At 72.7% G+C, this 57,436-nt stretch carries 51 protein-coding genes (2 of these 51 running past the window's edge); 24 read left to right on the plus strand and 27 right to left on the minus strand.

Annotated elements, in window-relative coordinates; all coding sequences use genetic code 11:
• Positions 1–563, minus strand: the 5' portion of a protein-coding gene (locus AB0K25_RS08635; RefSeq protein WP_308290713.1) for a site-2 protease family protein. The gene continues 592 nt to the left of window position 1, outside the view; only the first 563 of its 1,155 coding nucleotides appear in the window; its start codon is at positions 561–563; the stop codon falls past the left edge of the window.
• A gap of 82 nt (positions 564–645) precedes the next feature.
• On the opposite strand from AB0K25_RS08635, the gene AB0K25_RS08640 reads away from it, so the two are divergent.
• The 5 genes from AB0K25_RS08640 to AB0K25_RS08660 all read left to right on the plus strand — a co-directional run bounded on the left by AB0K25_RS08640 (position 646) and on the right by AB0K25_RS08660 (position 7,282).
• Positions 646–1,557, plus strand: a complete 912-nt coding sequence (locus AB0K25_RS08640; protein WP_219461474.1) for a PD-(D/E)XK nuclease family protein — start codon at positions 646–648, stop codon at positions 1,555–1,557.
• A 97-nt stretch (positions 1,558–1,654) separates the two neighbouring features.
• The gene (locus AB0K25_RS08645; protein WP_357017437.1) at positions 1,655–2,848 is read left to right on the plus strand and encodes a sensor histidine kinase; all 1,194 of its coding nucleotides are present in this window, start codon (positions 1,655–1,657) and stop codon (positions 2,846–2,848) included.
• A gap of 23 nt (positions 2,849–2,871) precedes the next feature.
• A complete protein-coding gene (locus tag AB0K25_RS08650) occupies positions 2,872–3,606 on the plus strand; it encodes a response regulator transcription factor (protein WP_363819301.1) in 735 nt (244 codons plus the stop codon).
• A gap of 356 nt (positions 3,607–3,962) precedes the next feature.
• A complete protein-coding gene (locus AB0K25_RS08655; protein ID WP_219461466.1) occupies positions 3,963–4,730 on the plus strand; it encodes an ABC transporter ATP-binding protein in 768 nt (255 codons plus the stop codon).
• Positions 4,730–7,282, plus strand: a complete 2,553-nt coding sequence (locus tag AB0K25_RS08660) for an FtsX-like permease family protein (protein ID WP_357533681.1) — start codon at positions 4,730–4,732, stop codon at positions 7,280–7,282. Before AB0K25_RS08655 ends, AB0K25_RS08660 begins: the two co-directional genes overlap by 1 nt.
• 115 nt (positions 7,283–7,397) lie before the next feature.
• Here AB0K25_RS08660 and AB0K25_RS08665 read toward each other — a convergent pair whose 3' ends face one another.
• From AB0K25_RS08665 to AB0K25_RS08675, 3 genes are all read right to left on the minus strand, one after another.
• Positions 7,398–8,045: an HAD family phosphatase gene (locus tag AB0K25_RS08665; RefSeq protein ID WP_219461460.1), complete on the minus strand. Its 648-nt coding sequence runs from the start codon at positions 8,043–8,045 to the stop codon at positions 7,398–7,400.
• A gap of 119 nt (positions 8,046–8,164) precedes the next feature.
• Complete coding sequence (locus AB0K25_RS08670) at positions 8,165–8,932, minus strand: neutral zinc metallopeptidase (RefSeq protein WP_219461458.1); 768 nt, start codon at positions 8,930–8,932, stop codon at positions 8,165–8,167.
• Between the two features lie 116 nt (positions 8,933–9,048).
• The gene (locus tag AB0K25_RS08675) at positions 9,049–9,255 is read right to left on the minus strand and encodes a hypothetical protein (RefSeq protein WP_363819306.1); all 207 of its coding nucleotides are present in this window, start codon (positions 9,253–9,255) and stop codon (positions 9,049–9,051) included.
• 142 nt (positions 9,256–9,397) lie between these two features.
• Between AB0K25_RS08675 and AB0K25_RS08680 the strand changes: the two genes are divergently transcribed.
• The 5 genes from AB0K25_RS08680 to AB0K25_RS08700 all read left to right on the plus strand — a co-directional run bounded on the left by AB0K25_RS08680 (position 9,398) and on the right by AB0K25_RS08700 (position 14,276).
• Positions 9,398–9,799, plus strand: coding sequence for a YciI family protein (locus AB0K25_RS08680; protein ID WP_208566168.1), 402 nt, complete (start codon positions 9,398–9,400; stop codon positions 9,797–9,799).
• 9 nt (positions 9,800–9,808) lie between these two features.
• The gene (locus AB0K25_RS08685) at positions 9,809–11,062 is read left to right on the plus strand and encodes a sigma-70 family RNA polymerase sigma factor (protein ID WP_363819309.1); all 1,254 of its coding nucleotides are present in this window, start codon (positions 9,809–9,811) and stop codon (positions 11,060–11,062) included.
• A 77-nt stretch (positions 11,063–11,139) separates the two neighbouring features.
• Complete coding sequence (locus AB0K25_RS08690) at positions 11,140–12,276, plus strand: M20 family metallopeptidase (protein ID WP_357533691.1); 1,137 nt, start codon at positions 11,140–11,142, stop codon at positions 12,274–12,276.
• A gap of 74 nt (positions 12,277–12,350) precedes the next feature.
• On the plus strand, positions 12,351–13,499 hold the full coding sequence (locus AB0K25_RS08695; protein WP_363819312.1) for a glutamate--cysteine ligase: 1,149 nt from the start codon (positions 12,351–12,353) through the stop codon (positions 13,497–13,499).
• A gap of 177 nt (positions 13,500–13,676) precedes the next feature.
• Entirely contained in the window at positions 13,677–14,276 is a 600-nt protein-coding gene (locus AB0K25_RS08700; RefSeq protein ID WP_255598079.1) for a nitroreductase family protein, read from the plus strand.
• On the opposite strand, the gene AB0K25_RS08705 is transcribed toward AB0K25_RS08700, so the two are convergent.
• Complete coding sequence (locus AB0K25_RS08705; RefSeq protein WP_357533693.1) at positions 14,260–15,804, minus strand: NAD(P)-binding domain-containing protein; 1,545 nt, start codon at positions 15,802–15,804, stop codon at positions 14,260–14,262. The two genes, AB0K25_RS08700 and AB0K25_RS08705, sit on opposite strands and share 17 nt — an antisense overlap.
• A gap of 130 nt (positions 15,805–15,934) precedes the next feature.
• Positions 15,935–16,807, minus strand: a complete 873-nt coding sequence (locus tag AB0K25_RS08710; protein ID WP_363819315.1) for an endonuclease/exonuclease/phosphatase family protein — start codon at positions 16,805–16,807, stop codon at positions 15,935–15,937.
• 220 nt (positions 16,808–17,027) lie between these two features.
• Between AB0K25_RS08710 and AB0K25_RS08715 the strand changes: the two genes are divergently transcribed.
• Entirely contained in the window at positions 17,028–18,050 is a 1,023-nt protein-coding gene (locus AB0K25_RS08715) for a glycoside hydrolase family 43 protein (RefSeq protein WP_357017466.1), read from the plus strand.
• 60 nt (positions 18,051–18,110) lie between these two features.
• Here AB0K25_RS08715 and AB0K25_RS08720 read toward each other — a convergent pair whose 3' ends face one another.
• Together AB0K25_RS08720 and AB0K25_RS08725 are read right to left on the minus strand one after the other, a co-directional pair.
• A complete protein-coding gene (locus AB0K25_RS08720; protein WP_219461432.1) occupies positions 18,111–18,248 on the minus strand; it encodes a hypothetical protein in 138 nt (45 codons plus the stop codon).
• 163 nt (positions 18,249–18,411) lie between these two features.
• Complete coding sequence (locus AB0K25_RS08725; protein WP_363819320.1) at positions 18,412–20,121, minus strand: LLM class flavin-dependent oxidoreductase; 1,710 nt, start codon at positions 20,119–20,121, stop codon at positions 18,412–18,414.
• 324 nt (positions 20,122–20,445) lie between these two features.
• On the opposite strand from AB0K25_RS08725, the gene sthA reads away from it, so the two are divergent.
• The 3 genes from sthA (at position 20,446) to AB0K25_RS08740 (ending at position 24,574) form a co-directional block, all read left to right on the plus strand.
• Entirely contained in the window at positions 20,446–21,849 is a 1,404-nt protein-coding gene (sthA, locus tag AB0K25_RS08730) for a Si-specific NAD(P)(+) transhydrogenase (RefSeq protein WP_208566178.1), read from the plus strand.
• 153 nt (positions 21,850–22,002) lie between these two features.
• On the plus strand, positions 22,003–23,214 hold the full coding sequence (locus AB0K25_RS08735) for an ROK family protein (protein ID WP_363819323.1): 1,212 nt from the start codon (positions 22,003–22,005) through the stop codon (positions 23,212–23,214).
• Between the two features lie 184 nt (positions 23,215–23,398).
• Positions 23,399–24,574 (plus strand): RNA ligase RtcB family protein, encoded by a 1,176-nt coding sequence (locus tag AB0K25_RS08740; protein WP_363819326.1) that lies wholly within the window; start codon positions 23,399–23,401, stop codon positions 24,572–24,574.
• Positions 24,575–24,709: 135 nt separating this feature from the next.
• Here the strand turns inward: AB0K25_RS08740 and AB0K25_RS08745 are convergent, their stop codons facing one another.
• A complete protein-coding gene (locus AB0K25_RS08745; RefSeq protein WP_357533705.1) occupies positions 24,710–25,336 on the minus strand; it encodes a DUF1349 domain-containing protein in 627 nt (208 codons plus the stop codon).
• 88 nt (positions 25,337–25,424) lie between these two features.
• On the opposite strand from AB0K25_RS08745, the gene AB0K25_RS08750 reads away from it, so the two are divergent.
• The 4 genes from AB0K25_RS08750 to AB0K25_RS08765 all read left to right on the plus strand — a co-directional run bounded on the left by AB0K25_RS08750 (position 25,425) and on the right by AB0K25_RS08765 (position 30,530).
• Entirely contained in the window at positions 25,425–26,255 is an 831-nt protein-coding gene (locus AB0K25_RS08750; protein ID WP_357533707.1) for a PIG-L family deacetylase, read from the plus strand.
• 199 nt (positions 26,256–26,454) lie between these two features.
• Positions 26,455–28,698: a M4 family metallopeptidase gene (locus tag AB0K25_RS08755; RefSeq protein ID WP_357533709.1), complete on the plus strand. Its 2,244-nt coding sequence runs from the start codon at positions 26,455–26,457 to the stop codon at positions 28,696–28,698.
• Positions 28,699–28,863: 165 nt separating this feature from the next.
• Positions 28,864–29,991 carry a glycosyl hydrolase 53 family protein gene (locus AB0K25_RS08760; protein WP_208566185.1) on the plus strand — a complete coding sequence of 376 codons (1,128 nt, stop codon included), beginning with the start codon at positions 28,864–28,866 and terminating at the stop codon, positions 29,989–29,991.
• A 74-nt stretch (positions 29,992–30,065) separates the two neighbouring features.
• Positions 30,066–30,530: a hypothetical protein gene (locus AB0K25_RS08765; RefSeq protein ID WP_219461405.1), complete on the plus strand. Its 465-nt coding sequence runs from the start codon at positions 30,066–30,068 to the stop codon at positions 30,528–30,530.
• A gap of 136 nt (positions 30,531–30,666) precedes the next feature.
• On the opposite strand, the gene AB0K25_RS08770 is transcribed toward AB0K25_RS08765, so the two are convergent.
• From AB0K25_RS08770 to AB0K25_RS08790, 5 genes are all read right to left on the minus strand, one after another.
• On the minus strand, positions 30,667–31,407 hold the full coding sequence (locus tag AB0K25_RS08770; RefSeq protein WP_219461403.1) for a cellulose binding domain-containing protein: 741 nt from the start codon (positions 31,405–31,407) through the stop codon (positions 30,667–30,669).
• 398 nt (positions 31,408–31,805) lie between these two features.
• Positions 31,806–32,828: a LacI family DNA-binding transcriptional regulator gene (locus tag AB0K25_RS08775; RefSeq protein WP_208566188.1), complete on the minus strand. Its 1,023-nt coding sequence runs from the start codon at positions 32,826–32,828 to the stop codon at positions 31,806–31,808.
• 58 nt (positions 32,829–32,886) lie between these two features.
• Entirely contained in the window at positions 32,887–33,726 is an 840-nt protein-coding gene (locus tag AB0K25_RS08780) for a carbohydrate ABC transporter permease (RefSeq protein WP_208566189.1), read from the minus strand.
• On the minus strand, positions 33,723–34,721 hold the full coding sequence (locus AB0K25_RS08785) for a sugar ABC transporter permease (RefSeq protein WP_219461401.1): 999 nt from the start codon (positions 34,719–34,721) through the stop codon (positions 33,723–33,725). The genes AB0K25_RS08780 and AB0K25_RS08785 overlap by 4 nt, the downstream gene beginning before the upstream one ends.
• A gap of 54 nt (positions 34,722–34,775) precedes the next feature.
• A complete protein-coding gene (locus AB0K25_RS08790; RefSeq protein WP_208566191.1) occupies positions 34,776–36,068 on the minus strand; it encodes an extracellular solute-binding protein in 1,293 nt (430 codons plus the stop codon).
• A gap of 244 nt (positions 36,069–36,312) precedes the next feature.
• Here AB0K25_RS08790 and AB0K25_RS08795 point away from each other — a divergent pair, with 244 nt between their 5' ends.
• The 3 genes from AB0K25_RS08795 to AB0K25_RS08805 all read left to right on the plus strand — a co-directional run bounded on the left by AB0K25_RS08795 (position 36,313) and on the right by AB0K25_RS08805 (position 40,043).
• Entirely contained in the window at positions 36,313–37,938 is a 1,626-nt protein-coding gene (locus AB0K25_RS08795; RefSeq protein WP_219461395.1) for a glycoside hydrolase family 43 protein, read from the plus strand.
• 306 nt (positions 37,939–38,244) lie between these two features.
• Positions 38,245–39,438, plus strand: a complete 1,194-nt coding sequence (locus AB0K25_RS08800; protein ID WP_219461390.1) for an endo-1,4-beta-xylanase — start codon at positions 38,245–38,247, stop codon at positions 39,436–39,438.
• A gap of 8 nt (positions 39,439–39,446) precedes the next feature.
• A complete protein-coding gene (locus tag AB0K25_RS08805; protein ID WP_219461387.1) occupies positions 39,447–40,043 on the plus strand; it encodes a polysaccharide deacetylase family protein in 597 nt (198 codons plus the stop codon).
• Between the two features lie 193 nt (positions 40,044–40,236).
• Here the strand turns inward: AB0K25_RS08805 and AB0K25_RS08810 are convergent, their stop codons facing one another.
• From AB0K25_RS08810 to AB0K25_RS08850, 9 genes are all read right to left on the minus strand, one after another.
• Positions 40,237–41,274, minus strand: coding sequence for a hypothetical protein (locus AB0K25_RS08810; protein ID WP_357533718.1), 1,038 nt, complete (start codon positions 41,272–41,274; stop codon positions 40,237–40,239).
• Between the two features lie 63 nt (positions 41,275–41,337).
• Positions 41,338–43,122, minus strand: coding sequence for a TraM recognition domain-containing protein (locus tag AB0K25_RS08815; protein WP_357534028.1), 1,785 nt, complete (start codon positions 43,120–43,122; stop codon positions 41,338–41,340).
• A 5-nt stretch (positions 43,123–43,127) separates the two neighbouring features.
• Positions 43,128–44,864 carry an ATP/GTP-binding protein gene (locus AB0K25_RS08820; protein WP_357533720.1) on the minus strand — a complete coding sequence of 579 codons (1,737 nt, stop codon included), beginning with the start codon at positions 44,862–44,864 and terminating at the stop codon, positions 43,128–43,130.
• Complete coding sequence (locus AB0K25_RS08825; protein WP_219461381.1) at positions 44,861–46,354, minus strand: SCO6880 family protein; 1,494 nt, start codon at positions 46,352–46,354, stop codon at positions 44,861–44,863. The genes AB0K25_RS08820 and AB0K25_RS08825 overlap by 4 nt, the downstream gene beginning before the upstream one ends.
• A gap of 66 nt (positions 46,355–46,420) precedes the next feature.
• Positions 46,421–47,617, minus strand: a complete 1,197-nt coding sequence (locus AB0K25_RS08830) for a hypothetical protein (RefSeq protein WP_219461378.1) — start codon at positions 47,615–47,617, stop codon at positions 46,421–46,423.
• Positions 47,618–48,328: a hypothetical protein gene (locus AB0K25_RS08835; protein ID WP_357533722.1), complete on the minus strand. Its 711-nt coding sequence runs from the start codon at positions 48,326–48,328 to the stop codon at positions 47,618–47,620.
• The gene (locus tag AB0K25_RS08840; RefSeq protein WP_255597559.1) at positions 48,325–48,687 is read right to left on the minus strand and encodes a hypothetical protein; all 363 of its coding nucleotides are present in this window, start codon (positions 48,685–48,687) and stop codon (positions 48,325–48,327) included. Before AB0K25_RS08840 ends, AB0K25_RS08835 begins: the two co-directional genes overlap by 4 nt.
• A 116-nt stretch (positions 48,688–48,803) precedes the next feature.
• Entirely contained in the window at positions 48,804–49,142 is a 339-nt protein-coding gene (locus AB0K25_RS08845; protein WP_208566200.1) for a hypothetical protein, read from the minus strand.
• Complete coding sequence (locus AB0K25_RS08850) at positions 49,139–49,672, minus strand: hypothetical protein (RefSeq protein WP_255597558.1); 534 nt, start codon at positions 49,670–49,672, stop codon at positions 49,139–49,141. The genes AB0K25_RS08845 and AB0K25_RS08850 overlap by 4 nt, the downstream gene beginning before the upstream one ends.
• Positions 49,673–49,856: 184 nt before the next feature.
• Between AB0K25_RS08850 and AB0K25_RS08855 the strand changes: the two genes are divergently transcribed.
• Positions 49,857–50,660 carry a transglycosylase SLT domain-containing protein gene (locus AB0K25_RS08855; RefSeq protein WP_219461368.1) on the plus strand — a complete coding sequence of 268 codons (804 nt, stop codon included), beginning with the start codon at positions 49,857–49,859 and terminating at the stop codon, positions 50,658–50,660.
• A 38-nt stretch (positions 50,661–50,698) separates the two neighbouring features.
• The gene (locus AB0K25_RS08860; protein ID WP_219461365.1) at positions 50,699–51,136 is read left to right on the plus strand and encodes a DUF4913 domain-containing protein; all 438 of its coding nucleotides are present in this window, start codon (positions 50,699–50,701) and stop codon (positions 51,134–51,136) included.
• 118 nt (positions 51,137–51,254) lie between these two features.
• Here the strand turns inward: AB0K25_RS08860 and AB0K25_RS08865 are convergent, their stop codons facing one another.
• The 3 genes from AB0K25_RS08865 to AB0K25_RS08875 all read right to left on the minus strand — a co-directional run bounded on the left by AB0K25_RS08865 (position 51,255) and on the right by AB0K25_RS08875 (position 54,836).
• The gene (locus AB0K25_RS08865) at positions 51,255–52,319 is read right to left on the minus strand and encodes a zf-HC2 domain-containing protein (protein WP_219461363.1); all 1,065 of its coding nucleotides are present in this window, start codon (positions 52,317–52,319) and stop codon (positions 51,255–51,257) included.
• 100 nt (positions 52,320–52,419) lie between these two features.
• Positions 52,420–52,974, minus strand: a complete 555-nt coding sequence (locus tag AB0K25_RS08870; protein WP_208566204.1) for a sigma-70 family RNA polymerase sigma factor — start codon at positions 52,972–52,974, stop codon at positions 52,420–52,422.
• A 221-nt stretch (positions 52,975–53,195) separates the two neighbouring features.
• Complete coding sequence (locus AB0K25_RS08875) at positions 53,196–54,836, minus strand: beta-1,3-glucanase family protein (RefSeq protein ID WP_255597557.1); 1,641 nt, start codon at positions 54,834–54,836, stop codon at positions 53,196–53,198.
• 334 nt (positions 54,837–55,170) lie between these two features.
• Here AB0K25_RS08875 and AB0K25_RS08880 point away from each other — a divergent pair, with 334 nt between their 5' ends.
• Positions 55,171–56,649 (plus strand): ricin-type beta-trefoil lectin domain protein, encoded by a 1,479-nt coding sequence (locus AB0K25_RS08880; RefSeq protein WP_363819342.1) that lies wholly within the window; start codon positions 55,171–55,173, stop codon positions 56,647–56,649.
• A gap of 129 nt (positions 56,650–56,778) precedes the next feature.
• Here the strand turns inward: AB0K25_RS08880 and AB0K25_RS08885 are convergent, their stop codons facing one another.
• Positions 56,779–57,436, minus strand: the final stretch of a protein-coding gene (locus AB0K25_RS08885; protein WP_363819345.1) for a S8 family serine peptidase. 833 nt of this gene lie beyond the right edge of the window; the window shows 658 of its 1,491 coding nt (coding positions 834–1,491); its start codon lies beyond the right edge, outside the window — the gene reads right to left on this strand; its stop codon occupies positions 56,779–56,781.

Here is a 57,436-nt window from a genome sequence, read left to right on the forward strand (position 1 = left end):
TCCCGGGTGAGCCGCCACAGCACGGCGCGCAGCGCCCGGCCGCCGTCCAGGGGCAGGCCGGGCAGCACGTTGAACACGGCCACGATGACGTTGCTCAGTGCCAGTTGCAGCGCGAGCTGGTGGGCCAGGGTGTGGTCGGGGGCGGCCAGCGTGGCGGCCACGGCGATCCCGCCGAGCAGCGCCGAGACGGCCGGGCCGGCCAGGGCGACCAGCAGCTCCACCCGGGGGTTGGGGGCGTCCCGGTCCATCTCGGTGTAGCCGCCGAGCAGTTCCAGGGTGATCCCGCGCACACCGATGCCGTAGCGGCGGGCGGTCAGCGCGTGCCCCAGTTCGTGCAGCAGGACGGAACCGAGCAGCGACACCACGAAGCCGAGACCGATCAGGTAGCCGCCGAGCGGGGACAGCCCGAGGCGGTCCCGGGCGAACTCGGCATAGGTGACGGTCACCAGCAGGGTGAGCAGCAGCATCGACAGGTTGAGGTGCAGCGGCACCCCGAACACCCGGCCGACGGTCAGGCCGGCACCCCGGCGGGGCCGGCGCGGTGCGCGGGGACGGGACTCCACCGCCCCGATGCTACGCGCCGACTCGATCATGCCCGGTGCGGCGAGCGCGGTGGTGTCACACCGGTGCCCTAACCTTCGGGGCATGACGGCGGAACCGGTGACCGACCAGCAGCATCCTCCGGCGGCGTTGCCCGCCACGGTCCGGGCTTCACTGTCGCCGTCACGGGCCGCCGACTTCAAGACCTGCCCGCTGCTCTACCGGTTCCGCAGCATCGACCGGTTGCCCGAGCGACCCAGCGTCGAGCAGGCCCGGGGCACCCTGGTGCACGCGGTGCTGGAGCGGTTGTTCGACCTGCCGGCGGGCGGGCGCACCCCCGACGCCGCCGGTGACCTGGTCGTCCCGCAGTGGGACCGGCTGGTCACCGAGCAGCCCGAGCTGGCCGGCCTGTTCGACCCGGGCGACGAGGCGGGCACGGCCGAGTTCCTCCGCTCGGCGACGGCGCTGTTGGCGGGTTACTTCGCGGTGGAGGATCCGCGCCGGCTGGAGCCCGCCGAGCGGGAGAGCCTGATCTCCGCGGTGGTCGACGACGAGCTGCTCATCCGTGGTTACGTCGACCGGCTCGACGTGGCCCCCGACGGGGCGCTGCGGGTCGTCGACTACAAGACCGGCGGTGCGCCGAGGGAGGCGTTCGAGGCCCGGGCGCTGTTCCAGCTGAAGTTCTACGCGTTGGTGCTGTGGCGCACCCGGGGCGTGGTGCCCCGCGTGCTGCGCCTGCTCTACCTCAAGGACGCCGAGGTCTGCGACTACTCCCCCGACGCCGAGGAGCTGCTGCGGTTCGAGCGCACCGTGGTGGCGCTCTGGCAGGCCATCGAGCAGGCCACCGTGCGGCAGGATTTCCGGCCCCGACCGAGTCGGCTCTGCGACTGGTGCAACCACCAGGCGCACTGCCCGACCTTCGGCGGCACCCCGCCGCCGTTCCCGCAGCGGGCCGGGGCGGCCGACCCGTTGCGCGACGCCCGGTCCCGACCGGCCACCCCGGGTGCCGACGAGTAACGGGTCGGCGGGTCGGAGACCGGCTCATCCGCGAGGAGGAGACGAGGTTCACCGTCGGCGACGACCGGACGGCCCGCCGGGCGGCTAGCGTCACGGTATGACCGAGGGGGGCGAGCGCTGGTGGGTGCGCCGGCCGTTGGCCGGTGACGCTCTCTTCGCCGTCGCGCTGGTGGTGCTGGAGGTCGCCTTCATCCTGATCACCCCCCGCGAGTTCTGGCCTCGGCAACTGCCGTCCGCGCTGGCCTGGAGCCTGCTGTGCGCCGCGCCGGTGGCGCTGCGGCGGGTCGCCCCGTGGCCTGCGGTGGGGGCCGCGTTGGCCACCCTGGCCGTGCCGGCGGTGCTCGGGCACGCCCCGACCACGCAGAGCCTGACGTTCCTGGTGCTGACCTACACGATGACGGTCAACCGGCCGGCGCTCCCGGCGGTCGCCGCCACGGTGCTGCTGTGGGTGCCGGTGGCGGCGCTCAACGTGCTCACCCCACTGGACACCGGGCTCGACGTCGGCCCGGCGTACCTGGTGCTCAACAACCTGCTGACCGCGCTGCTCGCCTACGCGGTGGGGCGGGCGGTGCGGGCCCGGCGCACCTCGCTGCGGGCGCTGCGGGAACGGGCCCGGGTGGCCGAGGAGAACCAACGGTCGCTGGCCGAGCAGGCGGTGGCCGACGAGCGGCGACGGATCGCCCGGGAGCTGCACGACGTGGTCGCCCACCACGTCAGTGTGATGGGGGTGCTGGCCACCGGGGCCCGGCGGGTGCTGCGGCGGGACCTGGCCGCCGCCGACGAGGCGATCGCCACGATCGAGGACACCAGTCGGGTCACGCTGCGGGAGATGCGGCGACTGCTGGACGTGCTGCGTACCGACGCCGAGCCGGCCGCCGACCTCACCCCGCAGCCCGGCCTGGCCGGCATCGCCGCGCTGGCCGAGCAGGTACGCGAGGCGGGGCTCCCGGTCACCCTGGAGGTCGCGGACCCGGTGCCGACGGTCGAGGAGGGCATCTCGCTGACCGTCTACCGGATCGTGCAGGAGGCGTTGACCAATGCGCTCAAGCACGCCGGACGGGCCACCGCGACGGTCCGGCTGGGGGTGACGGACGGCTGCCTGACGGTGGTGGTCACCGACACCGGGCGGGGTCCCGGGCCGGAACCCGACCGGATCGGGCACGGGTTGGTCGGTATGCGGGAACGGGTCGGCCTCTACGGTGGGATCCTGCACACCGGGCCACGTCCCGGTGGCGGCTTCCGGGTGTACGCCCGGATCCCGGTGGAACCGGTCGGGGCGGTCCCGACGTGACGGCGGCAGAACGGGGAGAGCAGATGGGCAAGACGTACGGCAGCTCCCCTTCCGTCGTGCCGGACGAGGTGCGGGGGCCCGCCCGCGCGCCGGGGCGGCCGGTGCGCATCCTGCTCGCCGACGACCAGCCGTTGCTGCGTACCGGGTTCCGGATGGTGTTGGGCACCGAGGACGACCTGGACATCGTGGCCGAGGCCGGGGACGGTCAGGAGGCGGTGGAGTTGTCCCGCCGGCTGCTGCCCGACGTGGTGCTGATGGACATCCGGATGCCCCGGATGGACGGGGTGGCCGCGACCCGGGCGATCGTGGACGCCCGGTTGCCGGTGCGGGTGCTCATCCTCACCACCTTCGACCTCGACGAGTACGTGGTGGGGGCGTTGCGGGCCGGGGCGAGCGGGTTCCTGGCCAAGGACGTGCCGGCCGACGACCTGGTCACCGCCATCCGGACGGTGGCCGCCGGGGAGGCGGTGGTGGCGCCGCGCATCCTCAAGCGGCTGCTGGACCGGTTCGCCACCGTGCTGCCGGACCCGGCGGCGAGCCCACCGAAGGCGTTGGGCACGTTGACCGAGCGGGAACGCGAGGTGCTCGTCCAGGTGGCCCGGGGGTTGTCCAATGCGGAGATCGCCGCCGCGCTGTCGGTCAGCGAGACGACCATCAAGACCCACGTCGGGCACGTGCTGACCAAGCTACGGCTGCGCGACCGGGTGCAGGCGGTGGTGCTGGCGTACGAGTCGGGGCTGGTCCGCCCCAAGGCGTAGCCGGGTGGTGGCGGGTCCCCCTCGGGGTGTACCCGCAGTGAGGCCGGTGGGCGGACGGCAGCGTTGCCCCGCTCACCTACCGTGACGAAAGACGGCGCGGCGCGGTTGACCATGACACGGCGTCAGGTTCTAGCGTCGGCGTCGGCACCGCCGCAGGCGGCGCGACGAACAGTGACCGGTCGTCGACTCAGGGGCAACCCTGAGTCGGGCTCCGGGCCGACCCGCAGCGGGAAATCCGCCTCGGGTCACCCCGTGGTCGGACGGATCTCCACCGACCGGCACCGAGGATGGGATCGACCCCACCGACCAGCGGGGGCGGTGGGGGCACACACAGCCAGACGGAAGAGGTAGATGACGTGACCGCGACGGTAGGCCGGCATGCGCAGGCCGCGGCCCGGGCGAACGACGTGTGGAAGGTGTACGGCACCGGCGAGGCGCAGGTCGCCGCGCTCCGCGGGGTCAGCGCCGAGTTCGAGCGGGGCAGGTTCACCGCGATCATGGGCCCGTCGGGCTCCGGCAAGTCGACGTTGATGCACTGCCTGGCCGGGTTGGACTCGGTGAGCAAGGGCACCGTGCAGATCGGCGACACGACGGTGACCGGGCTGGGTGACTCGGGCCTGACGAAGCTGCGCCGGGACAAGGTGGGCTTCATCTTCCAGCAGTTCAACCTGCTGCCCACGCTCACCGCCCAGGAGAACATCCTGCTGCCGATGTCGATCGCCGGCCGCAAGCCCGACCCGGCCTGGTACGACACGGTCATCGACACCGTCGGCCTGCGGGACCGGCTGGGGCACCGGCCGTCGCAGCTCTCCGGGGGTCAGCAGCAGCGGGTCGCCTGCGCGCGGGCGCTGGTCGCCCGCCCCGAGGTGATCTTCGCCGACGAGCCCACCGGCAACCTGGACTCCCGCTCCGGCGCGGAGGTGCTCAACTTCCTGCGCAACTCGGTACGTGAGCACGGGCAGACCATCGTGATGGTCACCCACGACCCGACCGCCGCCGCGTACGCCGACCGGGTGGTCTTCCTGGCCGACGGGCAGATCGTCTCGGAGCTGATCGAGCCGACCGCCGACACGGTCCTGGACACCATGAAGAAGCTGGACACCCCGGTCGAGGTGGCCGGCTGATGTTGCGGGCCACCCTCAAGAGTCTGCTGGCGCGCAAGGTGCGCCTGCTGTTGTCCGGCCTGGCCGTGGTGCTGGGCGTCATGTTCGTCTCGGGGGCGTTCGTGCTCACCGACACCCTGGGCCGCTCGTTCGACGCGGTCTTCGCCGACGCGTACGAGGGCATCGACGTCAACGTCGCCGGCAAGCCCAAGGTGGCGCTCAGCGAGATGCAGGGTGAGCAGGTGCCGACCACGGTGCCGGCGGCGACGGTGCAGCGCATCGGCGCGGTCGCCGGGGTCGCCGAGGCCACCGGCGTGGTCGCCACCGACGGGGCCCAGCTGATCGGCAGCAACGGCAAGGTGGTCACCTCGTTCGGGCCGCCGCAGCTCGGGTCGAACTGGCAGGGCGAGAGCGACCTGGTGAAGCTGCGCGAGGGGCACGAGCCCCGGGCGGACGACGAGATCGTCGTCAACGCGGCGCTGGCGCAGGCGGGCAAGGTGAAGGTCGGCGACCGGGTCGGGGTGCTGACCCCGCTGTCGCCGAAGCAGACCTTCACCCTGGTGGGGATCTTCGGGTACAGCGGTGACCGGGATTCGATCGGCGGGGTCAACGAGGTCGCCTTCACCACGCCGGTGGCGCAGCGGTTGCTGTTGGGTGAGCGGGACGTCTTCACCAACGTCACGGTCCGGGCGGCCGACGGGGTCAGCGACTCGGCGTTGCGCGACGACGTGGCCCGGACGCTCGGCGACGGCTTCGAGGTCAAGACCGGCGCGCAGTTGTCGGCGGACGCCTCGGCGAGCCTGAAGGAGGGGCTGTCCTTCTTCAACAAGATCCTGCTCGGCTTCGCCGCCGTCGCGCTGCTGGTGGGCACGTTCCTCATCCTGAACACCTTCTCGATCATCGTGGCGCAGCGGACCCGGGAGCTGGCGTTGATGCGGGCGATCGGGGCCAGCGGTCGGCAGATCATCGGTTCGGTGGTGCTGGAGGCGGTGGCGATCGGCCTGATCGCCTCGGTGCTGGGGTTGGGCGCCGGCATCGGCATCGGCGCGCTGCTGGCGTACGTCTTCGGCAACCTGGCCGGAGGGCTGACGCTGGCGGGCATCGGGGTGCCGGCCTCGGCGGTGATCGGCTCCTTCGCGGTGGGTCTGGTGATCACGGTGGTGGCGGCGCTGCTGCCGGCGCTGCGGGCGTCGCGCATCCCGCCGATCGCGGCGATGCAGGACGTGGCCAACCCGGACCGGCCGCTGACCCGGATCACCGTGACCGGTGGGGTGATCACCGGGATCGGCGCGGTGCTGCTGTTCCTCGGGCTCAGCGGCAACGCCGGGGACAACACGCTGGCGGTCATCCTGGGTGGGGTGCTGTTCGCCTTCATCGGGGTGGCGCTGCTGACTCCGTTGATCAGCCGCCCGGTGGTCTCCCTGCTGGGGGCGATCTTCGCCTGGTCGGTGCCGGGCAAGCTGGGTCGACTCAACTCCGGTCGCAACCCGCGCCGGACGGCGATCACGGCGGCGGCGCTGATGGTCGGCATCGCCCTGGTGACCGGGGTGACGGTGATCCTGGACTCGGCGAAGGGCAGCATCGGCGCGTTGGCCCAGGACACCATCAAGGCCGAGCTGGTGATCTCGGGGGCGTCGACCGGCCCACGGCCGGCGAGCTTCGACCCGGCGGTGCTGACGAAGGTGGCGGCGCTGCCCGGTGTGCAGCTGGCCGACGGCGAGTACGGCGACATGGGCATGGTCGACGGGAAGGTCACCTGGCTGGCCGCGTCCAGCGACGTGACGGCGTTGCAGCGGATCTTCGGGGCGAAGGCGACCGCCGGTGACATCAGCCGGCTCGGCCCGGACCAGATGCTGTTCAGCTCGGACGCCGCGGAGTCCCGCAACATCTCGGTCGGTTCGACGGTGACGGTGCAGGCCTCCCGGGGTGAGCCGCGCACCTACACGGTCAGCGGCATCTACGAGAGTTCCGAGCTGACCAGCCCGGTGCAGTTGCCGCCGCAGGCGGTGAAGGACTTCGCCATCCCGAAGCCCAACCAGGGGTTCATCCAGCTGGCCCCGGGCACCCGGGTGGCGGACGTGCAGCCGCAGGTGGAGGCGCTACTCGTGGACAGCCCCGAGGTGTCGGTGGCCGACCGGGACGCGTTCATCGAGCAGCAGACCGGCTCGCTGGACAGCCTGCTCACGATGATCCAGATCCTGTTGGCGCTGGCCATCGTGATCGCGGTGCTCGGCATCGTCAACACCCTGGCCCTGTCGGTGCTGGAGCGGACCCGCGAGCTGGGCCTGCTGCGGGCGATCGGGCTGCGCCGGGCGCAGACCATGCGCATGATCACCGTGGAGGCGGTGGTGATCTCGGTCTTCGGGGCGCTGCTCGGGATCGTGGTCGGCGTCGGTCTCGGTGCCGCGGTGGTCCGGGCGCTCAAGGACGACGGCATCACCGACCTGATCCTGCCGTGGGGTCAGATGGGGCTGTTCCTGCTGCTGGCGGCGATTATCGGCGTGGTGGCGGCGGTGCTGCCGGCGGTGCGGGCGGCCCGGATCAACGTGCTGGGCGCGATCGCGCACGACTGATCCCGTCCGCCGCGAAGGGGTTCCGCCGGTCGGCGGGACCCCTTCGCCGTGACCGGCCCGCGCCACCCGCCCCGCCGGTCACGGCGGGCCGGCCGCCCCCGTGGGTGACGGCGGCTCAGCCGGGTGGCTCGCCGAGCAGCGCCGCCAGCAGCTCCAGATCAGCGGCGGTCAGGCTCTCCACCTGGTGTACGCCGTCGGCCGGCGGCACCGGCACCTCCGCCGGTACGGCCAGCACCGCCGCGCCGGCGGCGAGCGCGCTGGCCACCCCGGTCGGCGAGTCCTCGATCGCCACGCACCGGCCGATCGGCACGTCGAGCAGCCGGGCAGCGGTCAGGTACGGCTCGGGGTGCGGCTTGGCCGAGTCGACCTCGTCGCCGCAGACCACGGCGTCGAAGCTGTCCCGGCCGAGGGTGTCCAGGGCGACCTCGACCAGGGGCCGGCCGCTGGAGGTGACCAGGGCGGTGGGGATGCCGGCGGCGCGGACCGCCCGCAGCAGGGTCAACGCGCCCGGCCGCCAACGCAGCCCGGTGCGGAACAGTTCCAGGATCCGCGCGTTGATCCACTCGGCGCTGGCCTGGGGGTCCCGCTCGGGTTGACCGAGGTCGTCGTGGAGGATGCGCATCGACGCGGCCATCGCGGTGCCGATCATCGCCCGACGGGCCGGGCCGGTCAGCGTGCCGCCGTAGACGGCGGCCAACTCGTGCAGGGCGACGTCCCAGAGCTTTTCGCTGTCGACCAGGGTGCCGTCCATGTCGAAGAGCACGGCGGCGGGGTGTGGGCTGCTCAGCGGAATCCTCCTGGCGGTCGCGGGTGGTCTCCGGGCGATCCTGCCAGCCCGGCCCGGGACGCGCGCCGCCGTACCACCCGGACGTGACGTGGTCCTCAGCCGAGGTTGCAGGCGTCCAGGGACCGTTCGTAGCCGCGGAAGAACCAGTCGGTGCGCTGTTCGGCGGTGCCGTGCGACCCCTCGGCGAACCACGGCTGGTCGGGGTCGTCGCCGACGGCGAGCAGCCCCTCACGGAACTCGTCCAGGTCGCCGGCGTCGAGCTTGAGGGTGCCGTCGCGTACCGAGTCGCCGAGGTACGCCCCGGCCATGCAGTCGGCCTGCAACTCCTGTTGGATGGTGAAGTTGGCGCGGATGCCGAGCCGGATCTGGATGCCGTGGGCGTACTCGTGGCCCAGCAGGTAGAACACGAACGCGTCACCGACCTGCCGGAACGCCGCCACCGACCAGTTGACGTCGTAGGCGATGAAGTCGCCCTGGGAGCAGTAGACCGCGTTGTTGCGGGGCAGCGCCTGGCCGCCGCAGGAGATCTCACCCTCCCGCTGGTAGGGCAGGACCTGGCGGATCGGCCGGAACTGCTGCCCGGAGGTCCGGAACTGGGCGGCCCAGTAGCGTTCGGCGATGGTGACGGCGTCGTCGATGTCGCTCTTGAACTCGGCCACGCTGGTGGTGCCGTCGGCGCGGGTGGTCTCCGCCTCGGGCGAGGCCGGTGCCGCCGGGCGCGACGACTGTCGTGGGGCCGGTTCCCGGGGTGCCTGCGGGGCGTTCTCCCGCACCCCGCCGGCAGCACAGCCGACCGCCACCACCAGCGCCGTCAACGCGGCGACCAGTGGTCCGTGCGAGCGGCGTCGTGAGCCTGCCGTCACCGTGTGCCTCCCAGGCGTCCCGGTCCTGCGGCCGGTGGTACCCCGACCGTGGAACGATCATGCCCGGCCGACGTCCCGTTGACCATGGGGCACCCGGATCGACCCGACCGGGACGGTCAGTGGTGCTCCTGGCCCCGGTGGATCGTGTCGGCCTGGGCGAGGTGGCGTCCCGCCTCGTACCGGTGCTGTCTGGCCTGGGCGTCCAGCCCGGCGGCCCGGTCCTCGGCCCCGGCGGTGCGGGCCCGGTCGCGCCAGGCGACCCAGCCGAGGGTGCCGACCGTCACCAGCGCCGCCACCCCGAGCGTGACCCACATCGTCGTCATGGGACCACGATAGGTAACCCGTCGCCATCCGGGCGTCTCCCGCCCGGTCGGCGGTTAACCTCGGGGCCGGTGTCCGGATCGGCCCCGCGGCACCGACGTCTCCGGTGTCCGGCCGGGCCACGGCCGGCCGAGAGGAGAGAACATGAAATACATGATCATGTTGTACGGCTCGCAGCGCGACTACGACGCGATGGCCGGCCGGCCCGGCGCGCAGCCGCCGATGACGCCGGAGCAGGTCGCCGCGATGCACGCCCACATGGCGGCGGTACACCAGGAGCTGGCCGAATCCGGTGAGCTGGTCGACGGGCAGGGGTTGACCGCGCCGGTGCACGCCCGCCGGGTGCGGCTGCGGCAGGGCACGCCCGTGGTCACCGACGGGCCGTACCCGGAGACGCAGGAGGTGCTGGCCGGGTTCACCGTCGTCGACTGTGTCAGCTTCGACCGGGCGACCGAGATCGCCGCCCGGTTCGTCGACCCGGACGCCGAGGGCGGGTACGTCGACGTGCGGCCGGTCGCCGACGGCATCGACGACCTGGACGGCTGACCCGTTCCCGTGGGCCCGTCCACCGTCGAGGACCTGCTGCGCGTGCTCGCGCCGCAGGTCCTCGGCGCGGTCGTCCGCCGGTACGGCCACTTCGACACCGCCGAGGACGCCGTCCAGGAGGCGCTGCTGGCCGCCGCGACCCGCTGGCCGGTCGAAGGGCTGCCGGAGCACCCCCGGGGTTGGCTGATCACGGTGGCCGCCCGGCGGCTGACCGACCTGCTGCGCGCCGGGCAGGCCCGGCGTCGGCGGGAGGACGACGAGGGCCGGGCGCAGCGGTGGATCGCCCCGGCGGCCGACCACCGGGAGCCGGTCGACGACAGCCTGATCCTGTTGTTCCTGTGCTGTCATCCGGCGCTGCCGCCGGCCGCCCAGATCGCCTTGACCCTGCGCGCGGTCGGTGGGTTGAGCACCGCCGAGGTGGCGCGGGCGTTCCTGGTGCCCGAGGCCACCATGACCCGGCGGATCACCCGCGCCAAACAGCGCATCCGCGACAGCGGGCTGCCGTTCGCGCTGCCCGACGCCGACGAGCGCCCGGCCCGGCTCGACGCCGTCCGGCAGGTGCTCTACCTGGTCTTCAACGAGGGGTACGCGAGCACCGCCGGCCCGCACCTGCGCCGGGTGGACCTGTCGACCGAGGCGATCCGGCTGGCCCGGCTGCTGCACCGGCTGCTCCCGGACGACCCGGAGGTGACCGGGCTGCTGGCGTTGATGTTGCTCACCGACGCCCGGGGCCCGGCCCGGGTCGGTCCGGAGGGTGAGCTGGTGCCGATGGCGGAGCAGGACCGCCGCCGCTGGCGGAGCGACCAGATCACCGAGGGGGTGGCCCTGATCAGCGCGGTGCTGCCGCGTGGGGACGTCGGGCCGTACCAGCTCCAGGCGGCGATCGCGGCGGTGCACGACGAGGCACCGAGTGCCGACGAGACCGACTGGGCGCAGATCGTGGCCCTCTACGAGGTGCTGATGCGGATCTCGGACAACCCGGTGGTGGCGCTCAACCACGCGGTGGCGGTGGCGATGGCCCGGGGTCCCGTCGACGGGCTGCGCCTGCTCGACGCGCTGGCCGCCGATCCCCGCATCGGCGACGACCCCCGCCGGCACGCCGCCCGCGCCCACTTGCTGGAACGCTGCGGCAGCCTCGCCGAGGCCCGGGCGGCGTACGCGCACGCGGCCCGGCTGTCGACGAACCTCCCCCGCCAGCGCTACCTGTACGGCCGGCTGGCGCGGCTGACCGACGCCGGGGACGGTGAGCACGGCAACGGATGACCGTGCGCGGGCGACGCTGCGATGGTGGATGGGTCGCCTGGCCAGGCCCGTCACCGTCTTCGAAGCTGGAGGGCTCGATGGACCATCCGCGCGATCTACTCGACGCTGCGACGAAACTCCGCCCCGAGATGGTGGACCGGCTGCGCGTCCTGGTGTCCGCCGAGTCGCCCCCCGATGACCTGCCGTGCCTGGAGTCCTGTGCCGACCTGCTCGCGGGTTGGGGCGAGGAGGTGCTCGGCCGGCCCGCCGAACGGGTCGTCGTGGACGGGCTGCCGCACCTGCTGTGGCCGGCGGCCCGGCAACGGGTGCTGCTGCTCGGTCACTTCGACACGGTCTTCCCCGCCGGCACCGTCCGGACCCGGCCCTTCACCGTACGCGGGGACGTCGCCACCGGTCCCGGGGTGTGCGACATGAAGGCCGGCATCGTGCAGATGTTCACCGCACTGGGCCTGCTGGCCGACAGCTCCCGGGTGGGGGTGCTGCTCACCTGCGACGAGGAGAGCGGCTCGGGCACGTCCCGGCCGTTGATCGAACGCGAGGCGCAGCGCTCGGACGCGGTGCTGGTCTGCGAGGCGGCCACCCCGCAGGGGGAGGTGAAGGTGGCCCGCAAGGGGGGCTCGGTGTACCGGGTGACCGTGCGGGGCCGGGCCGCCCATGCCGGGGTGGAGCCCCAGCGGGGGGTGAACGCCACCGTCGAGGTCGCCCACCAGATTCTCACGCTGCGCGCCCTCGGCGCGGGGCACAGCGCCGGCACGTCGGTCACCCCGACGCTGTTGGCGGCCGGCACCACCACCAACACGGTGCCGGAGCTGGCCAGCCTGGCGGTCGACGTACGGGCGTGGACCAGTGCCGAACTCGAACGCGTCGACCGGGCCATCCACGGGTTGGTGCCGTTCCTGCCCGAGGCGACGGTGGCGGTGGAGGGCCGCATCGGCCGCCATCCGATGCCCCCGGAGCTGGCCCGGCCGCTGCTGGAGATCGCCCAGTCGGTCGCCGGTCGACTGGGCCTGTCGACCCTGGGCGGGGCGCACGCGGCGGGCGCGTCGGACGGCAACTTCACCGCCGCGTTGGGGGTGCCGACGCTGGACGGGCTGGGTGCGGTGGGTGGTGGGGCGCACGCCCGGGACGAGTACGTCCAGCTCGACCGGATGCCGGAGCGAACGGCCCTGTTGGCCGGACTGATCGACCGGTTGTCCACGGTGGAGGGGCATTGATGACGACGTGGCCGAACGGGCCGTAGGCTGCTCCCTGTCGGCGAGCGACCGACGGCGAGGGGTCGGACGCGCGCATGACTACGGCACAGTGGTCGGGGTCGACCATTCCCCTGCTCGGCGTCGAGGAGGAGTTCCTCGTCGTCGACGCCGAGCGGGGCGAGGTCAGGCCGGAGGCCGCCACGGTGGTCGACCTGGCCCGCCCGGTGCTCGGCGGTCGGGTGGGTGGCGAGATCACCGAGCTGCAGATCGAGACCCGCACCGATCCCTGCCACGCGGTGGCGGACATCGAGGCGCAACTCGTCGAGGCCCGGGCGGCGTTGCAGGCGGCGGCGGGCCGGGCCGGGCTGCGGGTGGTCGCCACCGGCTCCCCGGTGCTCGGCCGGGCCGTGCCGCCGCCGATCACCCAGGGGCCACGCCAGGACCGGGGCAACGCCACCTACCGGGGGTTGCACGACGACCTGGCGATCTGCGCGGTGCACGTACACGTGGAGCAGCCGGACCGGGACCGGGCGGTGCTGGTCGGCAACCACCTGCGCCCGCACCTGCCGGTGTTGCTGGCGTTGACCGCCAACTCGCCCTACTGGCGTGAGCGCGACACCGGCTATGCGAGCTGGCGCAGCCTGACCTGGCAGCGCTGGCCGGTGGCCGGCCCGCCGCCGTATGTGACCTCCGCGCAGCAGTACGACGCCCACATCGACCTGCTGCTCGACGCGGGCGCGCTGGTCGACTCCGGGACGATCTTCTGGGACATGCGGCTGTCGGCACGCCACCCCACCCTGGAGGTCCGGGTGGCCGACATGCCGATCACCGCCGCCGAGTCCGCCGGGTTCGCCGCCCTGGTCCGGGCCCTGGCGATGGTCGCCGGAGCGGCAGTCGACCGGGGCGACGAGGGCCCCCGCACCGACCCGGACCTGATGCGGCTGGCGTACTGGCGGGCCGCCCGGGACGGGATGGGTGGCCACGGCGTCGAGGTGGGCACCGGGCGGCTGCTGCCCGCCGGGGTGCTCGCCGCGCAGCTGGTCGAGCTGGCCCGGCCGGCGTTGGCGGAAACCGGTGACGGACCCCGGGTCGGGCGGTGGCTGGCCGGGCTGGCCGCCGACGGTGACGGGGCGACCCGGCAGCGGGCGGCGGCGGCCGGGGGGCGACTCACCGACGTGGTCGCCGCCCTGGTCACCGCGACCGCTCCGGACGTGCCCGATCGGCAAGACAGCACGGTGGCGTAACGACGAACCGGCCCGCCTCGGAAATGCTGGGAGCAGCCGACCCACGGGCGTGGCGTCCACTGTGGAACTAGCTGCGTGGTGCCCGGCGGGTCGGTTATCGCAGGGAGGCGACAGATGGCCGACACGGTCCTGCTACCCACCGTCCCGATCCGACACGAGCGCCGGCCGGCGGCGGACATGCTCCGCGCGGCGGAGGCGTTCGCCGACCGGATGGCCGGCCGCCGTTCGGTACGCGACTTCGCGCCCGACCCGATACCCGAGGGGGTGATCGAGGCGGCGGTCCGGGCCGCGTCGACCGCCCCCAGCGGGGCCAACGTGCAGCCGTGGCGGTTCGTCGTGCTGACCGACCCGGCCCGCAAGCGCCGGCTACGTGAGGCGGCCGAGGCCGAGGAACGCGACTTCTACCAGCGCCGCGCGCCACAGGAGTGGCTGGGGGCGATCGCCCAGCTCGGCACCGACTGGGAGAAGCCGTTCCTGGAGACCGCGCCCGCCGTCATCGTCGTGTTCGAGGTGCACCAGGGGCCGCACAGCCCCAAGCCGTACTACGTCAAGGAGTCCGTCGGCATCGCGGTCGGCCTGCTGATCTCCGCGCTGCACCACGCGGGCCTGGTCACACTGACCCACACGCCCAGCCCGATGCGGTTCCTCAACGAGGTGTGCGAGCGCCCGCCGGAGGAACGCCCCAACCTGGTGCTGCCGGTCGGGTACCCGGCCCCGGGCGCCCGGGTCCCCGACCTGGCCCGCAAGCCGCTCGACGAGATCATGATCCGCCAGTGAGGTCCCCGGTCAGGAACTCGACGAGCGGGTCGACGTGCCGGTCCGGCCGCCGCCACTCGGCCAGCAGATCCTCCAACAGGTGCTGCTCGGCCACCAGCTCGCCGTGGCGGTACCGCCGGATCACCGGGTGGATGAAGGCGCTCTCCCGGGCCCGGTCCGGCGTGGGGTGCCGGTCGATGGCGAAGACGTCGCCGTAGTCGTCGCGACCCCAGCGCAGGGCGAGGGTGTAAAGGTGCGACGCGTCGGCGAACCGCTCCACGGCGTAGTCCTCCGGCAGGTCCTCGTAGTGCCGGAAGTCGCCGGTGGCGTCGTCGCGGACGAACACGTCACAGAGGTACTCGAACTGGGTCCACAGCGCCGAACTCCAGTTGACCCGGTCCAGCATCACCTTGGTCAGCGACGCCGGCTCCCCCGGCGTCGTGGCCACCGGCACCGGCACGTCGTCGTAGCGCTCGCGCAGCAGCCGGGTGAAGGTCCGCAGGTTGTACCGGAACCCGTCGATGAACGGCGACGAGGCGTGCTTCACGTCCCGCGCCTGCGCGATGGTGCCGGCGAAGTACAGGTCGTCGACGTTGCTCGACTGCCAGTCGGGGCGCAGGCCGGGCATCCGGCCGTCCCGCACCATGTCCGGGGCACAGGCGGCGTCGAACAGGGAGGTGTCCATCCGGAACCCGGTGCAGCGCAGCACCTCGTGGTAATCCAGCTCGGCGGTCTCCCCCTGGGCGTGGGTGTAGGTGATGGAGACCTGGAACCTTCCGTCGACCGGCCGGATCTCGTCGATGGTGCAGTCGAGCACCGAGTGCAGCGTCTTGAACTGGTAGCTGTCGAGGATCGCGCCGTACTGGCCCCGGACGTCACCGGGGTGCTTGGTGTTCCAGGCCAGCCGCAGCGGCTGCCGGCTGGCCAGGTGCACCATCGACGCCTTGCCCAGGATCGCCGAGGCGGTCTCGAACGCGGAGTTGCCCTTACCGATGATCAGGACCCGCTTGCCGGCGTAGCGGTCGGGGTCGACGTCCATCTCCTCGTAGCCGGTGGCGTACTCGATGCCCTTGATGTCCGGCACGAACGGCCGCCCCCAGCCGGTCGCCACGATCAGGCAGCGCGCCCGCACGACCCCCCGGTCGGTGCGCACGACGAACCCCTCGTCGTCGCGGCTGATCTGCTCGACCGTGGTGCCGTAGCGGACCCGGAGCTGGTGGACCCGTTGGAACTCGGCGAGATAGCTCACCAGGTCGTCCGCCGCCGGCAGGTACTCCTGGCTGAACTTCGGGAACAGCAGCTCCGGGTCGTCGTTGAGCAACGAGTTCCAGTCCCACCGCAACCGGATCTCGGGGTCGGTGCTGTCGGTGTGCACCTTGTTGAGCGAGATCAGCCGACGGTGGCGCGGGAACCGCCGGAAGAAGCCACCGGGCTCGGCGCCGCGCTCGAGCGTCAGGTAGTCGGCACCCTGCTGCTGGAGGTAGTAGCTCAGCTGCAGGCCGGCGGGCCCGGCTCCGACGATGACGTACGTGTGCGTGGTGTCGACCATCAGGTGAACCCTTCGACGCGGAGACGGTTCCCCCGACGATGGAGTGGACCACGAGATGTGTCAATGGTCGACGGTCGGAATCGACGGCGGTGCGCCGGTGGGCACCCGGCGGGGGTCGCCGGGCCGGAGGCTACGACGAGATGGTGAACGCCGCCACCACGCCATTGTGGTCGGAGTTGGTGCCGCTGACGATGTTGTAGTCGGTCATCCACATCTCGCGGTGTTCCTCGACGCGCTTCCAGAAGTAGATGTAGTCGATGTGCCGGTTGCCGTGCGTCCCGTTCCCCTTCTCGCCGTACAGGTTGTAGCAGGAGCGCAGGTTCGGCAGTTCGTTGGCCTCGAACACCTTCCAGGGGAACTTCTGGTACCCGTACGCCCGGTCGGCGCTGAAGTCGACGTTCAGGTCGCCGCTGACGATCACCTGACCGGAGTCTTTCTTGGTAGCCGCCAAGTTCTTCAGGGCCTGGAACTGTTGCTCGGCGCAGGCGGTCCGGGGCAGGTCCTCGGGCCGGCCGTTGTTGTCGATGCTGGAGTTGGCGTGGGCGTTGAGGTGGTAGACGCTGCGCCCGGTCGCCTTGTGCCGGTAGCGCACCCAGTTGTTGTAGCGGGCCGGTGGCACCTCACCGGGCCCGTTGGTGTCGCACACGAAGTTCGACCCCTTGTCGAGCACGTCGAACACGCTCTTTTTGGCCAGCAGCGCCTCGTTGGCCGCCTGCGTCGGCTCGGGCGCATACAGCCACCAGCCGTTGTCCGCCGCCCAGTTCTGCAGGAACGCCTTGCGGTTGCCGACCTCGTTGAGCCCGACCAGGTCCGCCTTCGCGGTGATCAGTTCCAGGTCGTGGACGAAGTCGGCCTGGTTCAGCTCGTTGAGGATGTTCAGGGTCGCCGCCTGGAAGGTGGAGTTCGCGGCGGCGGGGGTCGCCGGCACCAGGCTCACCAGCAGCACCGCCGCGCCGACGAGGGCACCCGCCCCGCGCGCCGACCAGAGTTTTCCGCGTGACATGGTGGTCCTCTCCTGAGTCCCGGCAACCGCCGCAACGCGATCCGGCGATGAAGAATACTGTCTTGCTTTCTTCCGGCACGGTAGCTTAGTTTCACCACCCGGACAACGGAAACACATTGTCCGGAATGAATTGCCGATCTTGCCGACGGAGTGGCGCAGGGGCCCGCTCGACACCGGCCCGGACGCCGTCCTCCACCCGCCTGTCGCACCGGGAGACCCCATGCATCCACGAACGACCTGGCGACCGTCGCTGATCGCCGTCGTGGTCGCGCTCGTCGCCGGCACCGCCGCCGCGCCCGCCGCAGCGGCCACCCCGCAACCGGTGTACGCCCCCTCGGGCGGGATCGCCGACCCCGGCGTGGTGCGGCACAACGACACCTTCGTCGTGTTCGCCACCGGCACCCGGGCCCCGGCCTACCGGGGTGAGACCGCGTCCGGGCCGTGGAGCGCCCTCGGCACGACCCTCGGATCGGTCCCGGACTGGGCCGAGAACGGCGCGGTGTGGGCCCCCGACGCGGTCCGTACCGCCACCGGATGGGTGCTCTACTACTCGGCGCCCGCCAAGGGCAAGAACGGACAGCGGTGCATCGGGGCCGCGACCTCCGACACCGTCGACGGGACGTACACGCCGGTGGGTGTCGCGCCGCTGATCTGCCCGGGTGGCGCGCACGGAGCGGACGACGCGGTGGCGGGACGGCCGGTCGCCGCCGCTGGCGTGATCGACCCGTCCCCGTTCGAGGACGCCGACGGCAAGCGGTTCGTGCTCTACAAGACGCAGCAGACCCCGTCGTCTATCCGGATGCTGCGGCTCGACGACACGGGTACCCGCTGGGTCGGCAACGCCAGTGGTGAGCTGGTCCGCAACGCCGGCATCATCGAGAACCCGGTGCTGCGGCAGCGGGGCTCCACGTACGTGCTGTTCGCCTCCCGGTACGGCTACGACAACTGCAGCTACGCCACCGTCTATCTCACCTCCACCGACCGGTGGGACTTCCACGGCAGGACCGAGCATTCGTTGCTCACCACGTCCGGCACCGGGATCTGCGGCCCGGGAGGCGCGGATCTCGTCCCGGCCCTGGTCGACGACGAGCAGCGGCTCTTCCTGCACGGTTGGGTCTGCGCCGGCACCACCCCGTGCCGGCAACAGGCCGACGGCTCGCTGCCCGCCAACGCCCGCCGCGCGCTGTACGCGGCGATCTTCCGCTGGGACGGCGCCACCCCGCGCGTCGGGGCGTTCCTCTGAGCCGTCCGGCGGCGGCAGCGGTCGCCCTGTCGATGCGGGCCGACCCCCGCCGAGGCCGGCTCAGTCGTCGCGCTGTCGGCCCGACCGGCGGCCGGTCCGGGCGACCACGACGGCGGCGGCGAGGCTGAGCGCCGCAGCACCCAGTTGCAGCAGTCCGTCGACGAGGTCGACGAGGTCGGTGAGAGAGGGGGATTCCACTGTGGCCTCCGGGGGGGGTCGGTCCCCGCCGTCCGCGCGGTGCGGAGGCGCCCCCCGGGCCCGGGTGACATCCACGGGCACCATCACGATTATGGCACCACGAACCGAACGCCGTCACCCGCCCGGTCCCGCTTCCCAGCCGTAGCCGCCGCACCGGGACGGGTCAGAGTTGACCGGGAAAGAAGCCGTAGCGGGCCAACGGCTCGACGATGTTCTGCTCCTCGTAGGACAGGTGCGACAGCAGGGTGTCGGTGAGCACGTCCACCGCCCGCTGAAGCTCGGCCAGCCGCTCCGGGTCCTCGATCAGCGCGACCAGGGCCCGGTCGACGCCCTCCACGACGTCGTGGATGACCACGTGTTCCTGCTCCAGCCGGTCGATCACCGGCACCAGCGCCGGGTCGGCCCGCCGCAGGTGCGGGAAGATCGCGTCGTCCTCCAACCCGTGGTGCTGGGTGACCAGCGTGCAGTAGGCGGCACAGTACGCCCCCAGCGTCCAGTTGTTCTGCCGCATCGTCATCCGGTTGAGCACGCCCCGGGCGTCCCCGGCGGAGACCACCCCCCGGCGGACCTGATCGAGCAGGTCGCGGATCTCGCCCAACTCCCGGCGCAGGTGGTCGTGGACGTCGACCAGGTGCCCGCCGACGGCCTGGGCCTGCGGGGAGTAGACGTGCCCGGTCGGGGCCGGCGGGGCGACCGGCCGGGTCGACTCGTCCCAGAGCCGGTGGTCGCTGTGCCGTACCTGCGGTGCCGGGGTGGGGGTGACCGCCAGCCCGGCGACGCCCCCGGCCCGGACGGCCTCCCCCGGCCGCGCACCGGCCGGACGGCCGGCGCCCGCCGCCGACCCGCCCTCGCCCGGCCCGCCCTGCGCCACCGGACCCGTCCCGGCCGGACCGCCCTCGCCCGCCCCGGCCTGGGCGGCCGGGCCGGAGCCCGCCTGGGCGGCCGGGGCGGGTCCGGTCGAGCCGGGCCCGCCCGACGCGCTCCGCTCGGCGGCGACCAGCTCACGGACGGCGGGGGCGACCTCCTGGGCGAACAGCTGGATGCTGGTGGGATCATCCGTGCCGAGGATGAAGCCGGAGGTGCCGTACGTCAGCACCAGGTCGGCCAGTTCCCGCACCCACTGCTGCGGCGGCCCCTCGAGGAAACCCGCACCGGAACGGGTGAACCGACCGGAGACGTTCAGCAACCGCCGCACCTCGGCGGGGTCACGCCCGACCGCCGCCGCACCCTCGTCGACGAGCGCGTTGAGGTCGGCCAGCTCCGCCGGCCCCTTCGGCAGGTACGACAGCGACGGCAACCAGCCGTCCGCCGCCCGGCCCACCAGCCGCAACAACCTCGGCTTGTACGCCCCGACCCAGATCCCCACCGGGTGCGCCGGGGCGGGACCACGCTTCGCGCCGACCACCCGGTAGTGCTCGCCGTCGACCCGCACCCCGCCGCGCCGGTCGGCGGCCCAGACCTCGCGGATGATCCGGATCGCCTCGTCCAACGCGTCCACCGCCTGCCCCGGGGCGAGCCGTCGGCCACCGTTGGCCTCGATGGCGTCCCAGAACGCACCCGCACCGAGGCCGAGTTCGACCCGGCCGCCGCTGAGCAGATCGAGGCTGGCGACGCTACGGGCCAGCACCACCGGCTGCCGCAGCGGCAGGTTGAGCACGTTGCCGGCCAACCTGATCCGGCTGGTCGCCGCCGCCAGGTAGGACATCAGCGTCCAGGTGTCGAGAAATCCCGGCTGGTAGGGGTGGTCCTGGAAGGTGACCAGGTCCAGGCCGACCTGTTCGCAGAGCCGGGCCCGGGCGACGACCTGCTCCGGCTGCCGGGCGTCGGGGGTCAGGAAGCCGCCGAACAGCAACTCGTGTCCGTAGTCGGTCATGACGCTGCCGTCACCTGATCCCTTCGTCGCGCCCGGCGTCGCCCAGCGGCACGCCCGGCGTCGGGACGCGGCCACGGCGGGTGGCCGGGGCGACCGGCCCACCGTAGCGCCGTCCCACGGTGCTCTGCCGGGCGGTCGCGGAGTTCGGGCCGGTCAGGGCCGCAGTGCCGGGCCGGCCAGAGGTCGAGGGTGAGGTGTACGGCCACCTGCTCCCCCACCTCGATCCCCTCGGCCGTACGCACCCGGGCCCTGCCCGGGACGAGATAGCGCCCGCCCGACGATCACGAGTGGCGGAAGTTGCGGCAGCTTGCAAGGCTAGGTGCCGTGTATGACTACGACCTGTTGGTGCTGGGCTCCGGGCCCAGCGGTCAGAAGGCCGCGATCGCCGCCGCGAAGCTCGGTAGGCGGGTCGGCATCGTGGACCGCCGCGACATGATCGGTGGGGTGTGCATCAACACCGGCACCGTCCCCTCCAAGACGCTGCGGGAGGCCGTGCTCTATCTGACCGGCCTGAGCCAGCGGGACCTCTACGGCAGCAGCTACCGGGTCAAGGAGGAGATCACCGTCGCCGACCTGGCCGCCCGTACCCAGCACGTGATCGAGCGGCAGACCGATGTGATCCGCAACCAACTGGGCCGCAACCGGGTCGCGTTGATCACCGGCACCGGCCGGTTCGCCGACCCGCACTCGATCTGGGTGGACGGCGGCTCCGGGCACGACACCCGGATCACCTTCGACAAGGCCGTCATCGCCGCCGGCACCCGACCGGCCCGCCCGGACAGCGTCGACTTCGACGACCGGACGATCGTCGACTCCGACGGGGTGATCAACCTCCAGGCCGTGCCGCGCAGCATGGTCGTCGTCGGTGCCGGCGTGATCGGCATGGAGTACGCCTCCATGTTCGCCGGGCTGGGCACGAAGGTGACCGTGGTGGAGCGCCGGGACCGGATGCTCGAATTCTGCGACGAGGAGATCATCGAGTCGCTCAAGTACCACCTGCGTGACCTGTCGGTGACGTTCCGCTTCGGCGAGGAGGTCGCCGCGGTGGAGAAGCACCAGAACGCCGCGCTGTGCATCCTCAAGAGCGGCAAGAAGATCGTCGCCGACACGGTGATGTACTCGGCCGGCCGGCAGGGGCAGACCGACGACCTGGCCCTGGACGCGGCGGGCCTGGAGGCCGACAAGCGCGGCCGGATCTCGGTCGACGAGCACTACCGCACCAGCGTGGAGCACATCTACGCGGTGGGCGACGTGATCGGCTTCCCGGCGTTGGCGTCCACCTCGATGGAGCAGGGCCGGATGGCCGCGCAGCACGCCTGCGGCGAGCCGGCCCGGGAACTCCAGGAGTTGCAGCCGATCGGCATCTACACGATTCCGGAGATCAGTTTCGTCGGCAAGACCGAGGAGGAGCTGACCAACAGCTCCACCCCGTTCGAGGTGGGCATCGCCCGCTACCGCGAGCTGGCCCGGGGGCAGATCGTCGGCGACTCGTACGGCATGTTGAAGCTGCTCGTCTCCCCGCAGGACGGCCGGTTGCTCGGGGTGCACGTGTTCGGCACCGGCGCGACCGAGATCGTCCACATCGGGCAGACCGTGATGGGGTGCGGTGGCACGGTCGACTACCTGATCGACACGGTCTTCAACTACCCGACCCTGTCCGAGGCGTACAAGGTCGCCGCCCTGGACGCGGCCAACAAGATCCGCAACATCACCCGGATCGACGGCTGACCCACCGCCCGGTGCGGGCTCCGCGACGCGACACGCGGGGCCCGCACCGGTGGGTGGGGACGGCACCGGCCGGGCGCGCGAGGTGACGCACGGCGGCGGCGGCAACTACGCTCGACGGGTAGTCAGCCGCCGATCGACAGGGTCCGCCTCGTGATGCCGAAGAGTCCGACCGTGGACGGGCAGTCGCCGGGGGACAGCCGCCGCCGGAGCCTGGGCGCGCTGCTGCGCCGGGTGCACCTCGGCGGACCGGTGTCGCGCGCCGGGCTGGCCGCCGGGTTGGGCGTGAATCGCAGCACGGTCCTGGCGCTCACCACCGAACTGGTGGCGGCCGGCCTGGTGCGGGAGGGCTTCCCCGAGCTGACCGGCCGGGCCGGCCGGCCGTCCCTGGTGGTCCGGCCCGCGTCCGACCGGGTCTTCGTGCTCGCCTTCGACATCGCGGTGGACCTGCTGGTGGCCGCCCGGGTCGGGCTGGGCGGGCAGATCCAGGACCGCCGGGAGGCGCCCCGGGCCCGCGCGGGCGTCGACCTGGAGACCGTGGCGGGGGTGCTGGCCGACCTCGGGCGTGACCTGCACCGGGCAGCGGCACCGGGGGCGGTCTGCGTGGGGATCGGCGCGTCGTACTGCGGGATGATCCGGCCCGGCGACGGGATGGTGCGGTTCGGCCCGGACCTGGGCTGGGTGGACCAGGCGTTCGGCGCGGAGCTGGGGCGTCGACTCGATCTCGGCCTGCCGGTCCTGGTCGGCAACGAGGCCCACCTGGGCGCGCTGGCCGAACACCAGCGTGGGGTGGGCGTCGGGGTGCGCAACCTGGTCTACCTGCACGGCGACGTCGGGGTCGGTGGCGGCATCATCGTCGGCGGCGACCTGCTCGGCGGCGACGGCGGGTACGGCTCCGAGGTTGGTCACATGCTCGTCAACCCGTACGACGGGAGGCCGTGCGGGTGTGGTTCGCGCGGCTGTCTGGAGGCGGAGGTCGGCGAGCGGGCGTTGCTCGACGCGGCCGGTCGACCCGCCGACCTGATCGGCCGCGACGCGGTCCGGGAGGTGGTCGAGGCGGCCGGTCGCGGCGAACCGGCAGCCCGCGACGCCCTGCGGACCGTCGGCGACTGGTTGGGCATCGGGGTGGCCAACGTGATCAACCTGTTCAATCCCGGCATGGTGATCTTCGGTGGCGTGCTGCGGGAGGTGTACCGGGGCACGGCGACGCACGTCCAGGAACGGATCACCGCCAACGTGCTGCCGGTCTCACGGTCCCGGGCGCAGTTGCGGGTCTGCGCCCTCGGTGACGACGCCACCCTGGTCGGCGCGGCGGAACTCGGCTTCACGCGGCTGCTCGCCGATCCGCTGGGGATCCCGGTCGGCTGAGCGGCCGGCCGAAAACCCGTTGGCCGCAGCGGTCCGGTGGGCCAGGCTGGTGGGCATGACGTACTGACGGACACCTCCGCATCCCGCCCGCGCCGCGCCACCGCGTGCGCCGCATGCCGCCGTGATACCGCGCGCCATCGCGCGCCGCCGCGCCGTCCGTTCCCGTCACCCGAAACGAGCGTCCGTGTCCCCACAGCATTTCCCGCCGCCGTCGACCACGGCCACCGTCACCGTCTTCGCCTCCCCCGAGAGCTGGATCGAGTCCGACGCCGTCCGGCAGTGCCACCAGGTGGCGGCCCTCGACGGCATGCGCCACGTCGCCGCCATGCCCGACCTGCACCCGGGCAAGGGCGCCCCGATCGGCGCCGCAATGGCCTCGACCGTGCTCTACCCGCATCTGGTGGGCTCCGACATCGGGTGCGGCATCGCCGTGTTCCCGATCGGCCTCAGGCGCGTCGTACCCGAGCGGCTCGCCGCCCGTTTCCCCGACCTGGACCGGGCGCTGGACCCCGGGCGGGACGCCGACGATCCGGCCTGGGCCGCCGCGGCCGGCGATCCGCCCGGCGGCCACGTCGAGGGCCTCGGCACGGTTGGGCGGGGCAACCACTTCGTCGAACTGGCCCGGATCGAGACCGTCTTCGCGGCGGACCACGCGGGCCGGCTCGGGCTCGCCGCCGGTGATCTCGTGCTCATCGTCCACAGCGGATCCCGCGGCCTGGGTGAGCGGATCCTGCGGGCACACACCGAGGCCCACGGCGCGGGTCCGGCCCCCGATCCGGCCGGCTACCTGGCGCGGCACGACGACGCCGTCCGCTGGGGTGCGCTCAACCGTCGGCTGCTGGCCGCCCGGGTCGCCCATGCCCTGGGGGCCGAGCCCACCGCGCCGATCGTCGACCAGTGCCACAACCTGGTCGAGGTCCGTGACGGCAGCTACCTGCACCGTAAGGGCGCGGCCCCGGGTGACGGCCGCGACGTGCTGGTCGCCGGTACCCGGGGCACCCGCTCGTTCCTCGTCGCCGGCCACGCGGGCCCGGCGGCCAATTATTCGGTGGCGCACGGGGCGGGTCGCAAGATGTCCCGCGCCGACGCCCTGCGTCGGGGCCGGGCCAAGCACACGGTCGCCGAGTTGCGGCGGACGCCGGTCGGTTCGCTGGTGGTGTGCGGCGACCGGCAACTGCTCTTCGAGGAGGCCCCGACGGCCTACAAACGTATCGAGCAGGTGATCGCCGATCTGGTCGGCCACGGCCTGGCCACCCCCGTGGCGAGCACCGTCCCACTGGTCACCTACAAGACACCCGACCTCGGGTCCGAGCTCCGACCGGCACGCCGGGACGAGCGTCGGCAGCGGGGGCGGGGATGAGCGTCCACCTGCTCCTGTCGGCCGGTCGCACCGGCGGGCCCGGCGGCCAGCACCGGAACCTCGTCCGGGGTGACGCCGTGCGGGTCGAACGTCCGCACGCACCCGAAGGGTCGGCGGCGACGACCGGGGTACGGGTCAGGAGCCGTCGCGCAGGTCGGCCAGCCGGTCGCGGGTGAAGTGGATGTCGTCGAAGGTGACCCGGCAGCCGTCCCCGATCGGCGACTGCGCCTCGAAACCGATCGTGGCGCCGGTGGCCGCACCGTCGACGGTGAAGTACCGGACCATCCGCCAGGTCCGCCCGTCGACCGAGGCGTGGTACGCGAACGCGTGGTCGATCCGGGACACCCGCAGCCACACCGAACGGCCGTCGACGACGAAGGCGTTGGCGTCGTCGGCGACCCCCCGGCCGACCACCGAGACGATCATGGGCTCGCCGTCGGGAGAGAACTCGAAGCAGAGTTTGCCCCAGTGCCGCTCGTCGACCCAGAGCAGCAGCACCCCGGCGTCGTAGGTCGCCGCGAAGTCGACGCCGACCCGGGCGCTGAACTGGAAGTCGCCGTCCGGGGGCAGACCGAGCAGGGTGGCCGCGGTGATCGTCGGCTCGGCGTGGAGCGGGTCGCCCGACGCCGGGTCGATGAAGATGTCGGTGCGCGGGGCGGCCGACGCGCTCACCACACCGTCCGCCTCGGCGATCGTCCACGCCGCCTCGGGAGACGGGGACAGGGTGAACGGCAGACCCGGGACGTTCCAGGTGGTGGTCATGGCGTCCATTATCTGCCGGGGCGCCGGCACACGTTGTCCCGGTGGGCCGGTACCCGCCGTCGTCGGTCGGGACGCCTAGGGTGAGGGTATGGCTGAGCGAGGTCTGACCCTGATGGCGGTGCACGCGCACCCCGACGACGAGGCGACGAGCACCGGCGGCGTGCTGGCCCGGTATGCGGCGGAGGGCATCACCACGGTGCTGGTGACCTGCACCGACGGGCGGTGCGGCGACGGTCCCGGCGGGGTGAAGCCGGGCGATGCGGGGCACGACCCGGCCGCCGTGGTGGCGATGCGGCAGGAGGAGTTGGAGGCCAGCTGCGCGGCGTTGAAGGTCAGCCACCTGGAGACGCTCGGCTACGCCGACTCCGGGATGATGGGCTGGCCGACCAACGAGTCGCCGGGCGCGTTCTGGACCACTCCGGTGGTGGAGGCGGCGGACCGGCTGGCGGAGCTGATCCGGCACTACCGCCCGGACGTGGTGGTCACCTACGACGAGAACGGCTTCTACGGCCACCCCGACCACATCCAGGCCCACCGGATCACCATGGCCGCCGTGGCGATGACCGACATCCCGGCGAAGGTGTACTGGACCACCGTGCCGCGCACGGCGTTCGCGGAGTTCGGTCGGGTGATGAAGGAGCTGGGCGTCGAGTGGGCCGAGCCGGACGCGGCGGACGCGCCGGGGCCGCAGCTCGGTCTGCCCGACGACGAGATCACCACCTGGGTGGACACCAGCAGTTTCGGCGTGCAGAAGTTCGACGCGCTGGCCGCCCACGCCAGCCAGACCGAGAACATCTTCTTCCTGCGGATGGGCCGGGACCGGTTCGTCGAGCTGATGGGTCGGGAGACCTTCGTCCGGGTCCGCGACACCACCGGGGCGGCGCTGCCGGAGGACGACCTGTTCGCCGGACTGCGCTGACGGCGCGAGCGGGTGTTGCCGGGGTGTTCCGTCCGTAACAGGGATGGAACACCCCCGGCACAACTCGTCGGTCATACCATCGCCCGGATGGGCAACTCGGTATGAATAGCCATCGACAACTGTCTTCCCAGACTCTCCACAGCCGACGATGATCTCGCTATCGAAAGATGCGAGAGCATCTCGGATTGGGGAGGTCAGTTTGAGATCAGCCCTAGCGCTGGCCGGCGTCACCATGCTGGTCGGCAGCGGTCTCGTGGTCACCACCACGAGCGTGTCCGCAGCCCCACCATCCACCCCGGGGCCGGCGCTGGTCGCCGCCGCCGACACCGCCCTCAAGGATCACGCCGGAGCCGTCAGGTCCTCGGCGAAGGACCGCTACGCCGTGCACAGCAGCCGGCGGGACGCCAAGGGCGGCGGCGCGGTCCGCTACACCCGCACCTACGACGGGCTGCGCGTCTACGGCGGCGACTTCGTGATCCGCACCGAGGCCGACGGCGACTACGCGGGCAGTTCGGTCGGCCTGGCCGCTCCGCTGACCCTCGCCACCACCCCGAAGGTCACCGCCGCCAAGGCGCGCAAGGCGGCGACCGCCGAGTTCTCCGGCAAGGTCACCGGCACCGGCGCGGCGGAGCTGTTCGTCGACGCCAGCAGCGGCACCGGGCGGCTCGCCTGGGAGACCGTGGTCACCGGTTGGGCGCCGGACGGGCAGACCCCCTCCAAGCTGCACGTGATCAGCGACGCGCTCACCGGCGCCCGGATCGGCTCGTACGACGAGATCGAGTCCGTCGTCGGCACCGGCAACAGCGTCTACGCCGGCCCGGTCGCGGTCGATACCACGCTGTCCGGTGCGACGTACAGCCTGATCGACCCGACCCGGGGCAACGGTCGGACCTGCGACATGAACAACGGCACGTCGACCTGCACCACGTTCACCGACGCCGACAACGTGTGGGGCACCGGGGCACCCTCGAACCGGCAGTCCGCCGCGGTCGACGCGCACTTCGGCGCGGCGGCGACCTTCGACTACTTCACCAACGTGCACGGCCGCAACGGCATCTTCGGCAACGGCACCGGCGTGCCGAGCCGGGTGCACTACGGCAACGCCTACGTCAACGCCTTCTGGGACGGCGCGCAGATGACCTACGGCGACGGCGCGGGCAACGCCAAGCCGCTGGTCTCGCTCGACGTGGCCGGCCACGAGATGTCCCACGGTGTCACCGAGAACGTGGTGCCCGGCGGCCTGACCTACTCCGGCGAGTCCGGCGGCCTCAACGAGGCCACCAGCGACATCTTCGGCAACATGGTGGAGTTCTACGCCAACACCACCGCCGACCCGGGCGACTACCAGGTCGGCGAAAAGATCAACATCAACGGCAACGGCACCCCGCTGCGCTACATGTACAACCCGACGCTGGACGGCTCCTCGCACGGCTGCTGGTCGAGCAGCACCAACAGCATCGACGTGCACTACTCCTCCGGCGTGGCCAACCACTTCTTCTTCAACCTGGCCGAGGGCTCCGGGGCGACCTCGTACGGCACCTCGCCGCTCTGCGGGTCGGCCCCGCCGGTCACCGGCATCGGCCGGCAGAAGGCGGAGAAGATCTGGTTCCGCGCCCTGGACGCGTACTTCGTGTCGAACACCCGCTACGTGAACACCGCCCAGCCGACCAACACCGCGCGGCTGCACACCCTGTCGGCCGCCACCGACCTGTACGGCCTGTGCTCCACCGAGTACAAGGCGGTGATGGCCGCCTGGACCTCGGTGAACGTGACCGGCACCGAGTCCTGCGCCGCCAACGACTTCTCCGTCTCGGTCGCCCCGACGACGCTCACCCTCAACCCGGGTACCTCGGGCACCGCCACGGTCTCCACCACGGTCGTCCGGGGCACCGCCGAGACGGTCACCTTCTCGACCGGCCCGCTGCCGGCCGGGGTGACCGTCTCGTTCAGCCCGACGTCGGTCACCGCCGGTGGGTCGACCACCGTCACGGTCACCGCCGCCGCCACTGCCGGCAGCGGCACGGTGGCGATCACGGTGGTGGGCACCTCGCCCTCGATCGCCCGCACGGCCACCCTGAACCTGACGGTGAACGGGCTGCCGGGCTGCTCCGGCACCAACGGCACCGACGTGCCGATCGCCGACAACTCGACGGTGGAGAGCACCATCGTGATCAGCGGTTGCGCGGCGACCCCGTCGACCGCGAGCAAGGTCGAGGTGCACATCGTGCACACCTACATCGGTGACCTGGTGGTCAGCCTGGTCGCCCCGGACGGCAGCGTCTACACGTTGCAGAGCCGCTCCGGGGGCAGCACCGACAACATCGACCAGACGTACACCGTGAACCTCTCCTCCGAGGTGGCGAACGGGAGCTGGAAGCTGCGGGTCCAGGACGCGGCGAGCCTCGACACCGGTTACGTCAACAGTTGGAGCCTGAACCTCTGACAGTGGCACGGCGGGCGGGCCATCCGGGCTTCCGGGTGGCCCGCTTCGCGTCGCCGGCACGGAGTCGACCGCCCCACACCCCGCTATAGTCAAGTCTGTCTATTGGTGTCGCCGCCCCGACGCCGGCAGGTCCCCCACCACCACCCCACCACCGAGGAGGTCCGGATGACTCCGTACCGCTCCCGCCTGCGGGCCTGGGCCGTCGCGTTCCTCGCGGCGGTCGCCCTGCCGGCCGCCCTGCTCGGCCCGCCGACGTCGGCGTCGGCCGCGAACACCCTGACCATGCTCGGCGCGGACGTCTCCTCCGTGCAGCGCAGCCTGGACCTCGGCGCGCGATACTACGACGCCGGCGGCACCGCCCGCGACCCGCTCGACATCCTCAAGGGCCTCGGCGTCAACTACGTCCGGCTGCGGGTGTGGAACAACCCGGCCAGCGGCTGGAACAACAAGGCGAAGGTGCTGGCGTACGCGAAGACGGTCAAGGCCAAGGGCCTCAAGTTGATGATCGACTTCCACTACTCCGACACCTGGGCCGACCCGGGCAAGCAGTACAAGCCGGCAGCCTGGGCCAACCACGGCATCGGCCAGCTCCAGACCGACGTCTACAACTACACCTCCGACGTCTGCACCAGCCTGCGCAACCAGGGCACCACCCCGGACAGCGTGCAGATCGGCAACGAGATCAACGTCGGCATGCTCTGGAACGACGGCAAGGTCGTCAACAACGACTTCACCAACCTCAGCCTGCTGCTCAAGGCCGGCTACCAGGCCACCAAGGCGTGCAACGGCGGAACCCAGGTGATCATCCACACCGCGAACGCGGACAGCATGGACCACGCCCGCTGGTTCTACGACGGCATCCGGGCCAAGGGCGTGCAGTGGGACCTGACCGCCCTGTCCTACTACTGCATGTGGCACGGCACGCTGGCCAACCTCTACAACGTCATCACCGACGTCCGCACCCGGTACGGCAAGCCGGTGGTGCTCACCGAGACGGCGTACCCGTTCACCGCCGCGAACGCCGACAACGAGGCGAACGCGATCAACGGCACCGAACCCTGCGCGGGTCACCAGGCGAGTTGGAGCGGCCAGGCCACCGAGTTCTCCTGGGTGCAGGACACCGCCCGCAACGCCGGCGCGGTCGGGGTCTTCTACTGGGAGCCGACCTGGTACGCGGTGCCGGGAAACGGCTGGGACCCGGCGAACATCAACGGCACCGGCAACCAGTGGGACAACATGGCCATCTTCAACTGGACCGGTCAGGTGAACCCGAGCATCCGCTGGCGGCCGTAGGCCGGGCGGAAGGCTTCCGTCCCGGTCGGCGGGCCACCGGCGGTGGCCCGCCGACCGGGCACTACCCTGGCGCGGTGCGATACGACGAGTGCGATGCGGCCATCCGGGGGCTGGTCGACGCGGCCGACGAGGACGCCCTGCACGCCTTCGGGCTGGCGACCGTCACCCGCCTGTTGGCGGCCGACCTGATCGACGAGGCCGGCGCGGACGACCTCGACGAGGACGCGTGGGCGGCGCTGGCCGCCGCGCGGGAGCGGATCGCCACGGCCGACGCGGGCGAGCTGCGTTCCCACCTCGACCGCATCGACGAGGGCATCCTCGCCGACGGCGACATGGACCCCGGCCTGCTGATCGCCCTGTCGGCCCTCGAACACTGGACCACGTACCTGGAGGGGCACCGGCGCGGCGAGCTGCACGAGCTCGCCCTGCGCTCGGTCGAGGAGGTCGACCACCGGGTCTCGGCCGCGCTCGACGACTTCCTGGCCACACCGGAGATGGCCGCCGAGTACGCGCGGATCAGGCAGTCGCTGACCGGCTGACGGGTCACCGGGGCGGCGGGCCGCGCCGACGGCGGGCCGCCACCCCGGTGGGTGGCGGCCCGCCGGTGCGGACCTCAGTCCCGTGCGGTGCGCCCGCGCGCCGGCCCGGCCGTCGCCTGCCGGCCGGCGTCGACGGTCACCGGCCGCAGTTCAGCGTCAGCGGGCCCGGCGCGTTGGTCCAGACGAGCATGCCGAACGTCGTGCTGCCACCCGGGGCCAGCGTGCCGTTCCAGGAGGCGTTGCGCACCGTGACGTCGGGACCGGAGATGGTGAGCACACCGTTCCAGAGGGCCGAGATGCGCTCGTCGCCCAACCACCGCCAGGTGACCTGCCAGCCGTTGAGCGTCTCCTCGGCGGTGTTGCGCACGGTGACCGTGGCGGCGTACCCGCCGGTCCAGCGGTTGTCGAAGGTGATCGTCGCCCGGCACGACGCGGACCCGGCCGGCAGCGTCCGGACCGGACCGTTGATGACGTACGGGTCGTGCTTCTCCCCGGCGCTGAACCGGTACCAGTACTCGCTGTCCGGGGTCAGCCCGGTGACCGTGATCTCACCCTGCCGTTCCGGGCCGGACACCGCCGAGGCCACCGGGTTCAGCCAGGCCGTCGCGTCCTCCCGGCTGGCGAAGAGGACCAGGGTCATCGGCGGGTTGTAGCCGCACGGCGGGGTCATGAGCATCGAGTACCGGACGGTGATGCTCGTGGCGCTGGCCGACATGAACTGCCCGGAGACCGGCAGCGCCGGGGGGCACGCGTAGGTGGGGGTGGGAAGGGGCGTGGCCGAGAGCGCCGGCTGGGCCTGGGCGCCGGTGAGTGTGCCGGCCCAACCGGCCAGGGTCAGGGTCGTGGTCGCCAGCACCACGCCGAGCGTGCGGAGCATCCGTACCTCCGAGGGGTTGCGGGGGCACCGACGGCCGGGACGGGCCCGCGGTGCCGGATCCGGGACTGTCGCCCACCGTGCGGTGGGCGGGTGAGGTGCTGCGCGATCAGCGGCTGTCATGGCCGGGCGGATGCCGGACGGCCCGGTCGACGGGCGCGGAGGACCGACCGGTGGTCACCGTCGCGGACTGCCCGGCGCGGGGTGGCGCGGCCACCTCGCGTGTCCGACGAATCGGCGCACGAGTGGTCACGCTGGCTCCCGAGCGTGACGACGCCAGAACAGTCTGGCATTCGATGACTGTCGATGCAATGCTGTCCGATCGGGCCGCCCGGACCGGCCGACCGGCCGCTACGGACCACCCTCCGGCGTCGATCGGCCGACCGCCGACCCGGCCCGGATCAGCGGATACGCGGCGCGGCGGCGCTGTCCCGCACGACCAGATCGGTGGCGAGCTCCACCCGGGGGCTCTCGATCGTCTCGCCCCGGGCCAGCCGCAGCACGGTCCGGGCGGCCAGCATGCCCATCTCGGCCAGCGGCTGCCGGATCGTGGTCAGCGGCGGCGAGCACCAGCGGACCTCCGGCAGGTCGTCGAAGCCGACCACGCTGACGTCGTCCGGCACCCGTAGGCCACGCTTGCGGACCGCCTCGTAGACCCCGAGGGCCATCTGGTCGCTGGAGGCGAAGATCGCGGTGGGCGGTTCGGGCAGGCCCAGCAGGTGCATGCCGGCGGTGTAACCGGACTCGTGGTAGAAGTTACCCGGCCGGACCAGCCGGTCGTCGACGGCGAGACCGGCGGCGTCGAGCGCGGCCCGGTAGCCGTCCATCCGGGCCCGGCTGCACATCAGCTGCGGCGGGCCGGCGATGAAGCCGATCCGCCGGTGACCCAGGCCGAGCAGGTACTGGTTGGCGCGCAGGCTGCCCGCCCAGTTGGTCGCCCCGATCGTCGGGGCCTCCTGGGGGGCGACGCCGGCCGGGTCGACGATGACCACCGGCAGCCGCAGCCGGCGCAGCTCCGCCTGCAACGGCGGCTCCACCATCGAGGTCACGAAAATGACCCCCTCGGTGGAGCGGGTGCGCATGTTGTCCAGCCACTGCTTGGCCGACGAGGTCCGCCGGTGGATCGCCGACACGACGGTCCCGGCGCCGCTGGCCTGCGCGACGTCCTCCACGCCCCGGATGATCTCCACGGCCCAGGGGCTGTCCAGGTCGTTGAAGACCAGGTCGATCAGGGCGGACTGGGTACGGCGGGCCGCCGAGCGGGGGCGGTAGCCGTGCCGGGTGAGCAACTCCTCCACCCGTTCCCGGGTCTGCGGGGCGACGTCGGACCGGCCGTTGATCACCCGGGAGACCGTGGGCACCGAGACGCCCGCCAACCGCGCGATCATCGCGATGGTGACGTTCCTGCCGTTCTCGGAGCCCACGGTCACCCTTTCGGTCGGGGGAACTACGGTCGCAGAAGGCTATCGCAGCAGGTCGGGGTCACCCCTTGACGCTGCCGGAGAGCCCACCGATGAGCTGACGTTCGGCGATGGCATAGAAGCCCAGCGCCGGGATCATCGACAACACGACGTACGCGAGCACCTTGGCGGTGTCGTCGGAGTACTGCCCCTGGAACGCCTGGACCCCGAGGGGAAGCGTCCACCAACTCTGGTCGGTGAACACCACCAGCGGCAGCATGAAGTTGTTCCAACTGCTCACCAGCGCCAGCACCGAGACCGTGGCCAGGGCGGGCCGGGCCATCGGCAGCAGCACCCGCCAGAAGAACCCGAAGGGACCGCAGCCGTCGAGGGTCGCCGCCTCCTCGACCTCACCGGGAATGCTCCGGAAGAACTGCCGCAGGATGATGATGGTGATCGGCAGGCCGAAGGCGGCCTGGGGCAGGATCACCCCGAGCGGGTTGTCCAACAGCCCCATCCCGCGCAGCAGGATGAACAGCGGCAGGATCGCCACCGCGAAGGGGAACATCAGCCCGATCGCGAAGATGGTGACCAGGAACTCCCGCCCCCGGAAGGCGAACCGCGCGAAGACGTACGCGGCCATCGCCGCCGCCGCGACCACGACGAACGTGCTGGCCACGGCGATCAGGACGCTGTTGCCCACGTTGCGCCAGAACACCCCGGCGGTGAAGATCTCGACGTAGTTGCCCGGCACCCACGGGTCGGGCAGGCCGAGCGGGTTGGTGGAGAGCTGCCCGTTGTCCTTGAACCCACCGATCACCCCGAACCAGACCGGCACGACGATGAGCGCGCCGACGGCGATGCAGACGAGGTGCAACAGGAGGCGGCGGCCCCGCTGGGCCGGGTTCGCCGAGGTGGTCATCGCTGGTCTCCTTGGACGGTGAGGGCGCCCTCGGTGTCCCGACGCAGGACGACGCGCTGGTAGATGAGGGCGAAGACGAGGCTCAGCAGGAACATGATGATGCTGATCGCGCTGGCGTAGCCGACCTCGAAGCGGCGGAAGCCGAACTGGAACATCGTCACGGCCATGGTCTCCGAGGCGTGGATCGGCCCACCGCCGGTGAGCACCCAGACCATGTCGAAGAGCTGGATGGTGCCGATGACCGACAGGAACACGCTGATCCGGATGGTCGGGCCGAGCAGCGGCAGGGTGACGAGCCGGAACGCCTGCCACGCGTTGGCCCCGTCGGTGACCGCCGCCTCGTTGAGCTCCTTGGGGATGTTCTGCCGGGCCGCCAGGAAGAGGATCATGTAGAGGCCGAAGTACTTCCAGGAGACCACCAGGAAGACGGCGTACAGGACGGTGTCCGGGTCGGCGAAGACGGCCCCGGCGTCGGCCCCCAGGAACCGGGAGATGGCGTCACCGAACCCCCGGTTGGGTGAGAACACCAGGTTGAACAGCACCGCGGTGGTGACCTCGGACAGCACGTACGGGGCGAAGAAGATCACCCGGTAGATCGCGCGCCCCCGTAGCGGCTGGTTGAGCAGCATCGCCAGGCCCATCGCGACCGGCAGCTGGACCGCCAGGGAGAGCACGATCAGCACGAGCCCGTGCCACAGGTCGCCCCGGAACACCGGGTCGCCGAAGGCCCGGGTGTAGTTGTCCAGCCCGATGAAGTTCTCGGGCAGACCGAAGCCGTTCCACTTGTAGAGGCTGGCGTAGCCGGCCACCACGATGGGGGCCAGCACCAGCAGCAGGAACAGCACCAGGGACGGGGCCAGGAAGACGGCGAGGGCCCGGCGACGGCCCGGCCGGGGCCGGCGGCCGGTACGGCGTACGCCGCCCGGCCCCGGCCCCGACGGTTCGGTCACTCGGCCGCCGGGTCCCGCATTCGACAGGATCGATGGCGTGGTCATGCCTGCTCCACTCAGTTCTCGCCGGCGGCTGGTGATCGATGGGGTGGGACGGTACTACTGGGTCTTCGCCACCTGGGTGATGTCCTTGAGGATCTGCGCCGGCGACTTGCTGCCGGCGACCAGCGCGGCGACGCTGTCGTTGACCTGCTGGCCGACGGCGGGCGGGTAGGCCTGGTCGAGGTAGAGCTGGAAGCCGGTGGCGGCGGCCAGCGTCTGCGCGACGACCTTGTTGTTCGGGTCGGCGACGGCGTCGGTGGCTTCCTTGACCGTCGGCAGCACCGCGCCGGTCTTGGTGCTGCGACGCTGCACGTCGACGCTGAGCAGGGTCTTGAGGAAGTCCAGGGTGGCCGGCGGGGCGTCCTTGCCGACGGCGAAGCCGTTGCCGCCGCCGAACACCTCGGTGGCCGTGCCCTTGCCGCCGTCGACGGCCGGGAACGGGAAGAAGCCGAGCTTGTCGCCGAGCCCCTTCTTGCTGGTGGAGCTGGACGCCTGCACCGACGGGGCCCACTGCCCCATCAGCTCCAGCGCGGCACGGCCGTTGCCCATCGTGGCGGCCTGGCCGTCCGGGGAGCCGTACTCCGCGCCCAGGAAGCCCTTCTGGAACGGCTGGAGGTCGACCAGTTCCTTGAGCCGCTCACCGGCGGCCACGAAGTCGGGGGTCTCGAAGTTCTTGTCCTTGGCGGCCTGCTGGAGGGCACCGAGCCCGCCGATGCGCATGGACAGGTAGGCCCAGTAGAAGTGGGCGGGCCACTTGTCCTTGCCGGCCAGCGCGACCGGGGTGATCCCGGCGGCCTTGAGCTTGCGGACCACGTCGAGCAGCTCGGCCCAGGTGGCCGGCGGCGCGGTGATCTGCGCCTGGGCGAAGAGGTCCTTGTTGTACCAGAAGCCGACCATCCCGATGTCGAACGGCACCCCGTAGATCTTGCCGTCCACGGTGTACGGCTCCAGGGACAGCGGCAGCAGGCCGTCCTTCCACGGGGCGATGGTCTCGGTGAGGTCCTTGACCAGACCCGCGTCGACCTGCTGCTTGAGCACCCCGCCGCCCCAGGACTGGAACAGGTCGGGCGGGGAGCCGGCCTGGGTGGCGGTGGTCAGCTTGGCCTTGAACGCCTCGTTCTCCAGCGGCTGGATCTCGATCTTCACGTTGCTGTGCGCGCTCTGGTACTCCTGGGCCACCGCCGCCCAGACCGGCAGCATCGGCTCGGTGTTCTGGATGTGCCACCAGTTGATCGTCTGCGGGGCGTCCGGGTCGTCGGAGGCGTCGTCGCTGCAGCCGCTGAGCAGGTACGCGCCGGCACCGGCGCCGACGAGGCCGAGCAGCGATCTGCGGGAGAGGTGGGCGGTCATGATCCATCCCTTCGGGGGACTCACGAGGTGCTCGGGTGCCGGTCGAGCCGGCGATTTCGAAACGTGTATCTCCGGAACTTTCAGAGCGTCGCCGGTATTACCGATCGATGGCGGGCACGCTACGAGCTGTTTCCGCGCGGGTCAAGACCTCTGTCCTATCGCGGCGAAAACGGCTAGCGTGTGCAGGGCCTCACCGACCATGGCCATGATTCCGAAAGTTTCGAGAGCTGCCCGAGGAGTGCCCGTGTCGACCGACACCGCTGAAGTGGCGACCGCTGCCCGGTCGATCCGCAACCCCGTCCTCGCCGGGTTCCACCCGGATCCGTCGATCCTGCGCGTCGGCGACGACTACTACCTGGCCACCTCGACCTTCGAGTGGTACCCCGGGGTCCGGCTGCACCACTCCCGCGACCTCGTGCACTGGCGGGCGCTGGGCGGGGTCGTCACCGACCGCCGCCTGCTCGACCTGCGCGGTTGCGGTGACTCCAACGGGATCTGGGCGCCCGACCTGACCTACCACGACGGCCTGTTCCACCTCGTCTACAGCGACGTGGCCAGCTTCGCCAGCGGCTACTGGGACCCGCAGAACTTCCTGGTCACCGCGCCCGAGATCACCGGACCCTGGTCCGACCCGGTGAAGCTGCACGGGCGTGGCTTCGACGCCGCCCTGTTCCACGACGACGACGGCACCAGCTGGCTGCTCGCCATGAGCGCCGACTGGCGGCCCGGCCGGGACCGCTTCGCCGGCATCGAGATCCAGCAGTACGACCGGGCCGCACGCCGCCTCGTCGGCCGGCCCCGCATCCTGTTCACCGGCACCCCGGTCGGGGTCACCGAGGGCCCGCACCTCTACCGCCACGACGGCTGGTACTGGCTGATCACCGCGGAGGGCGGCACCAGCTGGGAGCACCAGGTCACGGTGGCCCGGTCCCGGGAGCTGTTCGGACCGTACGAGGTGGACCCGGACGGTCCGCTGCTCACCTCCGTCGGCCGGCCCGAGCTGCGGTTGCAGAAGGCCGGCCACGGCAGCCTGGTGCGCACCCCGGACGGCGGGTGGTACCTGGCCCACCTCGTCGGCCGTCCCTACTCTCCGCTGGGCAGCTGCGTGCTGGGCCGGGAGACGGCCATCCAGCGCGTCGAGTGGCCCACCGACGGTTGGCCGCGGATCCCCGGCGGCGTGCCGGCGGACGAGGTCGCCGCGCCGGACCTGCCGGCGCACCCGTGGCCGGCGGAGCCCGCCACCGACGACTTCGACGCCGCCGAGCTGGGCCCGGCGTGGTCGACGTTGCGCCGGCCGGCCACCCCGGACTGGATCGACCTGCGGTCGCGCCCGTCGCACCTGCGGGTGCACGGTGGGCAGTCCCCGGTGGGCCGGCAGGCCCCCAGTCTGGTGGCCCGGCGGGTCGGCGCGACCCGGTGCACCCTCGACACGGTGGTCGAGTTCGACCCGGTCGACCACCGTCAGCTGGCCGGCATCACCGCCTACTACAACACCCTCAACTGGCACCACCTCTACCTGACCCGGGCCGACGACGGTCGGACGGTGCTGGAGCTGCTCAGCTCGGACAACGGCCGGCGTACCGCCTATCCGGAGCTGACCGTCGACACCGACGGGGCCACCCGGGTGGGTCTGCGGGCGGAGTTCGACGGCCCGGTGGTGCGCTTCGGCTACGACCTGGGCGCGGGCTGGCAGCAGCTACCGATCGACCTGGACGCGACCATCCTGTCCGACGAGCACGCCGCCCTGATCATCGACGGCGAGCCGGCAGCCTGGGGGTTCACCGGGGCGTTCCTGGGTCTCTGGGTCCAGGACCTCGGTGGCGACGGCGGCCACGCCGACTTCGACCGGGCCACCTACCGGGAGCACTGACCGCTCCCACACCCGTCACGACCGGCTCCGGGTGGGGCCGGTCGTGGCCGTGCCCGGGATACCGGGGGGCCGGATCTCGAAACTGTTGCGACGACCGGTCGACGGCCTGACCAGGAGTTCCGGAAGTTTCGATGGTTGACCCGGTGGGCTCGCGCTCGTAACGTTCCAGTCGGCTTCCGGAAATCGATGCACAACTATCGGTTGGCTCCGGTGCGGCCCGCCACACGTCCCGCCGTGGCGGTGCCGCGCCCCTCCCCCGCCCTCGCCGCCGTCGACCCGTCGACGCGCCTCGGGAAAGGACCGCAGATGATACTCAGACGGTGGATGGCTGCCGGGTTGGTCGCCGTCGCGACCGCCGGCGTGTTGAACGCCGTACCGGCCACCGCACAGCGGCCGTACGACCCGACCGCGCAGAGCCTGCGCGCCCTGGGCCAGCGCCACGGCCTGTACGTCGGCACCGCAGTCGACATGGCGGCCCTCGACGACCCCGCCGAGCCCCGCTACCGGGAGATCGTGCGCGACGAGTTCTCCACGGTCACCGCCGAGAACGTGATGAAGTGGGAGTCCCTGGAGCCGACCCGGGGCAACTACGACTGGTCGGCGGCCGACGAACTCGTCGCCACCGCCCGACGCAACGGCCAGAAGGTCCGGGGCCACGTGCTGGTCTGGCACAGCCAACTGCCCAAGTGGCTCACCGACGGGGTCGCCGACGGCTCCATCGACACCACCGAGTTGCGGTCGATCCTGCGCCGGCACATCACCACCGTCGCCAGCCGCTACCGGGGCAAGATCTGGCAGTGGGACGTGGTCAACGAGGCCGTCAGCGACCCCTGGGACACCCCGTCCACCCTGCACTACAAGGGTTTCTGGGCCGAGCACCTCGGCCCGGGTTACGTGGCCGACGCGTTCCGCTGGGCCCGCGCCGCCGACCCGACCGCCCTGCTGTTCTACAACGACTACAACATCGAGGCGTTCGGCTCCGGCGACCCGACCAACGACAAGACCCAGTTCGTGTACGACATGGTCAAGGGCCTGCTGGCCCGGGGCGTGCCGATCGACGGGGTCGGCAGCCAGGGTCACCTGGGCACCCAGTACGGCAACTACGACACCCTTCAGGTCGCCGACGCGCTGCACCGCTTCGCCGGGTTGGGGCTGTCCACCGCGTTCACCGAGGTCGACGTGCGCAGCCGGTTGACCGACGGGGTGCAGGCCGGCGACTCCGAGGAGATCAACCCACGGCTCCAGGCGTCCGCCGCGAACTTCCACGTGCTGTTGCAGGCCTGCCTGGCCGAGCCGCGTTGCCTGTCGTTCACCGTCTGGGGGTTCACCGACCGGCACTCCTGGGTTCCCGGCACCTTCGACGACCCGCCGCAGGGCCTGGCCACCATCTACGACGAGAACTACCAGCCCAAGCGGGCGTACCAGGTGATGAAGGCCGACCTGATCTACGCCGGCCCACCGTACGTGCGGATGCGGGCCACGCCGAAGCCGCGCCGGTAGGCCGGCCGGTGGGCGCCGACATCCTCGACACGGCCCGGGGCGGCGGACGGACGGTCAGCCTCAGCTTCGACGACGGCCCGAACCCCACCGACACGCTGCGCCTGCTCGGCGTCCTGCGGCGGCACCGGATCACGGCCGTGTTCCTCCTCTGCGGTGGGCAGGTCGAGGCCCACCCCGAGGTGGTCCGCAGGATCGTGGCCGACGGTCACCGGCTGGGAAACCACAGCATGCACCACGACGACATGACCACCTGGTCGCCCGGCCGGATCGAGGCGGATCTGCGGGAGACCAACGAGGCCATCCGGCGGGCCGTACCGGATGCCCGGATCCGCTACTTCCGTGCGCCCTACGGGGCCTGGGGGGCGAGTCCCGGCGTCGCCGCCGCGTTGGGCATGCGACCGCTCGGCTGGCGGCTGGCCGTCGGTGACTGGGAACCGCCGGGCACCGACGAGCTCGTCCGCCGACTCCTCGACGGGGTCACCCCCGGCGCGGTGGTGCTGCTGCACGACGGCGGTGGGGACCGCAGCCAGAGCGTCGCCGCCGTCGACCGGGTCGCGCCCGTGCTGCGCGCACGACGCTGGCGGTTCACCCTGCCGGCCGACTGATCCGCTGCCGGCCCGCCCCGGCGGATCGGGCCGGCAGCAGGCGAAACGTACCGGCCGACCGGTTACGGCCGGTGCGGGTGGTGGGTGGAGGGGTCGGGGTGTACCCGCCCACCCACCACGCCGTCGGGGTGCCGCCGGTCCACGTCCCTGGACGCGGCGGCACCCCGACCTGGACGGTCACGGCAGGCGTGACCTACCGGACGACACCCCCGCCACCACCGCTGTTGCCACCGCCGCCGCGCCGGTGCTGGTCACGGGTGCGGTCGGACCCGTTGCGCCGGCTCACCGGCTCGTGCGACGAGCCGCTGTCGCGGCCGCTGGTCCGCGAGGTGTGGGTACGGGAGGTGTGGTTACGCGAGGTGGCCCCGCCCCTGCGGTGCGAACTCGCGGTGTCGGCGACGTCCCCCCGGGCCTCCGTGTCCTGCCGGGGACGCCCCGGCTGTTCCCGGGGGCCCCGGGTGACCATGAACGCGGAGCCCGCGCCGTGCACGATCGCCCCGGCGTTGCCGGCCGTGGTGTCCTGACCCGGCGCGTAACCGACGCCCCAGGTGAGCGCGCCCGCGGCGGCCACCGCGCCGTAGGCGGCCCGCACCATGTCACCCTGCCGGCCGTTGCGCAACGAGTTGACCACCTCCTTGCCCACCACGTACATGCCGGGGCCGGCGGCCAGGGCCAGGCCCACGCTGTTGGCCACCGCGTTGCCGCGCAGGCCGGCGCTGCCCTGCACCCCGGGCGACGCGACCAACGACACGAAGTTGACGATCCGCTCGTCGTTCTCCACGACCCACCGGCCGGCCCGCTGCGCCCAGGTCTCCACCCGGTTCTGACCCAGCCGGTGCTCGCTGGTCTCCCCCGCGCCCCACTCGACGCTGATCGAGTCCCCCGGGCCGGGGCTGCTGCGGCCCGAGGAGGTCGACGAACTGTACGGCTGGCCCACCTCGGCCCGGTAGTCGTCGGCGGTGTACTGGCCGTAGCCCGACTGCACCGACGAGGTGCTCGGGGCGCCCTGGCTGTAGTTGCTCGGCGTGTAGGCGCCCGGGGTGTAACTGACCTGGCTGTAGTTGCTGGGCGTGTACGTGCCCGGGGCGTAGCTGACCTGGCTGTAGACGCTCGGCGAGTAGACGACCTGCGGCTCGGACTCGGTCGGGGTGGGCGGGTAGTGGACGCTGTAGTTCTCGCTGCCGGTGGGACTTCCGCTCCCGCCCGGTGGTGGCTGATGGGGTGAGGACACCTGGGCTCCTTGATGCTCGACCAGCGGTTGACACGCTCATTACGACCGGCCCGGCGTCCCGGTTCAGCCGGCGGTCGGGGTTTCTCGCCAGTTCGCCTGCCACGGCGTCGCGGTGGCCTTGCCGGCGGCCCGCTCGGTGATCGCCGCGACCTCCTGCCGGGCCTGCGCCGAGATCCGCCCCGCGTCCGGCTCCTTGTACCAGGGCCGCAACGTGATCACCGCCGGCCGGATGCCGGTGGCGAGCAGCAGCGCGGTCCCCTTCGGCAGGGCCCGGATCCGGTCCGGCGGCAGCACGTGTTCCTGCCGGTACGAGGTGGACCGCGACGAACCGTCCCGGCTGCGGGAGACGCTCACCGTGCTGACGTCGTGCTGACCGACCAGCTTGGAGACCTTCTCCACGAAGTCGGCGTCGTCGAGGCCCGCGCCGAGCAGCTTGATGGTGGCGGCGCCCCACAGCGCGTCCATCCCGGCCTCACCCCAGACCCGGGACCCCTGCCGGTAGCTCTGCAACAGGGTGACCACGTTGATCCCCCGCGATCCCAGGTGCGAGTAGAGGTCCGGCAGGTCGGAGATCCGGCACACGTTCGCCGCCTCGTCCAGCACCGCCGTCATCGGCGGGTCGAGCCGGCCACCCATCCGTTCGGCGGCGACCACCCCCGCCCGCAGGGTCGCGTCGGCCAGGCCGGCGATCACCCCGGCGGCGGAACCGCCGCCGTCCTTGGACAGCAGGAAGAGGGTGTCCCGGCCGAGCACGTGCCGGTCCGGGCGGAACTGCGGCAGGTACGGGTCCGGGGAGACCCAGGCGAGGATCTCCGGGTCGAGCAGGCACGCCACGCACTGCCGGGCCGTCTCGTAGATGCCGTCGCGGGTCTCCACCGCCCCGCGTACGGTGCCCTGCAACTGCTCGGCCATCGCCGCCATACCCGCGTCGCGGAGCAGGTCGATCGGGGTACGGTCGGCCGGGTCGGCCAGCCAGCCGAGCAGTTCGGCGACGGGGGCCCGGCCCCGGGCGGCGGCCAGGAAGAGCGCGGTCAGGGTGTTCTGCGCCGCCGAGATCCAGAAATCCTTCTTGGCGGTGTCGTCGTTGACCGACGCCACGAAGTGACCGGCCAACCGGCGGGCCCCCTCGATGGTGACGCAGTCGGCGAGGATGTCCCACCACATCTGGCGGGGAACGTGCGCGATGCCCTGCGGGTCGAAGGTCCACACCGTACCGACACGTTCCCGCTCGGCCCGGGTCACCGCGTACACGTCGGACTTGTTGGAGGTGAGCAGCACCGCGCCCCGGGCCCGCAGCACCCGGGGCACCGCGATGCCGGTGGACTTGCCGGCCCGGGGGGCCATCAGGTCCAGCTCCACGTCCTCGAAGGAGGAGCGCAGCTCCGGGCCGTTGGGTGACAGGTCACCGAGCAGGTTGCCGGTGTCGTCCGGGGCGAGTTGCCGTACCCCGGCCAGCGAGGGACGCAGCTCCCGGGCCCGGGCCGCGATCCCGGCGGGCGTCAGCGGGGCCAGGTCACGCACCCGGGCCAGCCCGACGCCGCGCCCGCGCAGGTCGAGCAGCCGGCGACCGACTAGCACCGCCGGCACCACCACCAGCAGCGCCACCACGAGCATCCCGGAGTAGAGCGCGTACGGTGACGCCCCGGGCCAGAGCGCGCCGGCCGCACCGGAGATCACCATGAAGTACGCGCCGAGCGTGAACGGCGGCGTCTGCCAGCCGTGTCCGGTCACCCCGGCACCCAGGGTGCCGCCCAGCCAGGCGACCGTGAACAGTGCCGCGTTGGCGAGGACCACCAGGCAGAACGCCCAGAAGAACAGGTCCGCGCCCCGGGGCGAGCCCGACGACATCCGGCTCACGCGTGCCACCCCCGCTCACCGGCGGCGACCTGGTCGGCGAGGTGGGCCAGCTCCGGCCGGGTGGCCAGGTTGCCCAGTTCCGCCTCGACCTCGAAGGCCGCCTGCCGGGCCGCCGCCCGCTCGGCGGCCTGCTGGGCGGCGTACCCGTTCTGCACCCAGCGCTGGTTGGTGTCGTGCAGCCGGCGCTCGGTGTCGGTGATGGAGACCCGGATCGGGATGCCGGGTCGGCCACCCACCTTGATCAGGAACCGGCCCCGCCCCGGTGGCTCCTCGTTGCTGCCGGTGCTCGCCCAGCCCGGCGGCGACGACCAGGAGGAGACCAGCTCGATCTCCCGTTTGGACAGGCCGATCACCCGACCCAGGTCGGTCATCTCCGCCGCCGGCAGCCCGGCGCAGGCCACGATCCCGGCCCGTTCCACGAAGCCGCGCGCCTTGGCCCGGTCGGCGTCGGAGCCCAACGCCTCGGCGTCCTTGAGGGTGTGGGTGATCTTGGCATCGCCGAGGCCGAGCGACCGGTTGAGCCGGGTCAGCGCGTCGATCCGGTCGACGATGCCGGACGCCGCCCGCAGCGGCCGCCACAACTCGTCGAGGATGGTGAAGAACCAGCGGCGCGGGGCCAGCCCGGCGTCGGCCATCGCGTGCGACGCGGCGACCGTGCCCAGGCCCTCGGACCAGGCCGCCAGCATCGCCGCCGCGGTGAGCTGGGTGTCGGACTCCCCGATCCGGGAGATGTCGATGCACACGGCGGGGGCGTCCGGGTCGATCCGGGTGGAGGTGGACGAGCCGAAGGTGTCACCCAACGCACCGTCGAGGATGCCCAGCAACGACCGGTGCAGCGGGTCCACCGCGTCCCGGTAGCGGCTCTCCTGCCCCCGGTCCAGGGTCACCGCCCGGACCCGGTCGGGCCCCTCCTCCAACACCCGCAGCAGGTCCGGCAGGAGCGGGGCCCGGCCCTGCGGGGTGCGTTCCCGCAGGTGCCGCAGACAGGCGGAGAGCACCGACTGCTCGTGGTCGTCCAGCGCCCGGCCGCGCACGATGGTCAGCAGCGCCGCCACCATGTTCAGCACCCGACCGTGCGTCTCGGCGGCCAGCGCCCGGCCGGCCCGGCCGCCGATGCGTTCGGCGGCCAACCCCATCGCCCCCGGGTCCAGCACGTTGATCCCGCCGACGCCACGCCCGATCGGGATCACCTGACCGCCGAGGGCGCGGACCGTGTCGGCGTAGTCCGGCTTGAGGTCGCCGAGCACCAGCGGCACCACCCCGGTCGCGGCCAGGCCCACCGCCATCCGGTTGATCAGGGTCGACTTGCCCAGGCCGGGCATGCCCAGCATGAACAGCGACGGATTGGAGATGTAGCGGGCCCGGGTGAACCAGGAGATCGGATCACCGCAGACCGTGGCGCCGGTGAACAGGTGCTGACCGAGCGGCACCCCGGACATCGGCGCCCCCGAGCCGGCCGAGAACGGCCACAGCCCGCACGCCTGCACGGTGGTGGCCCGCCACATGGTGGGCGCGTCCAGGTAGCCGACCCGGCCACCGCCGGGCCCCTCCCAGCCCCGGGCCGAGGGGGGCAGCTCACGGCGGGGCCGGGCCGGTCGGGTCTTCTTCGGCGCAACGGGGGCCTCGTCGTCCGGGTCGCCGACCACCCCGGCCAGCGCGGTCCGCGCCCCCGAGGTCCCGACCGGCCAACCCGCCCCGAGCCCACCCGCGCGCAGTGCCGGTGCGCCGGTCACATCGCCTCCTGAAGTTCGTGTGGCAGCACGGTCTGCTCCCACGGAAGGATTCCGGTCGGCAGGGTGCAGGTGAACGCCGCCGCCTGCATCCGGTGGGCCGGCCGCATCGCGATCCGGGTGGCCCCGGTCATGTTGCGCACCAGCACCGACGCGTCGTCGAGCTGGGAGCGGTCGTCGACCGTGACGGTCAGCATCAGCGAGAACTCCACCAACCCCGCCCCGGTGGCCTCCTCGGCGGCGGCCTGCTCGGCGGCGCGTACCTCGGCGGCGGCCCGCGCCTGCACCATGCCCCGCCCGGAGGTGGCCATGAACTGCGCGGTCCGCCGATCCGCCTCGACGATCCGGGCCGAGGTCGCCGGGTCGATCGGCCGGTAGAGCAACGCCACCCGCTTGCGGCGGGTCCCGGCGGAGGCGTCGAGCATGGTGCGCAGCACACTGGAGCGCACCGTGCCCCGGGGGGCCAGGGTGAGCAGCCAGGTCCGGGACACCCCGGAGTCGTGCTGGTAGGCGTCCACCGACTCGACCGCGGCGACCGGCCCGCAGTCGGCCCACTCCAGGCCGGTCCGCCCGTGCTCGGCCCGGACGCTGAGCACCTCGGCGGCGCAGGCCGGGTCGTACGCCACCCGGACCACCTCGGCGATCTGCTCGGCGGTCAGCGGCTCGGCGACACCCCCACCGGCACCGATCAGCCCGGTCAGCAGGCTCGGCACCCGGATGGCCAGGTCGGTGACCACGTCCTCCGGGTCCCGCCGTGGCCCACCCACCGGGGCGTAGGTGAGGGTGATGTACGAGTTCATCTCCGACGACGCCGACGGGTAGTCCTCGACCACCTCCTCCAGCACCGCACGGGCGGCGGCGGGGGCGGCGGCGTCCAGCCGGGGCAGCACCTCCGCCGCGAGCCGGGTCCCCGGGTCCGGGGCGGTCTCCACCACCACCGACGCCCCACGCAGCCCCGGTTCGTGGGCGAGCCGGGACAGCCACTCGCCCCACAGCGACACCCACGTGTCGACCTGCTCCGGGTCGACCAGCGAACCGCCGTCGGGCTCACACCGCAGCACGATCGTGTAGAGGTTGCGGCTCTTGTGGTGCAGCACCCCGAACGGTCGGTCGTAGGCGTCCCGGCCTTCCCGGGCGAGCACCCCGCTGAGCAGGCCGGGCGGGGGGAAGCGGCCACCCGGTCGGGCCGAGAGCGGCCCCGAGACGTACAGGTGCTCCCGGCGGGACACCCGACGCGACCAGCCGATCCGCAACGCCAGGAGCTGGTACAGGTTACGGCCGTCCTGGGTGCGTACGGCCATCGGCAGCAGGGCCACCACGAGCGGCACGCCGACCACGAACGCCGCCTGCAGCGACGCCAGCGAGGCCAGCAGCACCAGCACCAGCCCGCCGAACACCCCGACGGTGCCGACCAGGCCGAGTGGGCCCAGCCCGGCCCGGCGGGGCCGACGCCAGTTGCCGTACGTCGGTTCGATGACGGCTTCGGTCGTCATTGCCTCTCCCTCGTCTCACCGGACCGCCGCCCGACCGGGTCGTCCGGTCGGCGGCGGTCCGCGCTGTCAGTTGTGGCCGGCGTCGCCGTCCGCGCCCGACACCGTGCCGGCCGCCATGTTCCGACCGGTCCGGGCCGCCCGTTGCGCCCCGTCGATCGCCACCCCGACCGGTCCGGCCAGCCGGGCCGCGGAACCCGCGGCGGCTGCGCTGCCGCCACCGGTGCCGCCGGTACGGCCGGTGCGTCCCTCGCTGCCAGCCGGGCCCTGCCCGCCGGTGTCGCCCCGACGGCCCTGCGGTCCGCGCGCCCCGGACGGGGCGCCGCCACCCCCGCCGCCCGAGGACAGGGCGGACCCCGCGACCCGCTTCGCGCCGGAGGCGACCATGCCGCCCGCGGCCGAGACGGCGGTCCCGGTCGGGTCACCGGTGCCCAGCGCCGCCGTGGCCGGCACCACGATCTTGAGCAGCGCCGGCAGGGCGACCGCCGACAGCAGCAGGACGCCGATGCCGGCGATGCGGATGTGCGAGGAGTTCTGGGTACGGCTGCCGACGGCGAGCATCTCCGCCCCGGAGAACATGATCAGACCGACGGAGGGCTTGTAGAGCAGCCAGGCGATCGTCCAGCCGATGTGCTTGCGCCACCAGCCGGCCCCCCAGTTCGTCATCGACGCGGCGGCGGCCAGCGGCAGGGTGCCGAGCATGATGGTCATCACGCCCAGCCGCAGGTAGAGCATCAGCACGTGCACGATGGCGGCGATCAGCAGCAGGAAGGCCAGCACCAGCAGCAGGAACGACTCGATGGAGGAGCCGTTGTCCACACAGGGCACCCCCATGATCACTTCCATCGCCGCGGACCTGAGCAGGTGGTCGGAGAAACCGTCGGAGAGGCTGGCCGCCCGGCCCACCACCCACGAGCCGGCCCCGGCGACCAGGATGACCCGCAGGAAGCCCTGCAACGCGGTCCGCCCGGCGGTGCCCTTGCGTTCCATCGCCATCCGGGCGGCGGCGAACAGCACCGACCCGATCGCGAGATAGGTCACGACCCACTCGATCTGGTCGCTGATCAGGCTCGGCACGTCGTCCGGGCCGCCCTCGGTCGTGGTGCCCAGCGTCGGCACCGAGACGCTCAACTCGGCGAAGATGGAGATCGCGGCGGCCAGCATCAGGTTGGCGATCATCCGGACCAGGGTGCCGATCGGGTCACCGAGGAACGAGAAGAAGCCGGTGATGATGTCCAGGGGATTGGGAGGCGAACACCCGCCCATCTACTTCCTCCAGAGTGTGTAGCCGGCGCTGCCGGTGACCGTGCCCAGCGAGGCGTGCACCACCCCGGCCCGCGACGGCGCCACCTTCCAGTCCCCGGCGTCCCAACGCAGCTCGACCAGGGTCGCCACGTAGCCGCCGGCACCGGTCTTGACCAGTAGTTGCACCCGGGCCGTGTCGGCCGCGTACCGGGCGAGGGCGAAGCCGGCGTAGCTGCCCCCGCCACGACTGGTGACGACCCCGGCGGCGGCCTCCAGCCGGGCCACCAGCACGTCCCGGCCCGGTCCCGGCACCACCTGCCGGTCGGCCACCGTCCGCCAGGTGGCCCCGGCCAGTTGTGTGGGCACGGCGTGTGCCGCCAGCACCGCACCGATCGGGGTGTGCGCGAAACAGCCCAACACCCCGTCGGCGGTACGCGACGGTCCCTGGGTCGCGGAGACCGGCACCCGGTCCCCACCGTCGAGGGTCCGCCACGCCACGTCGTCCGGCGGCACCGCCGGCCCCGCCGCGACCACCGTCCGGGGCGGACACTGCGCCACCTGCGCGGCGGCGTTACGGGCCACCGGGTCGGCCGGGGTCTCCCGGGCCGCCCCGGACATCCAGGCCCCCGCCGCCAGCAGCGCCATGCCGGCGAGGAACGCCACCGAGAGGATCCAGCCGCGCTCGGTCCAGAACGGCGGGTCCGCCGGGGACCGGCCGCGCCCGCCGGTCACTGTGGCTGGCCTGCGGTGGTGCCGGCACCGCCGAGGAAGAAGTTCGCCAGCGGGCCCGCGACGGCGACCAGGATGCAGCCACCGAGCACCAGACCGAGCCGGGACATGTGCTCGGAACTCTCGCCCCGCTTCACCGAGATCGCCATCATCGTGCCGGTGATCAGCACCCCGGCCACCCCGGCGGCGGTGCCGGCCCAGGCGATCAGGCCCAGCAGCTTGTTCACCAGGGTGGTCAGCTGCCCCGGCGCGTTGGGGGTCGGGTTGATCCCCCCACCCCCGGCGGGTTCCGGGTCGAGGGCCATCGGGAAGCGGGCGACCAGGTAGGCGGCGGCGTACTGGGACAGGCTCGTGAACGACATCGGAACAGCTCCTTCGGGCAGGTGGCAGCACCGGAGGCGTCGACGACGCTCCGGCGGTGACGGGGTGGAACGGGCCGGCAGTGCGGGGTGCGCTGTCCGGCCGGCGGTGATCCGGCTCAGAGTCCGAGGTCACCGAAGAACATGACGAGTGGTCCGGCGGTCGCGCCGAGCACGCAGCCCATCGCGACGAACACCGCCCCACGGAAGTGGTCGCTCATCTCCCCGGGAACGCCCCGGTTGAGTTGGATGGCCATCGAGATGCCGAGGATGAGCAGCCCGGCGACACCGGCCGCGCTGACCCCCCAGGCGAGCAGGTTCAGCAGGTCGTCGGCCGCACCACCCGCCGGGTTGTACGGCGGCGGGGGTTTGAGGCTCGGCAACGGGGAGGGCGCCGCCCCCGGGCCGAACGCCAGGAGGTGGCCGGCGAGCCGGTCCACGCCGTACCCGACGGTCATGACGGACTCCCGTCCCTGGCCAGGCCGGTCGCCGCCCGGAGCCGTTCCAGGGGCTTGGGCATCCGGGCGGGCTGCTGGCCCAGCCGCCAGGCGGGTATCCACGGCACCCGGTGCACCGGCGCGACCGACCGCAACACCCGGATCCGGCGGGCCAGCACCGGCGGCAACCGGCCCGGGGCGTCGGCCAGCAGCACCAGGCCGGCCAGCCGCATCCCGGGCGGGTGACGGCCCTCCCGCAGGGCGTTGAGCGCCCGGGACACCGCCCGCATCCCCTCGGCGTCGGTCCGGCCGACCAGCATCACCGTGGCCGGCTCCGCCCGCGCCGCGTCCGGCCACCGGCAGCCCAGGTCGGTGCCGCCGAAGAGCCGGGTGAGCGTCGTCGCGCCGGCACCACCGTGCGCCGCGATCCAGCCCAGCCCCACCTCGGACAGCGACCGCCGGGGCGACGCGACCGGCCCGGGACCGGTCCGGGCGGACAACGGCCCCGGTGACATCCGCGATGCCGGGTCGCTCATCGTCGCGGACCCCATGCACCCACCTCCTCGCCAAATGTCGCTCCAGTTCGTCGGCGTCCCGGTTGAACCACCCCGGGTCCGGTCCCGTCATCACGGCGGGCCGGGCAGTCGACGGACGCCTCTACGGGGGCTCCCGCCCCCCGGTTCACGCCGGGGACCAACTTTTTCCACCGCGATGGTGAGCAGCCTGGGAGGCGACATGGCAACGTCCGACAACGACGGCGCGGAGCCGACGCAAGGGTCCAACCGCAGCAGCGCGGCCCTGATCGGCGCGGCCGTCGCGGCCGGGCTGAGCTGCCTGGCCACGCCGGTGGTCGGGGTCGTCGGCGCGGCCGCCGTCTTCGTGATCGGCGCGCTGGGCGTGCTGCTGGCCCCGCTGGTCGCGTTGATCCTGTTCTTCGGGGGCGGCGGTGGGTCGGCCGACCCGGTCAGCGTCGCCGACGACTCGTTGGCCGCCGCGCAGGGCGACGGCAAGGGGACCCTCGACCCCGACCAGGTGCCCGAGGGCCTGGTGGACAGCATCGAGGGCGCCGGGAAGACCTGCACCCAGATCGGGCCCGTGGTGATCGCCGCGCAGATCGAGGTGGCCTCCGGATGGGACCCGGCGAAGGTCGGCGCGAACGGGGAGAAGGGCATCTCCCAGCTCCCGCCCGCGGTCTTCGCCCAGTACGGCGAGGACACCGACGACGACGGCGACACCGACGCGACCGACGAAGAGGACTCGATCGCGGCACAGGCCAAGCACGTCTGCGCCCTGGCCGGGCAGGCTCAGGCCCTCATCGACGACGGCCAGGCGATCGGTGAGGTGCTCGACCTGACGCTCGCCGCGTACGCCGTCGGCATCGACGAGGTACGCCGGTCCGGTGGTGTGCCCTCGACCAACGCGGCGCAGCTCTACCTGGCGCAGGTCCGCTCCCTGTTCGCGAAGTACCAGGGGCTCGGCGGTCCACCGCCGTCGTTCCCGCCGACCGCCTCCCCCAGCGCGTCGCCGACCGGCGACTGACCCCGACCGACCCGCTGACCGACCGATGAGGAGTTCCGATGACGGTGACCCCGCAGGACCAACGCCCCGCCGGGCGGCAACAGCGCCCCGACGACGGCCCACCGCCGAGCGACGCGCCGCCGACCTCGCCGTTCATCCTCTACCTGCGCGACGAGGAGTACGCCGAGGAGCTGGAGCTGCTCAGCAACTGGGTCCGGCTGTTGCTCGTGCCGATCTACGCGCGGGAGGCGTCCTCGACCGCGCCGTGGTGCGGGCGGTGGTGGCAGCACCCCGAGGCGGTGGCGCAGTTGCACGGCCTGTGGCTCGCCTGGCAGGAACTCACCGGGCCCGACGCCGGGCTGTGCGGCCCGGCGAACTGGCACCGCGACTATCTGGAACCGGTGCTGAACAGTCTGCGTAGCCCGACCGGGCCGTTCGCCGGGTGCAAGGCGGGAGCACACCGGGCCAAGGAGGTCCCGCACACCGACCCGTACTGACCGACGGTGGCCCGACGACGGGGGCGGGGTCTCGTCCGCGATCCACCCGCGACGTCGCCGCATCCGGTCTACCCGGCCGGCCGGGGAGACCGGCCGGCTCAGCGGGAGACCGGCCGGCTCAGCGGGAGATCGGTGCGGTGACGACGGCGGTGCCGTCCACCAGGCCCACCGTGACGAAGGCCAGGTCGGCGACCGGCAGCGACAACTCGCCGGTCACCTCCTGCGGCCCGGTCGAGGCGGTCCAGTCCCGCACCACGTGCGTGACGCCGTCGCGGGTCACCGCGAACAGCCGGTACCGCAGGCCCTGACGCAGCCCGGTGGCGGTGATCCGGATGGTGGAGCCGCGCCCCTCGTCGGTGGTGATCGCCACCGAGAGGCTCACCCCCTGGGCCGGGGCCTCGCCGGTCGCGGTGAGCACCACTGCGCTATGGCCACCGAACCCGGTGACGGCCGCGACGCCACCGGCCAGGACGACGGCCACCAGGGCGGCGGCCACCCCACCCCAGAACAGCATCCGACGACGGCGGGCCGAATCCGGCCGGGTGCCACCCGTTGCGGACGCCGACCCCGGTCGGTCCCCGCCGGGGCGGCTCCCCGACGGCCGATTCCGGACCGGACGGCCGGCGTCGGCACGCGGACCGGTGCCCCGGCGAGCGCCACGCCGGGCCGTCCCGGCCGGTTCATCCGCTGCCCTCGGCGGGGTCACCCCGGCGCTCGGGTCCGCACCGGTGACGGTGGCGACCGGCTCAGCCGCGCGGGGTGCGTCGGTGGTGCGGGGTGCTGGGTCGGAGGTGCGGGGTGGGTCGGAGGCGCGGGTCGGTGGGTCGGGCACCGGCTGCCTCGGCACCACTACCGGGGCGGACGCCGCCGGCACGTCGGGGCCGACAGCCGGCGGCGGCCCGGCCGGTGGGGCGAGGCCCGGGGCGGGTGTGTGGCCGGCCGGCGGGAGGAACTCCGCCGGTGGCGCGAACTCCGGCAGGCCACCCAGGTCGTCCCAGTCGGCGGCGGCCAACCCGCCGAGGGCGCTGGTCACGCTGCCCATCTCACCGGCTGCGGACAGGCACTCCCCGCACCCGGCCAGGTGGGCCTCGAAGGCGACCCGGTCGGTGTCGTCGAGCGCGCCGAGCAGATAGAGGGCCAGGGCGGAGTGCTCAGCGGTGGGGTGTTCGCCGCCGGTGCGCATCACGCCCTCCTTTTCGACCCGGAGACACCGATGACGGTGTGACGACCCCCGGGACGGTGAGCGTCCGGGGGGTCGAACGGGAGATCGACACGTCGCGTCATCAGGAGGACTCGGTCGGGCCGATCGCTGCGTGCAGCGCGCGCACCGCATAGTACGTCCTGGACTTTACCGTACCCTCCGGGATGCCCAGTCGCTGCGCGGCTTCGGCGACCGACGAACCCTTGTAGTACATCTCGACCAGCACCTCGCGGTGCTCCGGTTTGATCTGTTGCAGCGCCAGCCGGACCGTGTGGGTGCTGACCACCCGGTCCATCTCGTCCTCGGCCGAGGCGAGCCGGTTGAGGTCGGGGATGGCCACCTCGGGCGGGCGGGACTGCCGGGCGCGCATCGCGTCGATGGCCACGTGCCGGGCGACCGTGTAGAGCCACGGCGCGATCCGACGCGGGTCCTCGGCCAGGGTCTCCAGGTTGCGCCAGGTGCGTAGGAACGTCTCCTGGACCAGGTCCTCGGCGAGTTCCTGCCGGCCGAGGACCAACCGGGTGAGGAACCGCAGCAGCGGCCCCCGGTACTGCTCGTGGATCGCCCGCATCAGGGCCTCGGGGGAGGCCCGTTCGGTCGCCGCGTCGCCGGTCACCCCGGGCGCTTCGTTGGGCACCGCCGACACAGAACGCCTCCCCCTGACGTACGGGTCGTGCCCGTACGGCCGCGCCGTCGTCTCGACGTCGAGCCCGCCTAGGAAGAGAGCATAACCGTGCTCATCGGACGGTCCACCAGGCCATCGTGTGGCCGGTCGGAACCGTCGGTGCAGGGTGGTGGACGCCGTGGCCCCGACGCACCGGTCGGGATGCTCCACGGGGGCGAGGAGGGTGGCCGGGCTCATCGGGTGAAACGCAGCCAGCGGACGTTGACGAACTCCTCGGGTTGCCCACTGGCGAAGGTCAGGTAGACGTCGTGCACACCGGTCACCGGGGCGAGGTTGCCCGGCACGGTGACCCAGCTCTGCCAACCGCCGGTGCCGGCCACCGCGATGCTGCCCACCGGTGGCAGGCCCGGGGCGTCGAGGCGTACCTCGATCAGGCCCGACACCCCCTGCGGGGCGCCGGAGGCCACCCGCAGCTGGAACTGCGTCGCCGGCTCGCGGCCGAAGTCGACCCCCCGGTAGCCGGCCCAGTCGCCGTGGGCGAGGAACCCCAGATGCTCGCCGCCCTCGCTGGACGGTTCCGTCCGGACGCCCTGCTGCCGGTCGAAGCCCGCCGCCGCGATCTCCTGGCCCACGCCCCGCTGCCCGGCGACGACGACCGGGGCCGGCTCGACGACCACCGGTGCCCGCTCGACGACCACCGGCCCGCCGGCCTGCTGTGGCGGTGCCTCCCCCGGACCGGCGCCGAACGGGGTCAGGGTGACCGTCACCTCGTGCGCCGCGGTGTCCTGGATGTACGACGCGTCGTCGGCCACGTCGTCGAAGGGGAAACCGTACGCCCGGCCGTCGGCGCTGTGCCGGTGCAGCACCCGGGCGTAGTGGTTGGTCACCGGGTGCTGGTAGTAGGCGTCCCGGTTGGTGGTCGGCTGGTCGGGCTGGTCGAGCACCGACCGGTTCAACCCGGCCCCGATGATCGCCGCCACCGGCCCGTAGTGCCCGTCGTTGGGCGCGGCGAGCGCCCCGTCGCAGTGGAACACGTTCAACGTCGAGGGCCGGTCGAACGACCGCGCCCCGTCGTCGAAGGTCAACCGCCCGTCGACCACCCGCCCCCGGTAGCTGCCCAACGGACCTCTGACGCGCAGCTCGGAGCGGCTGTAGCGGTCCCAGGTCTCGGCGATGTAGCCGTCGAAGTATCCCGGGTCGAAGCGGCCCGTCTCGATGCCCTTGCCGGGGGCGATGACGCGCAGTCCGTCGCCGACCACCAGCCGCTCGAACCCAGGCTGGCGGGCCAGCTCGGCGAAGATCGCGTCCCGGCCGCCGTCGACCAGCTTGCCGGTGGCCTGCTCCACGTCGCCGTGCAACCGGATCGACATCGGGATGCTGAACATGTCCACCATGGTGGTGTTGCAGAACATCCCGCTCGCGTTGTACGTGAACTCGCAGCAGTCGTGCAGCACCCCGAAGCTCGGGTCGTCCGCCACCCAGCCGACCGGGTACTGCAACGCCGGCCGCCCGTTGCCGTCGGTGACGACCGTGAACCTCAGGTGACCGTCGATGGCGAAGTAGATCCGACCCGACATCATCGGCAGGACGAACCGGGTCACACCGGAGCCGGCCAGCGGCACCCCGATGTCGGCGACGCCGTCCGGTCCGTTGTGCGCCGGGTCGGCCGGCGTGAAGATCCCGCTCTCCCGGACGTAGCCCATCGCGCCGGTCTCCGCGTGGGTGCCGACGACGTACATCCGGATCGCCGAGTTGGCGAACCGGCCTGTGCTGTTCACCACGTTCAACGGCAGGCCGCCCGAGGCCCGCGCCCGGGAGATCAACGGGGCCGCCACCAGCGGCACACCGACCACGGCGGCACCCGCGAGTCCCATCCCGAGTATCCTGCGGCGAGTCAGCATCACAGCTCCGATCGACGACGGCCATCGCCGCCGGCACCCGGTGTGACATCGGCCGGGCCCGGCGGTAGCCACGTTGACGGCCCGGTACCCCCCTCGGTTCAATGTCGACCGGACCAAAATCATCCGATCCGATCCGAGCCCGGTGAACCAAGGACATCGCGCGTCCGTCACCACAGCGATGCCGTCACGCCGGAAGGGACGCCTCCCCGTGAAATCCGATCACCCCTCCTTACGCTCCCGACTGGGGTCGATCCCCCGTCGGACCGTTGCCGGCCTGGTCGCCGGCCTGGCCGTACTGTCCACGGTGGTGGCCGCTGTCGGCTGGGGCGCGGCCTCGGCCCGGGACGACGACCTGACCGGTCGACCCGTCTCCACGGAACACCTGACGACCATCCAGGCCGCCGCCCGGTCCTGCCCGACGCTCACCCCGGCCCGGCTGGCCGGTCAGCTGATGGCCGAATCAGGGTTGGACGGCCGGGCCACCCGGACCGCCTCCGGTGGTCAGGGCATCGCCGGTCTCGACGCCGCTGCGTGGAAGTCGTGGGCGCCGTGGCCCGGTGCGGAACGCTCCGATCCCGCCGCCAACATCCTCGCCCTGGCGCACCTCATGTGTGACCTCAACGGGCAGGTCCGGCTGGCGAACGTGCCCGGTGAGGCCTGGCGGCTGTCCCTGGCCGCGTTCCACACCGGCCTCGACGAGGTACGTGACGCCAAGGGGGTGCCCGCCGACGCCGTCGAGTACGTCGACCAGGCCAGCGGGTACGCCGCCTACTACGGCAAGCTGACCGCGTTCGGCGGTTCCGGTCAGCCCCGCCCGTCGAGCGGTGTCCAGCAGCCCAAGGCGGTGCCCGGCGGTTACACCGCGCTCGTGGTCCGGGCCGGCTCGGTCTGCCCGGAGGTCACGCCCCCGCTGGTCGCCGCGCAGCTGATGGCGTTGTCCGGCTTCGACGTCAACCTGCTCGGCCCCGAGGGTCAGCGGGGCGTCGCGCAGTTCCGCCCCGAGGTCTGGCAGGCGTACGGCCCGACCGACACCTCGGCCTGGGACCCGCAGGCGGCGATCCCGGCGGCCGGCGCCGCCCTGTGCGGGCTGCACCGGGAACTGTCGGGGCTGGAGGGCGACCCGTCGCTGTTGGCGCTGGCCGCGTACCGCAACGGTCCCGCCGCCGTCCGGCAGTCCGGCGGGGACCTCGACGCCGGGACGCAGGCGTTCCTGCGGACCGTACGGGAACACACCGACTACTACGCCCTCGACAGCCGGCTCCGGGCGGCGGCGTCGCCGTCGCCCAGTCCGTCGCCCACGCCGAGCCCGACGCCGTCGCCCACCCCGAGCGGCAGCCCGGCCGCCCCGACGACGCCCCCCGCGAGCCCGCCGGGCAAGAAGCCCACGCCGGCACCGACCCGGCCGGCCGGCACGAAGCAACTGGTGGGCAAGGAGACCGGGCTGTGCGTCACCGCCGGCACCAGCGACGGGGTACGCGCCGTGCTGAGCAAGTGTCGGGAGGAGAAGTCGCAGTGGTGGGACTTCCGATCCGACGGCACCGTCCGGGCCAACGGACTCTGCCTCGACGTGGCCTGGGGTGAGAAGAAGGACGGCACCCCCGTGCAGGTCGCCGTGTGCAGCGGCAATCCGGCCCAGAAGTGGGAGTGGACCGAGTACAACGGCCGCACGTCCCTGCTCAACCGGGAGACCGACCGGTGCCTGGACGTCGACGGCCACGGGGTGGGCGCCCCGATGATGTCCTGGGTCTGCGTGTTCAACCCCAAGCAGACCTTCACCCGGCGCTGACCGGCCCCGACACGACCGGATGCCCGGTGGCCCACCCGAGGGGGTCGGCCACCGGGCATCCGGCTACCGGCGGTGCCCGCCCGACCGGGACACCCGGCCGTCCGACGTCGGACCGGACCCGGGGTCGGCTCAGCCGGCGAACCGGCGGCGACGCAGGCGCAGCCCGAAGACCACGCCGGCACCGCAGAGCAACGCGATGCCGAGGATGACGGCCAGCGCCGCGCCGGTGCTGCCCTGCTGCTGGCTGGCCACCTGGTTGCGGTCGTCCACCGGCACCGACACCGAGGCAGCCGGGTTGATCATGCCGGAGCCGTACTTGGCGTCGGGGGCCGTGCCGATCGCGTCGGCGGTGCCGCGGATCCGCTCCTTGACCTGCGCGGCGGTCAGGTCGGGCTGGGCCGCCCGGATCAGCGCCGCCTGCCCGGCCACGAACGCCACGGCGAACTCGGTACCGGTGTTGCTGACCGCCCGGCCGCCGCCGACGCCGAGGCTCGCCACGTCCACCCCGGGCGCGACCACCTCGACCGCGCCCGCCACGTACTGCTCGGCGAGCTGGTCACCGGCCCCGACCCCGCCGGTGAACAGCAGCGCCCCACCTCCGGACCGGCCGGCCGGGGACGGCGGCGTCACCGCCTTGGTCGGCGCACCGGCCACCAGCAGGACGTCGTGGTCGAGGGCGGTGGCCACGGAGGACGCCACCGCCGGGTCACCGAGGTCGACGTGCGAGCCGACCGCGACGACCGAAGCACCGGCGCTGACCGCCACCTCGATGGCGTTCGCCGCGTCG

Origin of the sequence: Micromonospora sp. NPDC049257, from assembly GCF_040678915.1 — a bacterium.
GTDB lineage: Bacteria > Actinomycetota > Actinomycetes > Mycobacteriales > Micromonosporaceae > Micromonospora > Micromonospora antibiotica.

Excerpts from the sequence above, each read along its gene's own strand:
- AB0K25_RS08640 (WP_219461474.1), top strand. The coding sequence starts at position 646 with ATGACGGCGGAACCGGTGACCGACCAGCAGCATCCTCCGGCGGCGTTG.
- AB0K25_RS08645 (WP_357017437.1), top strand. The coding sequence starts at position 1,655 with ATGACCGAGGGGGGCGAGCGCTGGTGGGTGCGCCGGCCGTTGGCCGGT.
- AB0K25_RS08650 (WP_363819301.1), top strand. The coding sequence starts at position 2,872 with ATGGGCAAGACGTACGGCAGCTCCCCTTCCGTCGTGCCGGACGAGGTG.
- AB0K25_RS08660 (WP_357533681.1), top strand. The coding sequence starts at position 4,730 with ATGTTGCGGGCCACCCTCAAGAGTCTGCTGGCGCGCAAGGTGCGCCTG.
- AB0K25_RS08675 (WP_363819306.1), bottom strand. The coding sequence starts at position 9,255 with ATGACGACGATGTGGGTCACGCTCGGGGTGGCGGCGCTGGTGACGGTC.
- AB0K25_RS08680 (WP_208566168.1), top strand. The coding sequence starts at position 9,398 with ATGAAATACATGATCATGTTGTACGGCTCGCAGCGCGACTACGACGCG.
- AB0K25_RS08690 (WP_357533691.1), top strand. The coding sequence starts at position 11,140 with ATGGACCATCCGCGCGATCTACTCGACGCTGCGACGAAACTCCGCCCC.
- AB0K25_RS08695 (WP_363819312.1), top strand. The coding sequence starts at position 12,351 with ATGACTACGGCACAGTGGTCGGGGTCGACCATTCCCCTGCTCGGCGTC.
- AB0K25_RS08700 (WP_255598079.1), top strand. The coding sequence starts at position 13,677 with ATGCTCCGCGCGGCGGAGGCGTTCGCCGACCGGATGGCCGGCCGCCGT.
- AB0K25_RS08705 (WP_357533693.1), bottom strand. The coding sequence starts at position 15,804 with ATGGTCGACACCACGCACACGTACGTCATCGTCGGAGCCGGGCCCGCC.
- AB0K25_RS08710 (WP_363819315.1), bottom strand. The coding sequence starts at position 16,807 with ATGTCACGCGGAAAACTCTGGTCGGCGCGCGGGGCGGGTGCCCTCGTC.
- AB0K25_RS08715 (WP_357017466.1), top strand. The coding sequence starts at position 17,028 with ATGCATCCACGAACGACCTGGCGACCGTCGCTGATCGCCGTCGTGGTC.
- AB0K25_RS08725 (WP_363819320.1), bottom strand. The coding sequence starts at position 20,121 with ATGACCGACTACGGACACGAGTTGCTGTTCGGCGGCTTCCTGACCCCC.
- AB0K25_RS08735 (WP_363819323.1), top strand. The coding sequence starts at position 22,003 with ATGCCGAAGAGTCCGACCGTGGACGGGCAGTCGCCGGGGGACAGCCGC.
- AB0K25_RS08745 (WP_357533705.1), bottom strand. The coding sequence starts at position 25,336 with ATGACCACCACCTGGAACGTCCCGGGTCTGCCGTTCACCCTGTCCCCG.
- AB0K25_RS08750 (WP_357533707.1), top strand. The coding sequence starts at position 25,425 with ATGGCTGAGCGAGGTCTGACCCTGATGGCGGTGCACGCGCACCCCGAC.
- AB0K25_RS08760 (WP_208566185.1), top strand. The coding sequence starts at position 28,864 with ATGACTCCGTACCGCTCCCGCCTGCGGGCCTGGGCCGTCGCGTTCCTC.
- AB0K25_RS08770 (WP_219461403.1), bottom strand. The coding sequence starts at position 31,407 with ATGCTCCGCACGCTCGGCGTGGTGCTGGCGACCACGACCCTGACCCTG.
- AB0K25_RS08780 (WP_208566189.1), bottom strand. The coding sequence starts at position 33,726 with ATGACCACCTCGGCGAACCCGGCCCAGCGGGGCCGCCGCCTCCTGTTG.
- AB0K25_RS08785 (WP_219461401.1), bottom strand. The coding sequence starts at position 34,721 with ATGACCACGCCATCGATCCTGTCGAATGCGGGACCCGGCGGCCGAGTG.
- AB0K25_RS08790 (WP_208566191.1), bottom strand. The coding sequence starts at position 36,068 with ATGACCGCCCACCTCTCCCGCAGATCGCTGCTCGGCCTCGTCGGCGCC.
- AB0K25_RS08800 (WP_219461390.1), top strand. The coding sequence starts at position 38,245 with ATGATACTCAGACGGTGGATGGCTGCCGGGTTGGTCGCCGTCGCGACC.
- AB0K25_RS08815 (WP_357534028.1), bottom strand. The coding sequence starts at position 43,122 with ATGTCGTCGGGCTCGCCCCGGGGCGCGGACCTGTTCTTCTGGGCGTTC.
- AB0K25_RS08825 (WP_219461381.1), bottom strand. The coding sequence starts at position 46,354 with ATGACGACCGAAGCCGTCATCGAACCGACGTACGGCAACTGGCGTCGG.
- AB0K25_RS08830 (WP_219461378.1), bottom strand. The coding sequence starts at position 47,617 with ATGGGCGGGTGTTCGCCTCCCAATCCCCTGGACATCATCACCGGCTTC.
- AB0K25_RS08840 (WP_255597559.1), bottom strand. The coding sequence starts at position 48,687 with ATGTCGTTCACGAGCCTGTCCCAGTACGCCGCCGCCTACCTGGTCGCC.
- AB0K25_RS08845 (WP_208566200.1), bottom strand. The coding sequence starts at position 49,142 with ATGACCGTCGGGTACGGCGTGGACCGGCTCGCCGGCCACCTCCTGGCG.
- AB0K25_RS08850 (WP_255597558.1), bottom strand. The coding sequence starts at position 49,672 with ATGGGGTCCGCGACGATGAGCGACCCGGCATCGCGGATGTCACCGGGG.
- AB0K25_RS08855 (WP_219461368.1), top strand. The coding sequence starts at position 49,857 with ATGGCAACGTCCGACAACGACGGCGCGGAGCCGACGCAAGGGTCCAAC.
- AB0K25_RS08860 (WP_219461365.1), top strand. The coding sequence starts at position 50,699 with ATGACGGTGACCCCGCAGGACCAACGCCCCGCCGGGCGGCAACAGCGC.
- AB0K25_RS08865 (WP_219461363.1), bottom strand. The coding sequence starts at position 52,319 with ATGCGCACCGGCGGCGAACACCCCACCGCTGAGCACTCCGCCCTGGCC.
- AB0K25_RS08875 (WP_255597557.1), bottom strand. The coding sequence starts at position 54,836 with ATGGGACTCGCGGGTGCCGCCGTGGTCGGTGTGCCGCTGGTGGCGGCC.